At 68.6% G+C, this 57,671-nt stretch carries 42 protein-coding genes (1 of these 42 cut by a window edge); 22 read left to right on the top strand and 20 right to left on the bottom strand.

From position 1 onward, the window contains the following. Positions 1-135: 135 nt before the first annotated feature. Both ACZ7IB_RS05540 and trxA read left to right on the top strand, forming a co-directional pair. Positions 136-540 carry a MerR family transcriptional regulator gene (locus tag ACZ7IB_RS05540; RefSeq protein ID WP_398634844.1) on the top strand — a complete coding sequence of 135 codons (405 nt, stop codon included), beginning with the start codon at positions 136-138 and terminating at the stop codon, positions 538-540. 3 nt (positions 541-543) lie between these two features. Then, a complete protein-coding gene (gene trxA, locus ACZ7IB_RS05545; protein ID WP_470909369.1) occupies positions 544-888 on the top strand; it encodes a thioredoxin in 345 nt (114 codons plus the stop codon). Positions 889-972: 84 nt separating this feature from the next. Here the strand turns inward: trxA and ACZ7IB_RS05550 are convergent, their stop codons facing one another. The 7 genes from ACZ7IB_RS05550 to ACZ7IB_RS05580 are packed head-to-tail and all read right to left on the bottom strand — an operon-like array spanning position 973 to position 12,647. After that, positions 973-2,616 (bottom strand): protein kinase domain-containing protein, encoded by a 1,644-nt coding sequence (locus ACZ7IB_RS05550; protein ID WP_470909371.1) that lies wholly within the window; start codon positions 2,614-2,616, stop codon positions 973-975. A gap of 46 nt (positions 2,617-2,662) precedes the next feature. Beyond that, positions 2,663-5,854 (bottom strand): type I restriction endonuclease subunit R, encoded by a 3,192-nt coding sequence (locus ACZ7IB_RS05555; protein ID WP_470909373.1) that lies wholly within the window; start codon positions 5,852-5,854, stop codon positions 2,663-2,665. 5 nt (positions 5,855-5,859) lie between these two features. Continuing rightward, complete coding sequence (locus ACZ7IB_RS05560) at positions 5,860-6,459, bottom strand: DUF4276 family protein (RefSeq protein WP_470909375.1); 600 nt, start codon at positions 6,457-6,459, stop codon at positions 5,860-5,862. Between the two features lie 11 nt (positions 6,460-6,470). Then, positions 6,471-7,685: an AAA family ATPase gene (locus ACZ7IB_RS05565; RefSeq protein WP_470909377.1), complete on the bottom strand. Its 1,215-nt coding sequence runs from the start codon at positions 7,683-7,685 to the stop codon at positions 6,471-6,473. Next, positions 7,682-8,929 (bottom strand): restriction endonuclease subunit S, encoded by a 1,248-nt coding sequence (locus ACZ7IB_RS05570; protein ID WP_470909379.1) that lies wholly within the window; start codon positions 8,927-8,929, stop codon positions 7,682-7,684. The genes ACZ7IB_RS05565 and ACZ7IB_RS05570 overlap by 4 nt, the downstream gene beginning before the upstream one ends. Then, a complete protein-coding gene (locus ACZ7IB_RS05575) occupies positions 8,926-10,989 on the bottom strand; it encodes a type I restriction-modification system subunit M (protein WP_470909381.1) in 2,064 nt (687 codons plus the stop codon). Before ACZ7IB_RS05575 ends, ACZ7IB_RS05570 begins: the two co-directional genes overlap by 4 nt. Beyond that, positions 10,986-12,647, bottom strand: a complete 1,662-nt coding sequence (locus ACZ7IB_RS05580; protein WP_470909383.1) for an N-6 DNA methylase — start codon at positions 12,645-12,647, stop codon at positions 10,986-10,988. The genes ACZ7IB_RS05575 and ACZ7IB_RS05580 overlap by 4 nt, the downstream gene beginning before the upstream one ends. Before the next feature lie 213 nt (positions 12,648-12,860). On the opposite strand from ACZ7IB_RS05580, the gene ACZ7IB_RS05585 reads away from it, so the two are divergent. Continuing rightward, positions 12,861-14,522, top strand: coding sequence for a DUF6119 family protein (locus ACZ7IB_RS05585; protein ID WP_470909384.1), 1,662 nt, complete (start codon positions 12,861-12,863; stop codon positions 14,520-14,522). Positions 14,523-14,786: 264 nt separating this feature from the next. Beyond that, positions 14,787-15,368: a hypothetical protein gene (locus ACZ7IB_RS05590; protein WP_470909386.1), complete on the top strand. Its 582-nt coding sequence runs from the start codon at positions 14,787-14,789 to the stop codon at positions 15,366-15,368. Positions 15,369-15,455: 87 nt separating this feature from the next. On the opposite strand, the gene ACZ7IB_RS05595 is transcribed toward ACZ7IB_RS05590, so the two are convergent. Next, entirely contained in the window at positions 15,456-16,517 is a 1,062-nt protein-coding gene (locus tag ACZ7IB_RS05595; protein WP_470909388.1) for a MarR family transcriptional regulator, read from the bottom strand. Between the two features lie 646 nt (positions 16,518-17,163). Here ACZ7IB_RS05595 and ACZ7IB_RS05600 point away from each other — a divergent pair. The 3 genes from ACZ7IB_RS05600 (at position 17,164) to ACZ7IB_RS05610 (ending at position 18,957) form a co-directional block, all read left to right on the top strand. Further along, positions 17,164-18,396, top strand: a complete 1,233-nt coding sequence (locus ACZ7IB_RS05600) for a helix-turn-helix domain-containing protein (RefSeq protein WP_470909390.1) — start codon at positions 17,164-17,166, stop codon at positions 18,394-18,396. Positions 18,397-18,490: 94 nt separating this feature from the next. Then, positions 18,491-18,721 (top strand): hypothetical protein, encoded by a 231-nt coding sequence (locus tag ACZ7IB_RS05605; RefSeq protein WP_470909392.1) that lies wholly within the window; start codon positions 18,491-18,493, stop codon positions 18,719-18,721. Continuing rightward, positions 18,718-18,957, top strand: coding sequence for a DUF7848 domain-containing protein (locus ACZ7IB_RS05610; protein ID WP_470909394.1), 240 nt, complete (start codon positions 18,718-18,720; stop codon positions 18,955-18,957). The genes ACZ7IB_RS05605 and ACZ7IB_RS05610 overlap by 4 nt, the downstream gene beginning before the upstream one ends. 132 nt (positions 18,958-19,089) lie before the next feature. On the opposite strand, the gene ACZ7IB_RS05615 is transcribed toward ACZ7IB_RS05610, so the two are convergent. Then, the gene (locus ACZ7IB_RS05615) at positions 19,090-19,401 is read right to left on the bottom strand and encodes an NIPSNAP family protein (RefSeq protein WP_385648423.1); all 312 of its coding nucleotides are present in this window, start codon (positions 19,399-19,401) and stop codon (positions 19,090-19,092) included. A 138-nt stretch (positions 19,402-19,539) separates the two neighbouring features. Here ACZ7IB_RS05615 and ACZ7IB_RS05620 point away from each other — a divergent pair, with 138 nt between their 5' ends. Further along, complete coding sequence (locus ACZ7IB_RS05620; protein WP_470909537.1) at positions 19,540-20,439, top strand: NAD(P)-dependent oxidoreductase; 900 nt, start codon at positions 19,540-19,542, stop codon at positions 20,437-20,439. Between the two features lie 56 nt (positions 20,440-20,495). Here the strand turns inward: ACZ7IB_RS05620 and glgB are convergent, their stop codons facing one another. The 4 genes from glgB to ACZ7IB_RS05640 all read right to left on the bottom strand — a co-directional run bounded on the left by glgB (position 20,496) and on the right by ACZ7IB_RS05640 (position 28,479). Then, positions 20,496-22,940 carry a 1,4-alpha-glucan branching enzyme gene (gene glgB, locus ACZ7IB_RS05625; RefSeq protein ID WP_470909396.1) on the bottom strand — a complete coding sequence of 815 codons (2,445 nt, stop codon included), beginning with the start codon at positions 22,938-22,940 and terminating at the stop codon, positions 20,496-20,498. A gap of 145 nt (positions 22,941-23,085) precedes the next feature. After that, entirely contained in the window at positions 23,086-24,486 is a 1,401-nt protein-coding gene (locus ACZ7IB_RS05630; RefSeq protein ID WP_470909398.1) for a maltokinase N-terminal cap-like domain-containing protein, read from the bottom strand. Between the two features lie 238 nt (positions 24,487-24,724). Beyond that, the gene (gene treS, locus ACZ7IB_RS05635; protein ID WP_266357822.1) at positions 24,725-26,431 is read right to left on the bottom strand and encodes a maltose alpha-D-glucosyltransferase; all 1,707 of its coding nucleotides are present in this window, start codon (positions 26,429-26,431) and stop codon (positions 24,725-24,727) included. Further along, entirely contained in the window at positions 26,428-28,479 is a 2,052-nt protein-coding gene (locus tag ACZ7IB_RS05640) for an alpha-1,4-glucan--maltose-1-phosphate maltosyltransferase (RefSeq protein WP_470909400.1), read from the bottom strand. The genes treS and ACZ7IB_RS05640 overlap by 4 nt, the downstream gene beginning before the upstream one ends. Before the next feature lie 725 nt (positions 28,480-29,204). On the opposite strand from ACZ7IB_RS05640, the gene glgP reads away from it, so the two are divergent. Beyond that, entirely contained in the window at positions 29,205-31,808 is a 2,604-nt protein-coding gene (glgP, locus tag ACZ7IB_RS05645; RefSeq protein WP_470909402.1) for an alpha-glucan family phosphorylase, read from the top strand. Positions 31,809-31,952: 144 nt separating this feature from the next. Here glgP and ACZ7IB_RS05650 read toward each other — a convergent pair whose 3' ends face one another. Beyond that, on the bottom strand, positions 31,953-33,986 hold the full coding sequence (locus ACZ7IB_RS05650; protein WP_470909404.1) for a M4 family metallopeptidase: 2,034 nt from the start codon (positions 33,984-33,986) through the stop codon (positions 31,953-31,955). 697 nt (positions 33,987-34,683) lie between these two features. On the opposite strand from ACZ7IB_RS05650, the gene ACZ7IB_RS05655 reads away from it, so the two are divergent. Genes ACZ7IB_RS05655 through ACZ7IB_RS05665 form a run of 3 tightly spaced genes read left to right on the top strand, consistent with a single transcriptional unit; the run spans position 34,684 to position 38,466 of the window. Beyond that, complete coding sequence (locus tag ACZ7IB_RS05655; protein ID WP_470909406.1) at positions 34,684-35,820, top strand: patatin-like phospholipase family protein; 1,137 nt, start codon at positions 34,684-34,686, stop codon at positions 35,818-35,820. Then, a complete protein-coding gene (locus ACZ7IB_RS05660; RefSeq protein ID WP_470909407.1) occupies positions 35,771-38,131 on the top strand; it encodes a protein kinase family protein in 2,361 nt (786 codons plus the stop codon). Before ACZ7IB_RS05655 ends, ACZ7IB_RS05660 begins: the two co-directional genes overlap by 50 nt. 11 nt (positions 38,132-38,142) lie before the next feature. After that, positions 38,143-38,466, top strand: coding sequence for a hypothetical protein (locus ACZ7IB_RS05665; protein ID WP_470909409.1), 324 nt, complete (start codon positions 38,143-38,145; stop codon positions 38,464-38,466). A 31-nt stretch (positions 38,467-38,497) separates the two neighbouring features. Here the strand turns inward: ACZ7IB_RS05665 and ACZ7IB_RS05670 are convergent, their stop codons facing one another. The 3 genes from ACZ7IB_RS05670 to ACZ7IB_RS05680 form a co-directional block, all read right to left on the bottom strand. Beyond that, positions 38,498-39,520, bottom strand: a complete 1,023-nt coding sequence (locus ACZ7IB_RS05670) for an alcohol dehydrogenase (protein WP_470909411.1) — start codon at positions 39,518-39,520, stop codon at positions 38,498-38,500. A gap of 140 nt (positions 39,521-39,660) precedes the next feature. Next, complete coding sequence (locus tag ACZ7IB_RS05675) at positions 39,661-41,535, bottom strand: ABC transporter ATP-binding protein (protein ID WP_470909413.1); 1,875 nt, start codon at positions 41,533-41,535, stop codon at positions 39,661-39,663. Beyond that, a complete protein-coding gene (locus ACZ7IB_RS05680) occupies positions 41,532-43,403 on the bottom strand; it encodes an ABC transporter ATP-binding protein (RefSeq protein WP_470909415.1) in 1,872 nt (623 codons plus the stop codon). Before ACZ7IB_RS05680 ends, ACZ7IB_RS05675 begins: the two co-directional genes overlap by 4 nt. A 185-nt stretch (positions 43,404-43,588) precedes the next feature. On the opposite strand from ACZ7IB_RS05680, the gene ACZ7IB_RS05685 reads away from it, so the two are divergent. From ACZ7IB_RS05685 to ACZ7IB_RS05700, 4 genes are read left to right on the top strand one after another with little or no spacing between them, the layout of a single operon-like run. Then, on the top strand, positions 43,589-44,491 hold the full coding sequence (locus ACZ7IB_RS05685; RefSeq protein WP_470909416.1) for an ABC transporter ATP-binding protein: 903 nt from the start codon (positions 43,589-43,591) through the stop codon (positions 44,489-44,491). A gap of 1 nt (position 44,492) precedes the next feature. Next, positions 44,493-45,269 (top strand): ABC transporter permease, encoded by a 777-nt coding sequence (locus tag ACZ7IB_RS05690; protein WP_470909418.1) that lies wholly within the window; start codon positions 44,493-44,495, stop codon positions 45,267-45,269. A 23-nt stretch (positions 45,270-45,292) separates the two neighbouring features. Beyond that, positions 45,293-46,582 carry a sensor histidine kinase gene (locus tag ACZ7IB_RS05695; protein ID WP_470909420.1) on the top strand — a complete coding sequence of 430 codons (1,290 nt, stop codon included), beginning with the start codon at positions 45,293-45,295 and terminating at the stop codon, positions 46,580-46,582. 19 nt (positions 46,583-46,601) lie between these two features. After that, positions 46,602-47,252, top strand: a complete 651-nt coding sequence (locus ACZ7IB_RS05700) for a response regulator (RefSeq protein ID WP_470909422.1) — start codon at positions 46,602-46,604, stop codon at positions 47,250-47,252. A 22-nt stretch (positions 47,253-47,274) separates the two neighbouring features. Here ACZ7IB_RS05700 and glgX read toward each other — a convergent pair whose 3' ends face one another. Continuing rightward, positions 47,275-49,509 (bottom strand): glycogen debranching protein GlgX, encoded by a 2,235-nt coding sequence (glgX, locus tag ACZ7IB_RS05705; RefSeq protein WP_470909424.1) that lies wholly within the window; start codon positions 49,507-49,509, stop codon positions 47,275-47,277. Positions 49,510-50,205: 696 nt separating this feature from the next. On the opposite strand from glgX, the gene ACZ7IB_RS05710 reads away from it, so the two are divergent. From ACZ7IB_RS05710 to ACZ7IB_RS05730, 5 genes are all read left to right on the top strand, one after another. Continuing rightward, positions 50,206-51,450, top strand: a complete 1,245-nt coding sequence (locus ACZ7IB_RS05710) for a L,D-transpeptidase (protein WP_470909425.1) — start codon at positions 50,206-50,208, stop codon at positions 51,448-51,450. A gap of 87 nt (positions 51,451-51,537) precedes the next feature. Next, entirely contained in the window at positions 51,538-52,305 is a 768-nt protein-coding gene (locus tag ACZ7IB_RS05715; protein ID WP_470909427.1) for an enoyl-CoA hydratase/isomerase family protein, read from the top strand. A 250-nt stretch (positions 52,306-52,555) separates the two neighbouring features. Continuing rightward, positions 52,556-53,071: an ATP-binding protein gene (locus ACZ7IB_RS05720; RefSeq protein ID WP_383070834.1), complete on the top strand. Its 516-nt coding sequence runs from the start codon at positions 52,556-52,558 to the stop codon at positions 53,069-53,071. An 882-nt stretch (positions 53,072-53,953) separates the two neighbouring features. Continuing rightward, positions 53,954-54,775, top strand: a complete 822-nt coding sequence (locus tag ACZ7IB_RS05725; protein ID WP_470909429.1) for a polysaccharide deacetylase family protein — start codon at positions 53,954-53,956, stop codon at positions 54,773-54,775. Next, a complete protein-coding gene (locus tag ACZ7IB_RS05730) occupies positions 54,775-55,932 on the top strand; it encodes a YVTN family beta-propeller repeat protein (RefSeq protein WP_470909431.1) in 1,158 nt (385 codons plus the stop codon). The genes ACZ7IB_RS05725 and ACZ7IB_RS05730 overlap by 1 nt, the downstream gene beginning before the upstream one ends. A gap of 45 nt (positions 55,933-55,977) precedes the next feature. On the opposite strand, the gene ACZ7IB_RS05735 is transcribed toward ACZ7IB_RS05730, so the two are convergent. Then, the gene (locus tag ACZ7IB_RS05735) at positions 55,978-56,616 is read right to left on the bottom strand and encodes a GNAT family N-acetyltransferase (protein WP_470909433.1); all 639 of its coding nucleotides are present in this window, start codon (positions 56,614-56,616) and stop codon (positions 55,978-55,980) included. A 165-nt stretch (positions 56,617-56,781) separates the two neighbouring features. Here ACZ7IB_RS05735 and ACZ7IB_RS05740 point away from each other — a divergent pair, with 165 nt between their 5' ends. Next, positions 56,782-56,997 carry an EF-hand domain-containing protein gene (locus tag ACZ7IB_RS05740; RefSeq protein WP_093897410.1) on the top strand — a complete coding sequence of 72 codons (216 nt, stop codon included), beginning with the start codon at positions 56,782-56,784 and terminating at the stop codon, positions 56,995-56,997. A gap of 79 nt (positions 56,998-57,076) precedes the next feature. On the opposite strand, the gene ACZ7IB_RS05745 is transcribed toward ACZ7IB_RS05740, so the two are convergent. Next, positions 57,077-57,671: the 3' portion of a carboxylesterase/lipase family protein gene (locus ACZ7IB_RS05745; protein WP_470909437.1), read on the bottom strand. 893 nt of this gene lie beyond the right edge of the window; 595 of the gene's 1,488 nt are visible here — the last part of the coding sequence; the start codon falls outside the window, past its right edge; the stop codon is at positions 57,077-57,079.

A 57,671-nucleotide genomic window follows, 5' to 3' on the forward strand; every position in this document is an offset into this window, starting at 1 on the left:
CCCGGACCGCACCACACCCTCGGCGCACACCCCCCCCCCCCCCCCCCCCCCCCCCCCCCCCCCCCCCCCCCCCCCCCCCCCCCCCCCCCCTTCGTGCTTGCCTTGACGTCCGCGTAAAGGTTTACGGTCGAAGACATGCGAATCGGGGAGCTGGCCGAACGGGCCGGGACGACCACGCGGACTCTGCGGTACTACGAGTCACGCGGACTGCTGTCTGCGCGGCGGGCCGGAAACGGGTACCGGGCGTACGACGAGGACGATCTGCGCCTGGTCCAGCAGATCAGGACCCTCCAGGATTTCGGCTTCGAACTGGAGGAGACCCGGCCGTTCGTCGAGTGCCTGCGCGCCGGCCACCCGGCCGGTGACGCCTGCCCCGCCTCGCTCGCCGTCTACCGGCGCAAGCTCGGCGAGCTCGACTCGCTCATCGAGCAGCTCCAGGCGGTACGCGCCCAGGTGGGCGCACAGCTCGCGAGGGCCGAGCTGGAGGCCGCGGCAGAGCTTCCCGGCGGTCCGGAACCACGTTGTGAACTGGGAGGATGACAGATGATTCATGCAGCAGAGGGCGTGGCCGAGGTCACCGACACCACCTTCGACGGGGAGGTGCTCGGGGCAGACCTCCCCGTACTGGTCGAGTTCACCGCCGACTGGTGCGGCCCGTGCCGCCAGCTCGCCCCCGTGCTCAGCGCCGTCGCCGCCGAGGAGGCCGAGCGCATCAAGATCGTCCAGCTCGACGTCGACACCAGCCCGGGGATCGCGAGCCGGTACGCGGTGCTCTCGACGCCGACCCTGATGGTGTTCCGCTCCGGTGAGCCGGTGAAGTCGATGGTGGGCGCCCGCCCCAAGCGCAGGCTGCTCCAGGAGCTGGAGGACGTGTTCGAGACGGTGTGAGAACGGGCCGGGGCGTACGTCCGGACAGGGAAGAGCAGCGCGCAACCGTAGAGGCCGCCCTCGGGCGGCCTCTACGGCCTGCACCTACTCGAAACGCTCCAGGCGTTTGATGAAACCGTCGATCTCGGTGAGTCCGGGCGCGTCCGGTCCGCGATACCGGCCGGTCGCGTCCCGGAGCCTGATCGCGGCGGTGCGCGCCCGCGAGAAGCGCTCCGATCCGGCCTCCAGGCGCATGATGTGCGCGAGCGCTTCCAGATAGCGGTCGATGGCCATCTCATCGTCCTTGTCCGGGGTCTGCTGGACGTAGGCGCCGAAAGCAGCGACGGCGGCGGTGGTCTCCCCGAGTTCCATACGGCACTGGGCCGCGTAAAAGCGGCACTGCTGTGCTTCTGCGTCGTCATCGCCGAATCGTCGGCCGATTTCTTCCGCGGTCTGTTCGAAGAGTCTGAGAGCTTCCCGGTGTGCTCCCGCGAGGAACTTCACATGCGCGAGGGAGAGATTCAGGTACTCCGCCAGTCTGCCGTCCGTGGCCCGGTCTGAGGCGGCAACCAGAACATCCGCGGCCTGCGTGAACTGCTTTTTCAGGGCCAGCTCCTCTGCACGCCCTGCCGCCTCATCGGCCTCCGCGTCGGTCAGCGGCGAGAGAGAGGGACCTGCCTCCGCAGGAACATCGAGCACCGTCGGCACGTAGGCCCGGCCTCCGCCGGAATTGCGGCGTACCGATCCGCCGAACGGCCGGGTGAAAGGCGTGCATGGGTCGAGTTCCAGACCGTCGGCCGTCAGCAGACGCGGGGTTCCGAACGGGGCACCCTGGCTTGCCAGGGGCAGCAATGCTTCGTAGACGGCCGCAGCCGGCACGCGTTGCTCGGAGTCCTTGTGCAGCATACGGAGCAGAAGCTGTTCGATGTCTGCGGGCACATCGGACCGAATCCCCCTGATCGGCGGGGGCGGCGTGTGCACATGGTGCCAAGTGAGGGACCGATCGACGGTTGCGGTGAAAGGGGTCCGGCCGGTGAGCAGTTGGTGCAGCACACAGGCGAGCGCATAAATGTCCGCCGCCGGACCGACCGCATTGGCCAAGCTCTGTTCCGGGGACATGAAGGCAGGGGTGCCCACCGTCATCCCCTCCTGCGTCAGATGAGGATTGGCCCCCGAACCGAGGAGTGCCGCGACACCGAAGTCGAGGACCTTCACCACCCCTCCCGGCGTGAGCATGAGGTTCGCCGGTTTGATGTCACGGTGTACGACATCGTGGTGGTGGACCTCGTCCAGCGCGGAGGCGATCTGTGCCCCGATGGCCGCAGCCCAGGCCAATGGCAGTTGTTCGTAGTCGTAATCCGTCTCGTCGATGAGGGTCTGTACCTCACGCCCCTTCAGTAACTGCATCACCACATACAGCCGCCCGGTGCCCTCGTCGACCCCTGTGTCGTAGACCGCCGGGAGACCGGGGTGCTCGTGGAGCCCGGCGGTCGTGCGTACCTCACGGAGGAAACGCTGACGTCGGGTCTCCAGCGCCTCATGGTGGGCCGCGTTCTGGACTGCGGCGGCGTACGGGGAGGGCTGCTCGGCAAGCATCATCTTGACCGCGACGCGACGGTCAAGACTCTCGTCATAGGCGTGCCACACCTCGCCCATGCCGCCGGAACCGATGGGAGCGTGCAGGCGGTACCGTCCCGCGAGCGCCCTCCCTTGCTCTGTAGCGCCCTGCCCCGGTGCCGAGTCCCCCATGTGGCACGCCTCCCCCTCGTGGTGATGTGCTGGCCGTCCGTGCAGGTTACGGCGTGAAGGGTTCCGCTCGCCGGGTTCCGCTCTTCTTCAGCTCCGCCGCCCGCTCGGCGGTGGCCAGCCGGTCCGCCTCACGTCGTGCCGGCCGACGGATCAGGTTGTAGGACTGAGCAGTTGCGACCCGCCTGAACAGACGGTTCACGTGGTCCTCGTCGAAGTAGCGCACCATCAGAGCATCGTTCGACTGTGCCTGCTTGATGACGAAGTCATCCATCTCCTTGGCCAGTTCCCGCCCGTACGTCTCCTCGTCCTGGTGGAGGCCGATCTCCTGCATGTCCGGGTTCTCGGCGATCGAGACCACCAACTGGCCGAGCAGGATCTGGTCCGTGGTGGACAGCTCCGCTCCCAGCTCGTCGTTGATGGACTGGATGACCTCGGCGAGAGACTTCTCCTCGATCTCGACGGCCGCACCGGCCGCCTCCGGAAGCCCCGGCAACACCTGCGCGCCGACGGCATCCAGCTTCAGCTCGGGTGTGCCGGTCTGCTTGATCCGCATGTGGCTCGGCACGGTCTCGCCTATGTCGGCGGCTGCGGTGCCGTCCGGGCGGGGCAGCCGCCGCAGCAGGAACCGGCCGTACTGGAAGAGCCTTTCGAGCTCACGGTTCTCGAAGCCGATGACATGCGAGAGCCAACCGTAGGCCTTCACATACGACTCCAGCGCCCTGCGGAACTCCTCGGCCTTGTCCGGCTCGTTCGCTGCGAGCCCGTTGAAGCGGTCCACGGCCGGGGCCGTGTACTGGTAGAGCCGGGCGTGGGCCTTCTTCACGCGGTCCTCGGAGGCCCGGCCCTCGTCGAATGCGCCGAAGTACGCCTTGACGAGCGCCTCCATGTCGGCTTCCACCAGCAGTTGGTACGCCATGACCTCGTCCTGCCGGTCGAACAGCAGGTTGGGCTCGATCTCTTCGGTCAGCGACGCCTCGTAGTACTTCTGGAACGCATCGAGGATCACCTCGGGCTTGTTGGCGAAGTCCAGAACGAACAGATCCTCCTGGGACTTCTCCGGATGCGTACGGTTGAGGCGCGAAAGTGTCTGAACTGCGGCCACATTGGCGAGCGGTTTGTCCACGTACATCGTTGTCAGGAGCGGCTGGTCGAAGCCCGTCTGGTACTTCTCCGCGACGACGAGGATGCGGTACTCGGCCTTGGGTACGGACGGCGGATTCGGATCGTCGACGCGTACGTATCCGAAGCGGCCCGGCAGTTCCTTCTCGGGAAAGCCGTTGAGCTTCGACTCGGTGTACTCGACGCCGTCGAGCGTGAGCGCGCCGGAGAACGCGACCAGGGCGGCACAGTCCGTGGCGCCGCGCTCGTCCACGTACTTGCGGATCTCCTGGTAGAGGCGGACCGCGTGCTCGCGGCTGGGGGTGACGACCATGGCCTTGGCCCGTCCGCCCAGCCTGTCGGCGCTGTGCGAGCGGAAATGGTCCACCATGATCTTTGCCCGCTGCGCCATCGAGGCCTCGGACAGTAGTGCGGCCCGCACCAGCTTGGAGCGTGCCTTGCGTGGATCCACCTGCTGCTCGACCTGCTCGGCCGCGTCGTTCTGCAGCTTGAAGTAGGTGCCCCAGGTGGTGTACGTGCCCAGCACATCGAGGATGAAGCCCTCGTCGATGGCCTGGCGCATGGAGTACACGTGGAACGGGCCCGGCTGACCGGTGGCCGGGTCCGGCGTGCCGAAGAGCTGCAACGTCTTGGACTTGGGCGTCGCGGTGAACGCGAAGAAGGACATGTTCGGCTGCCTGCCACGGGCGAGCGCCTCGGCGGTCAGGGGATCGCCGTCCGCGTCCACGGCCTTGGCACCGAGCGCCTTCTTGAGCGCGGCCGAACCGTCGCCGCCCTGGGAGGAATGCGCCTCATCGATGATCACCGCATAGCGGAGCTTGCCGAGTCCGCCGACCTTTTTCAGGATGAACGGGAACTTCTGCAGCGTGGTGATCACGATGCGCGCGGTGGCGCCGGTCAGTGCCTCGGCGAGCTGGGTGGAGTCCTCGTCGATCCGGACGACGACACCGGGGGTGTGCGTGAACTGATAGATGGTGTCCTGGAGTTGCTTGTCCAGCACCCGGCGGTCGGTGATCACGACGACCTTGTCGAAGACCGGCTGGTTCGGTTCCATCCCCTTGTCACGTGCGGCTTCCCCGAGTTGGGCCGGGTCCTCCGGGGTGTGCAGGGAGGACAGGCGGTGCGCGAGCCAGGCGATGGTGTTGGACTTGCCCGAGCCGGCCGAATGCTGGACGAGGTAGTTCTCCCCGGCGCCGTTCAGTCCCGCGTGCGCGGTGAGTTCCCGCACGGCGTGCCACTGATGGAACCGCGGGAAGATCAGCGGCTGCGTGTGAGCGCTGCCGGGACGGTGCGACGGTGACTTGCCGGCCTTCGCCTGCTCGTCCTCGACATGCAGGTAACGCTCAAGCAGTTCCAGCCAGTTGTCGCGGTCCCAGATCTGCTCCCAGAGGTACGAGACGGGGTATGCCCCGTCCGCCACCTTCGACGGGTTGCCCGCACCGCCGGTTGCACCGGGCCCCCCGGTGCCGGTGTTGAACGGCAGGAACCGGGTCTTCGTACCGGCCAGGCGGGTGGTCAGAAACGCCAACTGAGGGTCCACCGCGAAGTGGACGAGGCTGCGCTTGGTAAAGAACAGCTCCTTCGGATCGCGGTCCTTGCGGTACTGCCGGATGGCATGTTCGACGTTCTGCTCGGTGAAGTGGCTCTTCAGCTCGACGGAAGCGGTGGGAATGCCGTTGACGAACAGCGCCAGGTCCACAGACTTGGCCGGGCTCTTCGAGGAGTAGTGGAACTGCCGGACGACGGTGAGACGGTTGGCGTTGTACTGGTCCAGAGCCCCGGCGGCCAGCGTATGAGCGGGCCGGAAGTAGGCCAGCTGGATCTTCACGTTGCGGTCGTTCACACCGCGCCGGAGCACGTCGAGCACGCCGCGCTTGTCGATCTGTTCCGCCACGCGCTTGGCGAACCGCTGGATGGACGCGGTCTCGCTCTCGCCGTACTCGGCCCGCAGGCGCAACCAGGCATCGTTCTGCGAGGCGCCGAGGAAGGTGGCGAGTTCAGCGGTGTCGATGCCGATGTCGTGGTTGTACGTGTTGGACAGGCCCTTGTGCCAGCCGTGGGTCAGCAGCCCGTCCTCCACGGCGTTCTCGAAGGCTTCCTCGGTGTCGTTGCGCGCCATGGAGGTCAGGCCTCTCGCTTCCCGGTCATGAGGTAGTGGACGTCACGGCAGAACTTGTCGAATGAGGGTGAGTTGGCACGCGCCATCGCCATGTCGAAGGCCTCCGCGAGCGCGGCCTGGTCGACGACCGGCTTGTACGGCCGCCCGTCCACGCGATGGTGGGTGAGCCACCCCTTGCAGTCCCGAGGGGTTTCGCAGTCCGGGGGCACCTCGAGTCCGTGCGGCAGGCCGCGACACCCGCCCAGCGTGGGCGCGGCCGCGATGAACCACGCTTCGAACTCGCGCTGTGCCAGAACCACGGCTGTGCGCCGGTCGGGGCGGGCAGCGGTCGCCCGCTCCAGCAGTGACGGCCCCAGGGCCGCCGGGCAGTCGTCGTCGGCGTCCAGCACGATGAGGACACCGCCCGAGCCGTCCGCCGGGACACGGTCGGCCAGAGCATCGACCGACGCTTCGAGCCCACCCTGCTGGATCAGGCGGCCGCGCCCAACCCGGTAGGGCTTGAGAATGTTCGCATCCCAGACCCCCGCTTCGTGCGTCAGTCTGCGCAGGAGGGTCGGCAGCGCCGACAGCTCTCCTTCGCCCTCCACCACGGAGGCGATGGTCATCCGCCCCATGTTCAGCTCTCCGTTCGTGGCGGCTGCGGAACCATCTGATCGGAGCGCAGCAAGTCGCCGACCGTGGCCAGGCCGTTGCGGACGATCCGCCGACTGACGTCATCCACGGGACCCACGGCCGTGACACCGTCCTGCACGACGACTACGCGAATGGCGTCGAGGTCTGCTTCCTTGCGATCGAAGAGTTCGGAGCTCTGGCTCGTCGCGAGGATCTGGGTATGCAGACTCGCCTCGGTGAGCGCGTCGAACAGGGCCCCCGCAGCGCTGGGATGAAGTGCGAGTTCCGGTTCCTCCACGGCCACGAGGGGGAGCCGTCCGTCGCGAGCCCCCGGCTGGAAGAGCGCCGCCAGCAGGCCGATCGCCCGGATGGTCCCCTCGGACATGGACTCCGCCCGGAATTCCATGGGCCGGGCATCGGGGCCGACCGACAACGTCATCTTGGCTGCGATGTAGTCGCCGTCCTCGGTGGACGGGCCGACCTGTGTCAGTTGCGGCACGATCGCTCCCGCGTACGCGGCGACACGCTCACGCATCACAGGATCGAGAAGCCCCAGCACGCTGCCGAGGTGGCCACCGTCCTCGGCGAGTACGCCCGACCGGACAACCGGTCTTGCATCGCGGAGCGCGCAGAGCTCGGGCTCGTAGAAGAACATGCCCGAGAGGGCGTCACGCAGACGCCCGTAGGTCTCGCTGCCGGCACTCACGAGCGGCAGATACAGCTCGCCTGGCCGCACCCTTCCCGTACGCCCTGTCGTGGGCTCTTCGAAGTCCGCGTTCTCTGCCTGGAACCAGGTCTCAGGAGGACCGCCGGCCGGGCCGATCTCGCAGTACTCGCGCTGGATCCAGGCTTCGACATACCCCTGTTCCGAGCTGGGGGCGTATCCGAAGGTGATCTCATAGCGTCCCGCCAGGACGGTGTCGTCGGAGCGTTCCGGAACACGGAACTCCAGGGCGATGGTGCAGGCCTCGGCGGCCTCCGGAACCCGCCGCAGGACGTCCTGCAGACCTCCTCGCTCGCCGACCGCCTCGGGGAGGCCCCGGCTCACGGCGTCGCGGACGAACCGGAGGGCGTCGAGGAAGTTCGATTTGCCCGCGGCGTTCAGGCCGAGCAGGACGGTGAAGGGACCGAGCTCGACGTCGCAGTGGGCGATGGACTTGTAGTTCTCGATGCGTACGCGGGTGATGAAGGGGACGGTGGGGTTCGCGGTTTCGGTCATGAGGGATCGATACCTCGCCCGCTGGCGGTGCTCACGTCGATCTGGCCTGTTACTGCGGCGGTGATCAGGGCCTGGCGGCGCTCGGCGAGAAGGATGAGCTGAGCTTGCATCACCTTGACAGCGCGAGTGGTCCAAACGTGCGCACTGTGCATTTGATCAATGACTTGATCTTGCCGTTCCTGGGAAAAGCTTGGAATGCGCAGCGACAAAAGGTTCCCCTCGTTGAGGCTGGGCATTGTGGCAGCTAGGGAACGTGAGAGCAACTGCGAACGGATGAATTGAGAGCGCATCGCGTACGCCAGGAACATGGGGCGGATGCGATCTAGTGACGGGTGCAAAGCGATGCAGTCGCTGCCGCATACCCATCCGTCCTGATATCCTCGCACGATTGCTGAACGTCCCAGGTCTCCCTTCCTTCCCACAACAAGATCTCCTTGTCTGAGGCGGTGCCGAGACAGTCTGTCTGCTGTCGTTTGTGAGACAGAATGATGGCGGTCTGGAGTGATCTCTCCATTCCTGATGTGCAACGGGTTAATCATGGGGATTCCGTCATCCGCGTACTCAGCTGCGTTGAATACAGTGCCGAATGGCCCTGTTGTGACGCGTACGCCCATCCTGCGCAGTTCAACCATCTCTGCGTCATCGCGTGTGAGCGCATGGTGAATTCCCGATTCCCATCGCTCTTGGATGAGGGCGAGCTGCTGCACCTTGGCATTGCGTACCTTGTCAATGCGGGCGGTCTCAGCGTCGACGAAGGTGGCGATGCGGCGCTGCTCATCCACTGAAGGTCTGGGGAATGGAAGGCCGAGCACAATTTCCGTATTGAGATTACCCATGGTGCTACCTACAGCTCGTTGTTCGAAGTAGCTTCGAACCTCGGCGCTCTGCAGCGCGTAGCGGGTGAAGGAAGGGTCAAGTGTTTCTTTTTTGAGGCGCACTCGGAGTGACCCAGTGCCGCACAACCACCCCGCCTCCTTTTCTGCGGCCACGGCAGCGCGACCGAGTTCACCACGGCGTGCGAATACCAGATCGCCTGGGCGTAGTTTATGAACCGCGAGTCGACTGGCGGTTTCTGCATCGACTGTTGATTTTCGATCCGCAACGAGTCTTCCATCCGCGATGTTGGATGGGTTGATAATCGGGATTCCATCTTCGATGTATTCATCCGAATGAAGTTGAGACCCGAAGGGCCCGGTCTGGGCGTCCAGGGCGAGGGCCTTCAAAGGCACGGAAGCGTAGGTCATCCCGTCACCTCTCCGAGCAGCGCCTGAATCTCCGCCTCAAGCGACTTCAACTCAGCATCGATCTCCGCCAACGGCCGCGGCGGCTCGTACACGTAAAAGTGCCGCGTGAATGGAATCTCGTAGCCCACCTTGTACCGCTCGGTCAGCTTCGTCTTCGGGTTCTTCAGCTCCGCGACCCACGCGTCCTCGACGTGCGGCGTGACCTCCTCCGCCACGTACTCGTCGATGTCCCGGTCCATCGGCACGTTCTCCGCGTCGCGGAGGTCCGAATCATGCTCGGGCTGCTTGCCCTTCGCGTACTGGACTTCGCCCTCCGGATCCCGTACACCCACCGCGTCCCGCAGCGCCTTCTGGAACACCGCGCCCGACGGCCAGATCAGGCCGGCTGCCGTGACTGCCGCGTGCAGGTCATCCCATGCGTCGGTCTTCTTCGACCACACCTGTCCGATCAGCGGCTTGAGCGCAGCCACGAACTCAGCCTGCCGCCGCGCGACTTCATCCGGCTCCATCGACTTGTCGCCCAGCACCTTCTGCAGCGATGCAGACGCAGCAAGCTCATCCAACGTGTCCTCGGTGATCTCGAAGCGGAGCTTCAGAGGCCGGTCCACGGTGATGCGCTTGTATCCGTACTCCTCGTTGCGGAGGATCTTCACCTTGGCGTGGTCCCGGTGATCCGGGTTTGCCGCGATCTGCTCGGCGTCGCGGTACATCGCACTGATGCCGCCGATCTGCTCATCGGAGATCTCCTTGCGCTTCTCGCCAAGGGACTTCCGCCGCTTCACCCACTCACCACGTGCGTCGATCATCACGACCTTGCCCTCGCGATGCTTGGGCTTGCGGTTGCTCAGGATCCAGAAGTACGTCGAGATGCCGGTGTTGTAGAAGAGCTGGTCCGGCAGGCCGACGATGGCCTCCAGGTAGTCGTGCTCCAGGATCCAGCGGCGGATCTCGGACTCGCCGGATCCGGCGCCCCCGGTGAAGAGGGGGGAGCCGTTGAAGACGATGGCGATGCGTGACCCGCCCACCTCATCCCCGTTCTCGTCCTTCTTCATCGGGGCCATCTTGTGGAGCATGTGCTGGAGGAAGAGGAAAGAACCGTCGTTGATGCGCGGCAGGCCCGCCCCGAACCGGCCGTCGAAGCCGCGGTCGTGTTCCTCCTTGACGGCCCCCTCCGCCTTTTTCCACTCCACACCGAAAGGAGGATTGGCCAGCATGTAGCTGAACTTGCGGTCTTCGTGCCAGTCGCGAACGAACGTGTTGCCAAGCCGGATGTTGTCCGCGGCGTGCCCCTTGAGGAGCATGTCGGAGCGACAGATCGCGTACGACTCGGCGTTGATCTCCTGCCCGTAAAGATTGACCCGGGCGCCCGGCTTGATGTCCTTGATGTGTTCCTCGGCTGCGGCGAGCATGCCGCCCGTGCCGCACGCCGGGTCCAGGATGTCGATGACCTGACCGGGGCGACGGATCAGTGCATCGTCGGGGCCCAGCAGCAGCTCGACCATCAGCTTGACCACCTCACGCGGGGTGAAGTGTTCACCGGCCGTCTCGTTCGAGGCATCCGCGAACTTGCGGATCAACTCCTCGAACACGTAACCCATGTCGTGATTGCTGACCCTCTTCGGGCTCAGGTCGATACCTGCGAACTTCTGAACCACCTGGTAAAGCAGCCCGGCTTCCTGGAGCCGGTCCTGTTGAATGTGGAAGTCGTACCGGTCGATGATCTCGGTGACCGCGGGGGAGAAGCCGCCGATGAAGTCCTTGAGGTTCTCGTAGACCCGCTTGTCGTCGCTGCCGATGGTCTTGAAGCTCTGCTTCGACGTGTTGTAGAACGGCAGCCCGGAGGTGGCGAGAAGGACCGCGTCCTTGCGGTCTCCGGTGTACGAGGCGTTCCGGTCCCGTACCGCCTGGCGGGTGTTCTTCTCCTCCATCACGCAGTCGAAGCGGCGCAGCACGGTGAGCGGCAGAATGACCTTGGCGTACTCCGAGCGTTTGTAGTCGCCGCGCAGCAGATCGGCCACCGACCAGATGAAGTCGGCACGTTCCTGATTGGTGTTGCTCACTCGGCACCTTCTCGTGTTACGTCCGGCGCCAGGGCGCCGTTGGTCAGTCCGTCGTAGGCCAGGTGGGCGGCCTGGTCGCCCATCCTGGCAACATCCTTGAGCCTTCGCTCGAACTTGCCCAAGTCCCGGAACGCGGCCCCGTACCGGCGTTGCTGCTCTATGTCCATCTGCGGAAGCTGGGCGCCCCGCAGATCGGCCCGGTGGGTGCCCGTTGTCGAGGTGTTGCGGCGGGTGTTGCCCGCGCTGCGCAGGAAGCCGCGCAGATAGTCCGTATCGAGGTGATCGCTCGTTGAGACGGCCTCGTTCTCCTCTGTATGTACCAACCCGGCCTGGACCAGATCGCCGACGCCCACTGCGGGGAAATCATCCAGCGACCCGGTCCCCGGGCCGGGGGGCAGGCTGGGCAGCAACTCGGCCAGTTCGCACAGCTGTTGCTCAAGCTCGGCACGCAGCGCCAGGTACTCGGCCGGATAGTCGGGCTGGGCAGCGGTCACGTACGCGGACGGACTCAGGTCCACGTCCTCGCGCAGGAGGTCGATCAACGGTACGTGCGCGACTTGGCCGGCGGACGGCTCCAGAGGGCCGTCCGGATCGTTCTCCGTGAGGTCGACCATGCGTACGGACCGGACCGCTTCGTCCGTCGCGGAGGGGCGGCGGAGCTCCCACAGCAGGAGCGGCTGGTTGTGGCTGGTCGCCAGCCCTGCAGGCAGAGCCACAATCGAGGAGAGGGCGCCACGGCGTACGAGTTCCGTACGGATCCGGCGCCCGCTCTTGCGGTACGCGGCTGACGGCGCGAGGGCGATGAGGGTACGGCCCCCCGGCGCGGTGTGGGAGTAGCAGTGCTGAAGCCAGGCAAGGTCCCCCTCGGCGCGAGGCGGTGCCCCCAGCTCCCAGCGGGAGTCGATCAACAGCTCCTCCCGGCCCCAGTCGGTCTGGCCCAGAGGAGGCTCGCAGACGACGAGCTGTGCACGTAGGCCGGGGTGCTGGTCCTCCCGGAGGGAGTCGCCGGCTTCGAGCCGGGTCTCATGGCCACCGGCAAGGCGCGCCCTCAGCCGGGCCAGGTGCAGCAGACCAGTACTGATCTCCTGCCCCGCCCGGGAAGAACCCTCCGCTCCGGAGACCGCGAACAGAAGTGATCCGGCACCGCACGCCGGGTCGTACACGAGCCCCTTGACCGGGCCTGCGAAATGCGTGAAGGCACGTACGAGCCGCGGTGACGAGACGGCCTGTGCGCCACTGCGTCCGACCGAGGCGATGAAGCGGTTGATCAGATCCTCGAAGAGCCGGGGCGCGGTTCGCTCGGCAGCCAGCTGGTCGACGACTTCGCGGAGGCTGTCCTGGAGTGCGTTGCCCCCCTCCTTGACCAGATACCCGCCGACATCGACAAGAGCGGTAGTCATGTCGTCGCCGTAGGCGGCGCGGAGCGCCTGCCAGAGGGCGACCTCGGGCGAGACCCCCCGTCCCTTGCGCTGTCCTGCCAGCCAGGTCTCGACCTCCTCGAGGGAGAAGAGCGGGCCCGCCACTGTGCCGCCGACAGGCGCCGGAAAGTTGTCGTGGCGCCGACGCCAATTGGCGACCGCGGCCCGGGTGACACCGGCGAGTCGTGCGATCTGCGCCGCCGTGACGAAAGCTGCTGAAACGGATTCCTCATCCTCCATGACGGTGAGGGTACACGTGTCGATGCGGCCGGCCAAGGCGTGAACGTGTTGACAGTGCTAACAACTTCCTGTCACTCTCCTCTTGGCTTCGCTGTGAGCTTGCACCTCTCTGGTGGCAGGTACCTCACGAGAGCGAGGGGTGCCCCGGCGCGCCCGGATGCCGACGCGTCCGCCCTGCCCACGCGGCGCCCTCACCGATGTCAAGGAGCAACCGTGACCCCCAATAAGCAGGCTGCGACTCGCAAGACCTCCCTGTACCGGCTCAACGCCCCCGCAGGCCCCGACCTCGACCTGCATACGCTGGTGGAAGAGCGGTACAGGGGCCGGGAAGGCTTCACCGCCATGCCCGTCGACCATGCGGGCGTGGTCGGGTTGCTCGTGACCGGCTCCATCGCACGCGACCGCGCCGAATGGTGCGACGTCCTTTCGGAGCTCACGGGCGCCGATGTGCAGGTGGCGGGCCGTACCTCTTCCGGCCTGCTGCTTGTACGCACTGAGCGGGCCGTCTACGCCGTCACGTATGGCATGGGCCACCACATGATCGACTCGGCCCGCCTGGACCTCGGGTTCGGGCTCCAGTTCGCACTCCGCTGCCTGGACCAGGACGGCATCAGCCTGGTGCGGCGCCACCTCATGGACGCGCGCGGCCGTACCGACGAGAACTCGACCACTCGGGGCGGAAGCCTGCGCGACCTCGGTACTGAATGGATCGGCTCCATCGTCAGCAAGATCACCGGAAAGGCGATCGACCTGCCTCTTACTCATACGTCCGCAGGCCGGCGGAGCCTCGGCGTCAGCTGTGCCGACAGCTCCATCAGCCTTCCGCTGGGCCGCTCCCCGCAGCAGTTCCTGAACGATCTGCGGGTCATCGAGGACGCCTGTACCCAGCCCGCACCACTGCCGGGGTTGGAGTCCCTGGCCAGGGTCCGTTCATTGCGCCGCAGGGGTAAGACCGATCTCGTACGGGAGCTCAACGAACGGCTCGACCAGTACCTCGGCGATCCGGATGCCCCGGGACTCGCCCTCAACTTCCCGGGCGAGTGCGCCTCGCATGCGACGGAGACGCGCGCCATTCGCATCATGCGTGGATCGCGCGTGATCGACGTCGGCGACCTCGACATTGATGACATCCGGCAGTTCGTCCGCGACCGCCCTGATGGATACCGGCTGTCCACGCTCAAGGACGTCCGCGTCCAGCTGTTCGCCGACGAGGAGTGCACGGAATCCCTCAGCCCGCCGATTCCAGGACACCGCTGGATCACCGCCGAAGTGCGGAGCGGGGCGGCGCATCACTTCTACTGGCAGGGAAGTTGGTACGAGATCGGCGCTGAATTCGTCCAGGCGCTGCGGGACGACGTCACCGAACTGCTGAACCGTCCGTCCGGGGTTGTGCTTCCGAGGTGGCCGGTGGGTAAGAAGACCGACGAAGACTGGTTCAACAAGGAAGCAGCCAAGCAGCCCGGCTACGACCTCTTCGACAAGAAGAACGTCCATACGGAGACCTTCCGTGGCGGCGGTCTCGAAATCTGTGATGTCCTCGGACCCGAGGGCCAGCTCATCATGGTCAAGAAGGCCGACAAGGGAAGCTCCGGTCTCAGCCACCTGTTCGCCCAGGCGCGGACGGCCACCGAAGCACTGCGCTACGACGCCGAGGTGCGGGAGAAGTTCCTCGCCCGGGTCGCCGAACTGCGCCCGAACCGGCCGCCCGAGGACATCCTGGCCACGCCGACCATCGTCCTCGCCATCCGCCTGAAGCGCGGCGTCCCGCTCACGGCGGACTCGTTGTTCGCCTTCTCCCAGGTCTCCCTCCTGCAGACCGCGTTGGCGCTGCAGGGCATGGGGGCCAAGGTCGAGGTCGTTCCCGTCTACGCCTGATGTGCCCGGCTCCGTCGTGGTTCCGTCGGCTCCGCTCGGGGGCCCGGTCGGAGTGCAGGGTGTGACGTGAGCGATGTCCAGGTGCGCCCGTTGCAGGGGTGGGCGGTCGTACTTGCTGCCGTGGGCGACAGTGATGAGGCGCAGCCTCCAGTGAGTTGTCGGCGCCCGCGAGGCGGCCCTGTTCGTGTTCAAACGCCTGCACGCCGAGGTGTGGACTCTCGTACGATCAACGGATCCAGGCGATCGCGACAGGGGGGCGTAATCATGACCGAGGGCTATGAGCAGGGATCATTCGGTGAAGAGGACGACGAGCTTGAGAGTATCGACTCGCTCCTCGCTACCTGGCAGAGGCAGAAGAGCAAGCTTCGAGAAATCGGAGACCAAGTCAGGGGGCTGCAAGCCGAGTTGACGCCTTGGAATGGGCGTATCGATCGCGCGCACGACTGTGATCGGATCGTGCAACGGTTTGTGCGGCTCGCAGATGCTGCCAGGAAGGAAGACTTCGAGTCTCTGATCCTGCGCACCACGGAACTGCATCACCGTGGCACGGGTGTACTCGATCCAGATCGTTCCTTCGGCCCGATTCCCTCGCCATTCGTGCGGCTCATGCCGCCGGAACAGGCCGCGACGGAAGCCAAGCGACTCGAACGTCAGTTGCGCCATGTCATCGCCTACCAAGCGCATATCCAGTACTGCTTCGAGCACTTCACGCACGCGTGGACTGCGCTCATCGACGGCGCCCTCATCTGCGACTGGGAGATCATCGAGGATGAGTTCCCCAAACTCGCCCTCTTGAGCGATGAAGCGCAGCGGGCGCTGCGTATCTGGACGTCAGTGGACAAGTAGTCACGCCATAAGCAATGTGCCGTGCCGCTGTTCAGCCGGCCAACGGCGCAGGCGGGTGGCGGGCGACAACTGAGCCTTCTTCACGTGTCAGGGGTGCTTGAGCATGCCCCGGAGTTCGGCGACGAGGCTGCGGACGTTGCTTTCGGCGTTGGCTCCGGTGGCCTGCTCGCTTGCGGCGTCCGGGTCGGGGTTGCGGCAGGAGCGGCAGAGGCCGTCGGGGAGTGCTCCGGGGTGGCCGGGTGTGCCGCATTCGGTGCATTCGGCCATGAGGCGCCGGGTGGGAGTGTCTGGTGTGGCGGGTGTTGGGGTGGTGGGCAGGTGGGGTGGGATCTTGTCGTTGAGGCGGCGGCGGACGAAGCCGATGGGGGAGTCGACCCGGGCGGGGATGCCGGAAGTGAGGGCGTGGGTGAGGTAGTTGGCGTCCACGCCCCGGGCGAACCACTGGGCGGCCAGTGGTTCCAGGACGGCGCAGTCGGTGGCCGAGAGGGCCAGGCGCGGTTCGAGCCGGCCCAGTCGGGCCAGGGCGAGGTACGCGGGTGAGGGTTGCCCCGGGGCCGGTTCGGGGGTCCGCTGCTGCGGTACGACGGGTACGGGAGCGGGCGAGGCGGGCTGCGCTGCGGGCTCGGCCGGTGTCACGGGGGCCGGGGTCGGCGATTGTGCCCCGGCTTGGGGAGCGGGTGCTTCCGCGGGGACCCGGGGCGGCAGCTGGGGAGTGGTGGTTGCGGCTGCTTCCTGGGATGCTCGGTCGTTCTCGGCGTCTAGGAAGGCGCCCCACCATTCGTTGTCGCGGGCGGTGCGGGACCAGAAGGTGCGGGTGACCCAGCGGACCTGGCCGCGCTCCTCGACCTGGCACTGAACGTGCCGCAGGTGACCGGCCACTCCCAGTGCCCTGAGGGCGCTACCGACGGCCATCTGCCCGTACAGGGGGATGCTCCTGGCCAGCGACTTGATGTCCATGGCCGCACCGTCGGGCAGGTGGTCGACGTACCCGGCGATGTAGCGCTCACGCTCGGGCAGAAGCATGAAGTCATCGGCGCGCGGCGGGCGTTGGTCCGGTGCGGCTCGCTTGCCGAAGCCAGGGTTGGCCTTCGCGTACGGGCGCGAGGATGCGGGCGTACGCAGGGCAGGGCTAAAGTTCTGGGTAGCCACAGGATCGGTCTCCGTCGATCTTGGGGTGAGACCCCGGCCCGGTGCTTCGAACACCGCGTCGGGGTCGTTTCGTTGGGGGCACCGTAAGCAGCCGCGACGGCGCCCCGCAAGCTGGTCAAGATTAGTCGTACTTGCTGGCCGTGACGGGTCAGGGAGGGCGGGGAGGTTTCCCCAATCCCCCTCATTCACCCGCCGGTTAACCAAGAGCGCTCGAATCCCGGAGCCCGGAACCCGACGCCCGGATCCCGAAGCTCAAGCGTCGGGCCGCGCCCCCTCCTCGTACACACGAGAGAGTGAATCAGCCGGTCCCGGAGCTCAACCCCCGGCCTTCGAAGCCCGGAACTCGGGTTCCGAGCTGCGGGGCAGCACTGTTCGACCGGCGGAGCCAGGCGTGGCCACGGCCCGGTCGTGGCACCGAGCAACCTTTCGGCCAGCAGGCCGTATTGTGTTGCAGCTGGGAACCCGATGAACCCGATGTCACTGAATTGCTGCGCCGTTCCTCAAAACGGCGTCCCGTCGGCATGGCCCGCCGACTGTCGTCTCCGTCATCTGCCTGAAGTACGGCTTCTCGCCCACCGACGACTCACTGACGGACGTCGTTCTCTCGTCGACGCCAACGGGCCTACGCTGAAAGGGAGGTGATCCCATGCCGCTGTCCGAGAACATTCGTAACTTCCGGCGTCGCGCCGGCCTGAGTCAGGAACAGCTCGCCGAGCAGGCGGGTCTTTCTCTGGGGGTCGTTCGAAAAGCCGAGCAAGGTGGAAGTGTGCGGGTCGAGACACTTCACATACTTGCCAGGGCACTTGGCACCACCACCTCCAGCCTCTTCGAGACCGCAGCTCCCGAGCCTGTTCGTGGGGACGAGGGCGACAGCGTCCGCCTCATGGAACTACGCCGCGCGCTCATGCCGCCGGTCGGTCTCTCCGAGGTCCTCGTAGAACCTGAAGGGGCAGTCAGCCTCGCTTCTATCCGGCGGGACATCGACGACTCGCACGCCCTTTACCAGGCCGACCGTTACGACTCCGTCGCGAAGCGCCTGCCGGGCATCCTTCGCGCCGCCGAGGCCGCCGTCGTGCTCAGCGACGCGGGGGAGCCGCGACAGAGAGCGACCATCGTAAGAGCCAGTGCCTTCCTCCTGACGGGCAAGTACCTCACCCAGGTCCGGCGCTACGACATGGCCTACCACGCTCTCTCGCAGGGCATCAGGGATGCGAGGGAGACCGGTCAGACTCTCCTTGCGGCCACCGGGGTCGTCGGTATGGGCTGGCTCCTTCTGCGGCAGGACAGGTTCGACGAAGTCGAACACCTCGCCACCGTCACGGCCGCCGAGGTGGAGCCGCGTATGTCCAACGCATTGCCGGGCCAGCTCGCCGTCTGGGGGGAGCTGTGTCAGCGCGTAGCCGCTGCGGCGATGCGGAACAACCGTCCCGAGGTTGCCAAGGAAGCCCGGCGCATGACTGCGACCGCAGCCTCGGCCTTGGGCGTCGAGCACATCGACTTCCGGGAGCACTGGACCACCTTCGGGCCCGTCACGGCCGAGATGAAGGCGATCGAGGACCTCTCCCTCATCGGTGACGCCCGCGGAGTGCTCAGCCGGGCCGATGAGGGAACTCTGAGCCGCAAGGCGCTGAAGAAGTTCGGCCGGCCGAGCGCGAACAACTGGGACCGGCACCGTCTTGACGTCGCCAAGGCCCACGCGATGCTCGGCTCCCACCAGGACGCCATGGACGAGCTGAACACCATCAGGAGGGCTTCTCCCGAGTGGCTCAGGCACCAGCAGATGGCCCGCTACATCATGAGCGACATCCTGGCCGGCCGGAAGCGTACCCTCACTGCGGACATGCGTGACATGGCAGTTCACCTGGGCATCGCCGGGTAGTAACTACGGAGCGTGGTGCCTCCTCCTCGGCGGCCGGGAGAATGCCACGCACCGTGCCTGGTTCGACACATTGTGCCCGCATAGCGTCTTTGGCATGGCGAACAACCAGCAGGCAGGGCCCCGGATCGGGGCGGTAGTCAAGGACACGAAGACCGATCGCTTCGGTGTCGTGATGGGCACCCTCGGCGGGTTCGCCCAGCTCCGCCCGATCAGCGGCGGACTGTCGTGGGAAGCTGAGCCCGACGACATCGAGGTGCTCTCCTCGCGCCAGGAGCTGACCGTTCGCCTCGCTGCCCTCAACGCCGAATCCAGGCGCGGAGTATGAGCGGGCCGCGGGCCATCGTGAGGCACGTCCAGTGGACCCTCGCGCCGAACCAGGAACCGGATGCCGAACCGCAGATGTACGCCATGGTGTGCATCGTCTGCGGAGAGGCCTCGGCTACAGCGGAGGACTGGGACGCCTCGCAGGGCTGGGCTCTCTCGCACTCGGGGCGTAGCCCCTCCCACCATACGTACCGTGAGGTGATCACCAGGCCTTGGCGAACGTGGATGGACTCGTGATGAGGTCCCTGGGCCGTCTGTCAGCCTCCTCGCCCATGCCACCGGGCAGCAAGTCCACGGCGATTGCGTCGAAGAATTTCACGGCCATGTCTTGGCGTTGGGGGGGGCAGTCGTCCAAGCCCAGCCCCTGGCCTAGGACGCGACGTCGAGCGGCCGCAGAAAGCGGCGCTCGTACCGCTTGATGCAGCGGGTGCTACGAGCCAGTTCGAAGGCATCCTGGCACTCCGGGTCGGACATGCTGTCCGTGCGGTACTGCTCGTACGCGGCGAGACTGGGAAAGGAGAAGAGGGCGTACGCGATGTCGCTGTCGCCCTCACTCGGCAGGAAGTAGCCGTGGTGCGTCCCGCCGAAACGGTTGACGAGCCCGACCCAGCGGCGGCCGTATTCCTCGAAGTCCTCAAGCTTGTCGGCGTCGATCTCGTATTTCAGATGAATGGTGATCACGCCCACATAATGCTGCATGCCGGTTCAGGATCGAAGGCGGCCTGTGTGCCCCGAGTCCCGGCTGGCCTGGATGCTTTCCTTTTGGTGGGTATCTGAGAAATAGGTGGGTTCTTGGCGGGTGCATCCGCCGCGATGACCATGGTGCGTATGACCACGCATACGAACAGCTCGTCCGCACCTGTCGACGTCACCGTCATCGGCCTCGGCGCCATGGGCCAGGCACTCGCCGGCGCCCTCCTGGATGCCGGCCATCGCACCACCATCTGGAACCGCTCTCCGGGCAAGGGTGAAAAGCTCGTCGCCCGGGGGGCGGTCCGGGCCGGATCGGCCGAAGAGGCCGTACGGGCAAGTGAGTTGGTGATCACCTGTGTTGTCGACCACGAGGCCTCGCGGCAGATCCTGGATCCGCTGACGGACGCGCTTGCCGGACGCGTCCTTGTCGACCTCACCTCGGACACCCCGGACCGCGCCCGTACCTCCGCGGTCTGGGCGGACACCCATGCGCTCGACTATCTGGCGGGCGCGATCATGGTGCCGGTCGAGGTGATCGGCGGGCCGGAGGCGCTGATCTTCTACGCCGGGTCGCAGTCCGCGTACGACAGGTACGAGGCGGTGCTCAAGGCGCTCGGCGCGGGCGCCCCGTTCCTGGGGCCGGATCACGCCCTCGCGGCCGCGTACGACATGGCGATGCTGGACTTCTTCTACGGCAGTATGGCGGGGCTGGTCCACGCCTTCGCCCTGGCCGGGGCCGAGAGCATCCCCGCCGCCGCCATCGCCCCGTATCTGCAGACCATCGTGAACATCCTGCCGCCCATCGTGGCCGGGACGGCGGCCGACATCGACGCGAAGGAGTACAACGGCGCGGGTGCCAACCTCGCCATGATGACCGCCGGTGTCGATCACCTGCTGCACGCGTCCCGCAGCAGGGGGCTGGACACATCTCAGCTGGAGGCGGTCAAGGCCATCTCCGACCGTGCGATCGCCAAGGGGCACGGCGCCGATTCATGGGCGAGCACGGTCGAGGCGCTCGGCGGCTGAGCGGGCATGGTGGGGGGCCCGCAGCCCGGAGCCGGCCGCGGGCCCCGCGGGTGGGCTCAGACGGGCTTCAGCCAGACCGTCGCCAGCGGCGGCAGCGTCAGCAGGATGCTGCCGGGCCGGCCGTGCGCGGCCACCGAATCGGGCTTCAGCGGCCCGGGATGGTGTACGTCGCTGCCGCCGTACCGCGCGGCGTCCGTGTTGAGGACCTCCGCCCACGCGACCTGATCACCGAGGACGTCCGGGACGCCGATGCGGTAGTCGTGCCGCACCACCGGGGAGAAATTGCTGACGGCGAGAAGCGGCGAGCCGTGCGCGTCGTAGCGCAGGAAGGCGAAGGCGTTGTCCTCGGCCGCACCGCCGTCCACCCAGTCGAAGCCTTCCGGGACGGTGTCGCGCTGCCAGAGCGCGGGGGTGGCGTGGTACACCGCGTTCAGGTCGCCGACCAGGGTGCGTACGCCCCGGTGGTCCGCCTCCGCCTCGTACGAAGGGTCGAGCAGCCACCAGTCCGGACCGTGCCCCTCCGACCACTCCGCGCCCTGGGCGAACTCCTGTCCCATGAAGAGGAGTTGTTTGCCGGGATGGGCCCACATGAAGCCGAGGTACGCCCGGTGGTTGGCGCGCCGCTGCCACCAGTCGCCGGGCATCTTGCTGACCAGTGCCTGCTTTCCGTGCACCACCTCGTCGTGTGAGATCGGCAGGACGTAGTTCTCGCTGTACGCGTACACCATCGAGAAGGTCATCTCGTCGTGGTGGTACTTGCGGTGCACCGGCTCCTTCGACACGTACTGCAAGGAGTCGTGCATCCAGCCCATGTTCCACTTCAGCCCGAAGCCGAGCCCGCCGAAGCCGTCGGGGCCGACGTGGTGGGTGGCGCGGGTGACGCCGTTCCAGGCGGTGGACTCCTCGGCGATGGTGACGACGCCCGGATTGCGCCGGTAGACGGTTGCGTTCATTTCCTGGAGGAAGGCGACGGCATCCAGGTTCTCCCGGCCGCCGCGCTCGTTCGGGGACCATTCACCGTCCTCGCGCGAGTAGTCGAGATAGAGCATCGAGGCGACGGCGTCGACCCGCAGCCCATCGATGTGGAACTCCTCGCACCAGTAAGTGGCGTTGGCGACAAGAAAGTTGCGTACCTCCTTGCGCCCGTAGTCGAACTCCAGCGTGCCCCAGTCCGGATGCGCCGCCCGTGACGGGTCCGAGTGCTCGTACAGCGGGCGGCCGTCGAACTCCGCGAGCGCCCAGTCGTCGCGCGGGAAGTGTGCGGGAACCCAGTCGACGATGACGCCGATACCGGCCCGGTGCAGCGCGTCGACGAGGAATCGGAAGTCGTCCGGTGTGCCCATGCGTGACGTCGGGGCGTAGAAACCGGTGACCTGATAGCCCCAGGAACCGCCGAAGGGATGCTCGGAGACCGGCATCAGCTCCACATGAGTGAACCCCAGATCCCTTACGTAAGCGGGGAGTTGGGAAGCCAGCTGACGGTACGTGAGTCCCGGCCGCCAGGACGGAAGATGCACCTCGTACACGGAGAACGGCGCCTCGTGCACCGGTAGGTCCCCACGGTGCGCCATCCACTCCTGGTCCTGCCACTCATGGTGCGAGGCCGTCACGATCGAGGCAGTGGAGGGCGGTACTTCGGTACGGCGGGCCATCGGGTCGGCGCGTGTGGTGTGCGAACCGTCCGGGCGGCAGATGTCGAACTTGTAGAGCGCGCCCTCCCCGATCGCGGGCAGGAACAGTTCCCACACCCCGCTGGAGCCGAGCGAACGCATCGGGAAGCCGGTGCCGTCCCAGTAGTTGAAGTCCCCGACGACCCGCACACCGCGGGCGTCGGGGGCCCAGACGGTGAACCGGGTCCCCGCGACCCCCTGGTGTTCCATGGGCTGAGTGCCGAGGGCGGTCCACAGCTCCTCGTGGCGTCCCTCGCCGATCAGATGCAGATCGAGATCGCCGAGCGCGGGCAGGAAACGGTACGGATCCTGCACCTCGATCTCGTTGTCCTCGTAGCCGACCAGGAGCTGGTACTCGGGGAGTGAGGGCATCGGCAGCAGCCCGGAGAAGAGGCCGTCGCCGTCGTCGTGCAGTTGCGCCCGCAGCCCCTTGGCGAGCACGGTCACGGACCGCGCGTACGGGCGCAGCACCCGGAAGGTCACACCACCGCGGACCATGTGGGCGCCGAGCAGGTCGTGCGGGGCATGGTGCTCACCGGCGAGCAGCCGGCCCCGGTCACCGTCGTCGAGGGGGCGCGCCTGGCGTACTCCCTGACTGCCGGCGCCCCGGCGAGGACGCGGCGACGGGCCGCCGTCACCGGTTCCGGCGGCTCGCTTGCCCACAGGTTTCTTCCGCTTGGCCGAAGCGTCCGGGGCGGCCGGTTCCGAGGAGGGCGGCGTGTCCACCTCGGCCGGGGCCGCGGGGGGTGCCGTCTCGGCCGGTGTGAGCAGAGGGACTTGGGGAACCTCGGTGGCGTCGGGCGTTTTGCGGGACGGCTTGCGGGCGGTCACGGGGACAGCCTCCTCGGAGGGTGTTGTCGGGGCGGAACAGGCGGAGAACAGGGCGGAAAAGGGGGAGGGACGAGGCGGGACGGGTCGGGCGGTGGTGCGGGTGCGACGACGGCGGGTCCGCCGACGGCCGACGGCACCCGGGCCGTCAGTCGGCGACGGCGGCCAGCCGCTGGATCGCCGCCATCGGAACCGGAAGCCAGTCGGGCCGGTGCCGTGCCTCGTACAGCACCTCGTACACCGCCTTGTCGGTCTCGTGGGCGCGCAAGAGCTCCGGTTCGCTGCGCGGGTCGGCGCCCGAGGCCTTGGCATACCCCTCGCAGTAGGCGGTCCGGCAGCGTGCCGCCCATTCGGCGTTCCACGGGCGGTGCGAGCGGGCCGCGTAGTCGAAGGAGCGGAGCATGCCGGCGATGTCGCGTACCGGTGGCTGCGGACGGCGGCGCTCGGGCAGTGGTCTGGCCGGTTCGCCCTCGAAGTCGATCAGTGACCAGAAACCGTCGGCCGCGCGCAGCGTCTGGCCCAGATGAAGATCGCCGTGGACCCGCTGGGCGGCCCAGTTGCGGCCCCGGTGACCCAGTGCGGCCACCGCGTCGAAGGCGGTACGCAGCCCGGGGACGTACGGCACGAGCGCCGGTACCGCCTGCGCGGCGGCTTCCAGCCGCTGCACCATCGCGGCGGCGAGATGCTCGGTCTGGGAGCGGCGCAGGGCAGGCGTCGGCAGGGCAGTGGCGAGCGCGGTGTGCACCTCGGCGGTGGCCCTGCCGAGCGCGTGGGCCTCGACGGTGAAGTCGTGGCCCGAGGCGAGGGCCCGCAGGGCGAGCTGCCAGCCGTCCTGTGCGCCGCGCAGGAACGGCTGAAGGACGCCGAGGGTGAACGGCCCCGGGGCGGTGGCTTCGAACCAGGCGACGGGGGCGGGCACCCGTCCGCAGCCCTCGCGCGCGAGCGCGAGCGGCAGCTCCAGATCGGGGTTGGTGCCCGGGAAGATCCGGCGGAAGATCTTGAGGATGTAGGCATTGCCGTAGACGAGCGAGGTGTTGGACTGCTCGGTGTCGAGCACGCGCGGCGCCAGCCCCGCGGCGATGGGGGCGCCGCCCCCATCGAAGCGCAGGGCGCCGAGGGTGCCGGGGGTACGGAACCGTTCCAGCAGGAGTTCGGCCAGGCGCGGGTCGTGCAGCCCCTCGTAGACGGTGCGGCCGGCGAGCGGTCCTTTGGCCACATGGCCGATGAGTGCGGGCGCCAGCAGTGGCGGCAGCGCGGACCTTACGCCGAGCAGCAGTTGGTAGCAGTCGTCCGGCGACTGCGCGGGCATGGAGGGCTGGTGGACCCGGACCAGCAGATGGAGCAGCCCGGTCCCGGTGCGGGTGCCGACGGAACCGGTGCCCACCGGCAGTATCTCGGTCGCCGACACCAGCGAGAACGCGGTGATCGGCCGGCCCTTGCCCGCGAACCACCGCTGCCGGGGCAGCCATTCGTGCAGCAGGGGGGCGAGAGACGGGAGCAGGGCTGTGCTGTCAGCCAGGTCGACCCGAGTGGATGCAGCCTCCGACATGGCATCGCGTCCTTTCCCCGGGCACACCACAGGATGCGAAGAGTGTCCCGGATTGCGGCAATAGCTGTCCGGCTGTGCGGGACGTGTCGGGTCAGGATGGTCCGTACGGACTCGACTCGAAGGGATCGAAACGCCAGATGGGACCCGGAAGGGACCGGAAGTGTTCGATGTGGGTGAGAGTGCCCCGTGCGGGGCGGCGGAAACCGCCCCGCGGTTGGTGGTGCGCAGTGACGCCGGGTCAGCTCGGCGGCACGTCCTTGCGCAACCGGAACCAGTAGAACCCGTGTCCCGCGAGAGTCAGCAGGTAGGGCCACTGACCGATGGCGGGGAAGCGCACCCCGCCGATCAGCTCCACCGGATGACGCCCGGTGAACGACCGCAGATCCAGCTCCGTCGGCTGTGCGAACCGCGAGAAGTTGTGCACGCACAGCACGAGATCGTCCCCGTGCTCCCGGGTGAAGGCGAGCACGGCGGGGTTCGACGACGGCAGTTCGTTGAACGAGCCGAGACCGAAGGCGTGGTTCTGCTTACGGATCTCGATCATCCGCCGCGTCCAGTGCAGCAGCGACGACGGGGAGGCCATCGCCGCCTCGACATTGGTGACTTGGTAGCCGTAGACCGGATCCATGATCGTGGGGAGGTAGAGCCGCCCGGGATCACTGGAGGAGAACCCGGCGTTCCGGTCGGGAGTCCACTGCATCGGAGTGCGTACGGCATCCCGGTCGCCCAGCCAGATGTTGTCGCCCATGCCGATCTCGTCCCCGTAGTAGAGGATCGGGGAGCCGGGCAGGGACAGCAGCAGCGCCGTGAACAGCTCGATCTGGTTGCGGTCGTTGTCCAGCAGGGGTGCCAGCCGCCGCCGGATACCGATGTTGGCCCGCATCCGTGGATCCTTGGCGTACTCCGCGTACATGTAGTCGCGTTCTTCGTCCGTGACCATTTCGAGGGTGAGCTCGTCGTGGTTGCGCAGGAAGATTCCCCACTGACAGTTCTTCGGGATCGCCGGTGTCTTCGCCAGGATTTCGGAGACCGGGTAGCGGCTCTCGCGCCGGACGGCCATGAAGATCCGTGGCATCACAGGGAAGTGGAATGCCATGTGGCACTCGTCGCCGCCGGCCTGGAACTCGCCGAAGTAGTCGACGACATCCTCCGGCCACTGATTGGCCTCGGCGAGCAGCACGGTGTCCGGGTAGTTCGCGTCGATCTCCTTGCGTACCCGCTTGAGGAAGTCGTGCGTCTCCGGGAGGTTCTCGCAGTTGGTGCCCTCCCGCTGGTAGAGATACGGAACGGCGTCCACGCGGAATCCGTCGATGCCGAGGTCCAGCCAGAAGCGCAGTGCGGAGATGATCTCCTCCTGCACCGCCGGGTTCTCGTAGTTGAGATCGGGCTGGTGGGAGAAGAACCGGTGCCAGTAGTACTGCTTGCGCACCGGGTCGAAGGTCCAGTTGGACGTCTCCGTGTCGACGAAGATGATCCGGGCGTCGGGGAACTGCTTGTCGTCGTCGGCCCAGACGTAGTAGTCGCCGTACGGCCCTTCCGGGTCGGTGCGGGACTGCTGGAACCAGTCGTGCTGATCGCTCGTGTGGTTCATGACGAAGTCGATGATCACGCGCATCCCGCGCTGGTGCGCGGCGTCGACGAACTCCACGAAGTCGGCGAGATCGCCGAACTCCGGCAGCACGGCGGTGTAGTCGGACACGTCGTAGCCGCCGTCGCGCAGCGGTGACTTGAAGAACGGCGGCAGCCAGAGGCAGTCGACGCCCAGCCACTGCAGATAGTCCAGCTTGGCGGTGATGCCCTTGAGGTCGCCGATGCCGTCGCCGTTGGAGTCCTGGAAGGACCGGACGAGGACCTCGTAGAAGACGGCGCGCTTGAACCAGTCGGGATCGCGGTCCTTGGCCGGGGTGTCCTCGAACAGGTCGTGGACGGGCTCATTGACGATCATGGTGTGGGTGACCCTCCGGTCGGCGGGGACGGTCGCAGGACGACGATGTGCGCGGGCGTGACGCCCGGCTCCAGACGCACATAGAAGGTCCTGCCCCAGTGATAGGTGTCGCCGGTGAGCTCGTCGCGCACCGGCACGCTCTCGTGCCAGTCGAGGCCGAGTTGCGGCATGTCCAACGAGACCGTGGCCTCCTGGGTGTGGTGCGGGTCGAGGTTGACGACCACCAGAACGATGTTCGAACCCGAACGCTTGCTGTACGCGATCAACGCGTCGTTGTCCGCGGAGTGGAAGTGCACATCGCGCAGCTGCTGCAACGCCGGGTGGCGGCGCCTGATGCGGTTGAGCGAAGTGATGAGCGGAGCCAGCGAACGGCCTTCGCGCTCGGCCGACTCCCAGTCCCTGGGCCGGATTTCGTACTTCTCCGAGTTGATGTACTCCTCGCTGCCAGGCCGGATCGGGGTGTTCTCGCACAGTTCGTACCCCGCGTACACGCCCCAGGTCGGGGAGAGCGTCGCGGCGAGAACGGCCCGCGCCTCGAAGGCCGGACGGCCCCCGTCCTGGAGGTAACCCGGCAGGATGTCCGGGGTGTTCACGAAGAAGTTGGGCCGCATGCAGGAGGCGGATTCGCCCGACAGCTCCGTGATGTACTCGGTGATTTCCTGCCTGGTGTTGCGCCAGGTGAAATACGTGTACGACTGCTGGAAACCGATGGCGGCGAGCGTCTTCATCATTGCGGGCCGGGTGAATGCCTCGGCCAGGAAGATCACATCCGGGTCGGTCCGGTTGATATCGGCGATCACCTTCTCCCAGAAGATCACCGGTTTGGTGTGCGGATTGTCGACGCGGAAGATCCGTACCCCGTGATCCATCCAGAAGCGCAGAATGTGCAACGTCTCCGTGACCAGGCCGCGCAGATCCTTGTCGAAGGCGATCGGATAGATGTCCTGGTATTTCTTCGGCGGATTCTCGGCGTAGGCGATGGTGCCGTCGGCGCGATGGTGGAACCACTCGGGGTGTTTCTCGACCCAGGGATGGTCGGGAGAACACTGGAGTGCGAAATCCAGCGCGATCTCCATGCGCAGGGTGCGGGCGGTCTCGACGAAATGATCGAAGTCGTCGAGGGTGCCCAGCTCGGGATGGACCGCGTCGTGACCGCCCTCGGCCGAGCCGATCGCCCAGGGCACGCCCACGTCGTGGGGAGCGGGGGACAGCGAGTTGTTGGGGCCCTTGCGGTGGGTGGTTCCGATGGGGTGGACGGGCGGGAGATAGACGACGTCGAAACCCATGGCGGCGACCGCGGGAAGCCGCTCGGCAGCCGTACGGAAGGTGCCGCTGATGATCCTCGCCGGCTGTTCCGCCGCCTTTCCCGGCTTCCCCGCCCTGCCCCTCTTCTTCGCCCTGGCCGGTTCGGCCGGTTCGACCCTGGCGCCCTCCGAGCGGGGGAACAGCTCGTACCAGGAGCCGAACAGGGCCCGTCGGCGCTCGACCAGCAGAGGAAGCGGGCGGGATGCGGTGACCAGTTCGCGCAGCGGGTGACGGTCGAGTGCGGCCTGTGCCTCGGGGACCAGCGCCGCGGCGAGCCGGGCGGCGGCAGGGCGGGACCGGTCACGCAGTGCGTCGGCCGCGTCCAGCACCGCCTCGCGCCCGTCCCGCTTGGGTACGCCCGCGGCGGCCCGCTCGTACAGCTCGGCGCCCTCCGCCAGGACGAGCGCGGTGTCGATCCCCGCCGGGATCTTGATCAGGGCGTGTTGTCGCCAGGTGGTGACCGGGTCGCTCCAGGCCTCGACCGTATACGTCCAGCGGCCCTCGGAGACCGGGGTGACATCGGCGCCCCAGCGGTCGGTGCCGGGGGCGAGCTCGCGCATCGGCGTCCAGGGGCCGGGGCGCCCGCTCGGATCCAGCAGGACCACATTGGCGGCGACGGCGTCATGACCCTCGCGGAAGACGGTCGCGGTGACCTGGAAGGTCTCTCCGGTAACGGCCTTGGCGGGCCTTCTGCCGCAGTCGACGAGGGGACGGACGTCGAGGACGGGAATGCGACCGATCATGGAATCACCTGGGGACTGAGGCTCGGGCTGAACGGGGCGCGCTGCGGCCGCGGAGGGCGAAATGCGCGCACCGCGACCGATGGGGTCCGTCCTTTCTAGCTGCTCCGTTGACGGCTGATGGGGTGTGGGCATGGCCGCTCCTGTCCGCATTCACTCGAATGGCACTCGAATAGCTGGGGTGCGGATGTGTTGCGCGGATGTAAACCGGCTGAACACCGGTCCCGCAGGTGCCTCGCATTCGTGCTGCATTCGGGCGGCATTCGCGTGGTCCCGGGATGGACTCGGGCTGTGTACCGGAGAAGCCTTCCCATGCTTCTCGGGGGGCCAATCCGGTGCTGTGTTAACTACTCGGGCGTATCTGTGACGACCTGAATGCGCCGAGCGCCGCCCCGCGTGTACGGGGCTCGCCGACGTCTCTCCGGACGCCACTGGGCAGCTTTCCCCTTGGTGTGAAGTGCCACAAGACCGAGTGAGGGGATGGAATCGGCCATTACCTATGCGGCGGATGTGTCTGGACCGGCCGTTCGGGGTCCCGGAGGCGGATGAGGCGGGAGATCGCCACGGGGCGGAAACGGGGCGGGCGACCCGGTCGGCTGCACGCGCTGTGAGCCGGTCGCGCGCCGTGGCTGCGGCGTACGGCCCACCGTTGACGTCGAGGGTGACGAAGTGGCGCACACCGTGGTGCGTCCCCTCGGATTCGTACGTCCCCTGTAAAGGTGGAATACGTGAAGGCCATTCGTCGATTCACCGTGCGTCCCGTCCTCCCCGATCCCCTTCAACCACTCAGCGACCTCGCCCGCAATCTGCGCTGGTCCTGGCACACCGAGACCCGTGAGCTCTTCCAGGCCGTCGACCCGGAGATCCGGCGGACGGCGGAATGCGACCCCGTGCGGCTGCTCGGTGCCGTATCCGCCGGGCGACTCGCCGCGCTGGCCCTGGACCAGCAGTTCCTGCACCGGCTGGCCGAGGTGTCCGCAGACCTCCGGGACTACCTGGACGGTCCCAGGTGGTATCAGGAGCAGCTGGCCCAGGGAGCGGAGCTGCCGGCCGCCGTTGCCTACTTCTCACCCGAGTTCGGTGTGACCGCCGCACTGCCCCAGTACTCCGGCGGGCTCGGTATCCTCGCCGGCGACCATCTCAAGGCCTCCAGTGATCTGGGCGTTCCCCTCATCGCGGTCGGCCTGCTCTACCGGCACGGCTACTTCCGCCAGAGCCTGTCCCGCGACGGCTGGCAGCAGGAGCACTATCCCGTACTCGATCCGAACGAGCTGCCGCTCACCCTGATCCGCGAAGCCGACGGAACCCCGTGCCGGGTGGTCCTCGCCCTTCCCGGTGGCCGTTCGCTGCACGCCCACATCTGGCAGGCCCAGGTGGGACGCGTACCGCTGCTGATGCTCGACTCCGACGTGGAGGAGAACGCGCCGGGCGAACGCGAGGTGACCGACCGGCTGTACGGCGGCGGCAGCGAGCACCGGCTGCTGCAGGAGATGCTCCTCGGCATCGGCGGCGTACGGGCCGTGCGGACGTACTGCCGCCTCACGGGGCATCCGGCGCCCGAGGTGTTCCACACCAACGAGGGGCACGCCGGTTTCCTCGGACTCGAACGGATCCGTGAACTCTCCGGCACCGGACTGGACTTCGACTCCGCGGTGGAGTCCGTGCGGGCCGGCACGGTCTTCACCACCCACACGCCCGTGCCCGCCGGGATCGACCGGTTCGACCGCGAACTCGTCGCCCGGCACTTCGGGGACGACGGCGAACTCCCGGGAGTGGGCGTCGAACGCATCCTGCAACTGGGCATGGAGACCCACCCCGGCGGTGAGCCCGAGCTCTTCAACATGGCGGTGATGGGGCTGCGGCTCGCCCAGCGGGCCAACGGGGTCTCCACCCTCCACGGGTCGGTCAGCCGCGAGATGTTCGCCGGGCTGTGGCCGGGCTTCGACGCCGCGGAGGTGCCGATCACCTCGGTTACCAACGGGGTCCACGCACCCACCTGGGTCGCGCCCGAGATCCTCCGGCTGCGCAAGGGATACGGCGGCACTCCCGGACGCTGGGACTCCGCCGCCGACGTCCCGGACCGGGAACTCTGGGACCTGCGGCGGGCCCTGCGCGGACAGCTGGTCACCGAGGTGCGCGAGCGGCTCTACGCCTCATGGCGCACCCGGGGCGCGGAAGCGGCCGAACTCGGCTGGATCGACAGCGTGCTGGACCCGGACGTGCTGACGATCGGCTTCGCCCGGCGAGTGCCCTCGTACAAGCGGCTGACGCTGATGCTGCGCGACCGCGACCGGCTGAGGGAACTGCTGCTCCACCCGACCCGCCCGATCCAGATCGTCGTCGCCGGCAAGGCCCACCCCGCCGACGACAGCGGAAAGCGGCTGGTGCGGGAGCTGGTGCGGTTCTCCGACGATCCCCGGGTGCGCCATCGCATCGTGTTCCTGCCGGACTACGGGATGGCCATGGCGCAGAAGCTCTACCCGGGCTGCGACGTCTGGCTCAACAACCCGCTGCGCCCCCTGGAGGCCTGTGGTACGAGCGGCATGAAGGCCGCGCTCAACGGCTGCCTCAATCTCTCGGTCCTCGACGGCTGGTGGGACGAGTGGTTCGAGCCGGACTTCGGATGGGCGATCCCGACGGCCGACGGTCTGGCCATGGACGAGGACCGCCGTGACGATCTGGAGGCGGGCGCCCTCTACGAGCTGATCGAGGACAGGGTCGCGCCGCGCTTCTACGACCGGGGCGGCGAAGGGCTCCCCGAGCGCTGGATCGAGATGGTCCGCCGCACGCTGGGCACCCTCGGGCCCAAGGTTCTGGCAGGTCGCATGGTGTCCGAGTATGTGGAGCGGCTGTACGCGCCCGCCGCGATCGCCCAGCGTGCGCTGGATCCCGGTACGGCCCGGCAGCTCGCCGACTGGAAGGCCAGGGTCCGCGCCGCCTGGCCGCGCGTAGCCGTCGACCACGTGGAGGCCGTGGCGCCCAACACGGCGGGCGGCTCGGCCGAGCTGGGGTCGACGCTGGTGCTGCGGGTGCGGATCGCCCTCGGGGTGCTGGAGCCGGCCGATGTGGAGGTCCAGGCGGTGGCCGGCCGGGTGGACGCCGCCGACGGGATCTCGGACGCCCAGGTCTTCCCGCTGAAGCCCGCCGGGGGCCAGGACCTGGAGGGCCGCTGGCTGTACGACGGTCCGCTGGCCCTCGATCGCACCGGGCCGTACGGCTACACGGTGCGGGTGCTTCCCGCACATCCGCTGCTGGCGACCAGCGCGGAACTCGGCCTGGTGGCACTGCCCACGGAGTCGATGGGTGACGGCGCGGGTCTGCTGATGCGCTGACGTACCGTCCTGTGGGGCCCGGCACCCGCGGGCGGTTTCTGGGGATCGTCACAACTGGCCCGAGCCTGCCGCGAACAGGAAACCGCCCGGGAGGAGCGTGCGCTCCTCCCGGGCGGCTGTGCCGGATCAGGTCCGGCTCCGGGTTCAGAAGGTCAGCTTGAAGCTGTTGATCTTTCCGGTGTCACCCGAGTAGACGTCCTGGACCTTCAGCTTCCAGGTGCCGTTGGCCACCTCGGACGAGGCGTTGACCGTGTAGGTCGTCTGGACGTTGTCCGCCGAGTCGCCGGCCGAGGAGTTCTTCAGCCGGTAGGCCGTGCCGTCCGGGGCGACGAGGTCGATGACCAGGTCACCGCGCCAGGTGTGGGTGATGTCCACGCCGACCTTGAGGGTGCTGGGCGCGTTGCCCGTGCGGCCGGTGACGTTGACCGAGCTGGTGACGGCCGAGCCGCCGTCCGGGATGGCGACGGCGGTGGTGTTCTCGAAGACCGTGCCGCCGGGGTCGGTGCCGCCACCGGGGCGCTGGCCGACGTTGATGCCGGCCCAGGCGTCGGCGACGGACTTGTACTCGGCGCTGGTCGTGCCGTACAGCTCACCGGCCGCGGCGAGGGTGCCGGTGCGGGCCGCCGCGTAGTTCGTCGTGGAGGTGAACTTGGTGGTGAGCGCCTTGAACCAGATCAGGGCGGCCTTGTCGCGGCCGATGCCGGTCACCGGCAGACCGTCGGAGGTCGGGGAGTCGTACGAGACGCCGTCGATGACCTTGGCGCCGCTGCCCTCGGAGAGCAGGTAGAAGAAGTGGTTCGCCGGGCCCGAGGAGTAGTGGACGTCGACGTTGCCGATGCCCGAGTACCACGAGTCCTTGGACGCGCCGTCCTTGCTGGGCTTGTCCTGGTAGCGCAGCGGGGTGCCGTCGCCGTTGATGTCGATCTTCTCACCGATGAGGTAGTCGCCCTTGTCGGTGGCGTTGTTGGCGTAGAACTCGACCGCGGTGGCGAAGATGTCACTGGTCGCCTCGTTGAGGCCACCGGACTCACCGCTGTAGACCAGGTCGGCGGTGGCGGAGGTGACACCGTGCGTCATCTCGTGCGCCGCCACGTCGAGGGAGGTCAGCGGGTTCGCGTTGCCGCTGCCGTCGCCGTACGTCATGCAGAAGCAGCTGTCGTCCCAGAAGGCGTTGACGTAGTTGTTGCCGTAGTGCACGCGGGAGTACGCACCGACGCCGTCGCCCCGGATACCGGTGCGGCCCTGCACGTTCTTGTAGTAGTCCCAGGTCTCGGCCGCGCCGTAGTGCGCGTCCGCGCCGGCGGTCTCGGCGTTCTGCGGGGTGCCGTCGCCCCAGACGTCGGTGGACTTGGAGAACAGCGTCCCGGTGCCGGAGGAGCCGTGGTTCAGGTTGTACGTCTTGTGGTTGCCGCGGCCCGTGTCGGTCAGCGTGTACGACGGTGCGGTGCCGAGGGTGACCTGGCCGCTGTACTCGGTGTTCCCGGTGCCGTTCTCGATGCCCTGCCACTCGTACAGCTTCGCGCCGGTGGTGGCGTCGGTGATGACGTGCAGCTGGTTCGGGGTGCCGTCCTCCTGGAGCCCGCCGACGACGGTCTCGTAGGCGAGCTGCGGCTTGCCCTGCGCCATCCAGACCACCTTGCGGGGTGCCCGGTCGGCCTCGGTCTTCTTGGAGCCGTCGGCCTTGGCGAGCCCGAGTGCCTGCTTCTCGGCGACGGCGGGCGCGACATCGGCCGTCGTGTCGACGGCCTTCAGCTGGCCGCTGGTGACCTTGGACGCCTTGGTGACGCTCTCGGTCGCCCCGGACTTGGTCTCCTGGACGACAAGGTCGCCACCGAGCACCGGAAGTCCGGCGAAGGTGCGTTCGTAACGCGTGTGCGTGGTGCCGTCGTTGTCCTGGATGACGTCCTTGACGACGAGCTTCTCCTGAGAGCCGAGACCGAGCTCCTTGGCCGTGGCCGCCTTGGTCGCGTCGGCCTCGCGGATCAGCTCGGCGCGCTTGGACGGGGTGAGCTGCTTGGCCAGGGCACCGTGGTCGGCGCCGGCGGCCGCCGGTACCGCCGCGGTGGCGCTGCCGGGAGTGGCAGTGGCCGTACCGGTCTGGACTCCGACGGCGAGGAGGGCTGCTGCGGCTATCAGAGCGCCGGTCGCGGTGGCACGACGGCTGGGCGTGGATCTCACGCGGACTCCTTCTGCGAGGGGGGTACCGGCGGCAGGGTGAGCCGACGGGAAGAACGAGAAGTGCGCGGAACGGGGTGAAGAGTGTCAGCCGGAAGCCGTTCCTGTCAGGACCGCGTCAACAACTTGGCCGGAACTCGTTCGTTGCCGGAAAGGTCATGTTCGTTAAGCGGACGTTTCGCCGATCGCCATCGCGATGTCGTAGGAGGTCCGCGCGGCCGGAATTCGGGGAGAGGGGCGGGGCGGGCCCGAATCGGCCGTATTCGAACAGCGGGTCCGGTGTCGGGTGGTCGCCGCTGGCCGAGATGGTGATGGGATGTGGCTGATTTCTTTCCCTTTACTCGAGGTTGGACGGCTCGGCCCGGTGCCTTGTACCGCCCGAGGTTCGGTGCCGGAGGTTGTTGCGGTGCGCGTACGGCCCTTGGGCGCGCGCGAGTGGTGCGTACGGGGCGCCGCGGGTGGTGCCTGTACACGACCGGAGTCACCGGACGGTGACTTCAGGCCCCATGTCCTGTGCCCCGTCGGTCGCGGGGTGCGGTCATCCGGCGCGGTCATCCGGCGCTACGGACGGAAGCAAGCAGAAAGCCCCGCTCCTCGACACACCTCGGGGGACGGGACTTTCGCGGACGGTCTCCCGTATCGCCGCCAGGCACTCTGCGCGCGGTACCGCCGTGGCGTGTGATGGCGGGAGAACCTGGGCATGGTCCAGCCGGGGGGTGGTGCCATGCGGGTGCGTGATGCCGGGAGCGGGGCCGAGTACTGGGATCCGGCCCACCCCGTTCTGGAGATCCTGCGCGCCCGGCGCGCCTCCGGGAGCCTGCCGGGGCGGCGTGACGACGGGGCCAGAGTGGCCCTCGCCGTGGAGGGCGGCGGCATGCGAGGGGTGATCTCCGCGGCGATGCTGTCCCAACTGGAGGACTACGGCTACCAGAACGCCTTCGACGTGGTGTACGGCTGCTCATCGGGCGGCATCAACGGCGCCTACTTCCTTGCCGGGCAGACCTGGTATCCGCTGTCGATCTACTACGACGACCTGGCGACCAAACAGTTCGTCGACTTCTCCCGGGTGTTGCGGCGGCGCCCGATCCTGGACCTGTCGTACTCCTTCGACCGCGTCATGGAACGGGTCAAGCCCCTCGACTACGAGGCGGTCATCAGGTCGCCGATACCGCTGGCCGTGCCGGTCACCGACGTCGACGCCCTGCGGACCGTCGTGCTGCGGGACTTCACCTCCCGCCAGGACCTCAAGGCCGCGCTGCGCGCCTCCGCCTGGCTGCCCATCGCGCTGCCCGGCACGGTCCCGACGCCCGACGGACGGCGCGCCGTCGACGGTGGGGTGCTCACTGCCCTGCCGTTCCGGCTCGCGATCGACGACGGCTGCACGCACATCCTCTCCCTCAGCACCCGCCCGATGCGGTCGACCGCCGGTGAGATCTCCCTGCTGCACCGCCTCACCTGCCTGCACCTGGAGCGGATGCGCACCGGTCTCGGCCACGGCTACCTGGCGGCGATCCGCCGGAAACACACGGACCAGGACTGGCTGCGCCGGATGCGTACGGCCCCGGAGGCCGGCGCGCCGTACGTCCTCGATCTGGCGCCGCTGCCCTGGATGCCCGAACTCAAGCGGCACGAGCTGAACCAGCGCCGGCTCCTCGACAGTGCGCGCATGGCGTACGGGATCGCCTTCTGCGCCACCGAGAGGCGGTCCGTCGAGCTGATCCGCCACGGAAGCATCCGAACCATGCCGAGACTGATGGTGGTGGACACCGCGAATGGAGAACCGAGGCGTGACACCGGACCTGCTGGTCGCGGCACTGCGCGAGCTGACGGGGCATAGCGAACGGCACCTGGCACGGTTACGGGACCTGCTGCAACTGCCCGCCGACGGCGCATCGGAGACCGCCCGGCAACGGGCCCGCCGCCTCACCTCGTGGCGGCGCCTGCTGCAGGACATTCCGCTGGACGAGCGCTCCTTCGACGACCGATTCGGGCCCGGCGGCCGACGGGACACGATTACCGGCCTGACCGCCTGGTGCCTGGGCCACCGCGCGCAGAGCGAACGACGCCGGGCGGGCCAGGCCGAACTTTTCGGCTTCGCCGGCCTGTACCTGCTGACCCTGCTGGGCCTTGCCGAATCCGAGGCCCAGCGCTCGCTCCCGCAGCCTCCGCCCGGCCCCGGCCACGGCGACGGCCGGGCCCTGACACACGACTGCGGCGCCGTCTGCGACGTGCTCGTCGCGGAGGAGGCGGTCGCGGAGGCCGTCGCCGAGATCTACCACCCGGGGTCTCGCCCCGGACGGCGTCGCGCGGACGCGGCCATGGAGCCCGCCGAGCGCGAATGGCAGGCGATGCGACGGGAGTTGCGGTTCCACCGGCACGGCAGCACCTCGGTGATCCTGCGCGGCACCACGGCGGGCGCCGTGCACGGCACCCGCCCGGAGTTCGCCCTCAAGCTGATCCTGTACCCGTTCACCAGGATCCCGACCCTCACCCGCGCCACGCGCGAGTACGCCGAGACGTACGGCACCGCCGACATCGGCTCACGGCACCTGGTGCGCGTCTGGGCCAGCTTCGACAGCTGGATCCTGATGGACTTCATCGAGGGCAGGACGCTCGCGGAAATCCTCCGCGAGGAGTGGGATCCGCACACGGCCGGTACGGGCCGGGCGCTCTCGCTCCGGCTTGACCGGCTCCAGGAGAAAGGGGTGCTGCTCTTCGAGGCGCTGGAGGATCTGCAACGCATCGCACGGGACGCCCCCGTGCACGGCCGCCTCAAGGGCGTGCACGCCGACCTCTCCCCGTCCAACATCATCGTGTCCGAAACCGACGGCGCGTTCAGACTCATCGACCTCGGACGCAACTACCTCTACACCCACACCATCACCGGCACCTCCGGCATCGAGTCCTCCTGCATCGCCCCGGAGGTCAGGGCCGGCGACAGCGAGATCGCCCGCGCCGACCTCTACTCGCTCGGCCGACTGCTGATCCTCTTCGGCGCCGGCCGCGCCGACACCGACGGCGTCGTCCCGGACATCTTCTACATGCGCGCCGTGCAACTGGCGCGCTTCATCGAGGACCTGATCGACGCCGACCCGGCGCGCCGACTGCTCGTATTCACCACCGGCACGGAACATACTTTCTCCTTCAGCGAGTTGAAGAGCGCTTTTCTTGCCGAACTGGAGATGGCACAGGCCGCCGAGAACGGCGAGTCCGATCTGCGGACCGAGACCGGCTGGCGGGCGCTGCCGGGGCTGCTGCGCCCCCTGTCCGGGGACCCGGGCCGGGAGTGGCGGCTGTGGCGGATGTACCGGCAGCAGAGCGTCCGCCCCGATGCACACCGCAGACCCTTCGCCACCTGGCTGCTCGTCTGGTCGATGGTGTCCGCCCTGATCTGGGCGGTGACGAACACCACCGTCATCACCTGGCTGCTGCGAGACTTCGAGCTCGACTGGGGCAACAAGCTGGTGGAACTGGTGCAGCACCTCGACGGCGGCAGCGACGGGCTCCCGATCGTCGACTCATGGCGGCACGCCGACTATCAACTGCCGGACTGGCGGGCCAACCTCCCGGCCCGGATGGTCGGGCTCTCCTACGCCATCGCGGCGCCGAAGTACTACCAGACCCTGTTCTCCGGCCTCACACCGCTCACCATCGGACGGCGGGCCGGCGGGCTGAGCCGACTGGCCCTGGCGGCCGAGGTGGTCATGCGGGCCATGGCCGTCGTGCCCTGCCTGCTCGTCCTGGCGATCACCCTCGTCGAACCCCGCTGGTGGCCCCTCAACTCCGCGATCGGGCAGTGCCTGACCTGTCTCGCGAACTTCCTGGTCCTCGCCTACGTCCGTGCCGTCATCGCCCGTTCGCGCCGGCTCGGCCTCAGTACGGTCCCGGGTGAGGACGGCAAGATCACCGGGCTCTCCGCGCTTACCCAGTGGGTGCCGACCTCGCTCTTCTACGCCACGGCCGTGCTCACCATCGGCACCTTCCTGTACCTGGAGATACTTCACGACGCCTACGTGTACGCGCTTGCCGTGACCTCGACCAATATCTTCCTCTTCTACGTCATCAAGTGCGGCATAGGAGGCCCGGCGGTACGGGTGGCGATGGTCCGCACCTCTCTGGCCGCCGAACGCGTGGCCCGGTGCCGGTAGGCGCCCTGGGGATGGCGCTGCTCGGTTCGGTCGGCGCCGCCGTGTACGGCCGGGGCATGAGCAGTACGGTGCCTGCCGTACCCGACGCCGCGCGGGAGACCCTGTCAGGCGCGGTCGCGGTGGCCCGGCAGCTTCCGTACCAGCTGCGGGAAACGGTGCTCTCCGCCGCTTTCCGGGCCTTCACCCACTGCATGAACATGGCCGCGGCCGGTGCCGCAGTCGCGATGGCCGGTGCCGCCGTTCTCTCCGTCGCCCTGCTCCGGGGTACGGGCTCCGTACCGGCCGACGGAGCGGGGAGCGGAGCCCGTACCGAGGAGAAGCGACGGCCGCGGTGAAGTGCCGCCACCCCGTGCGGAGCCGGGTGCGTCAGCGGGTGGTGAGTACCATCCGGAAGCGGGCGGCACCGGACATCATCTTCCGGTACGCCTCGGTAGCCCCGTCCAGCGGCACGGTCTCGGTCATCGGGCGGATTCCGTGCAGCGCGCTGAACGCCATGGTGTCCTGTACGTCCTGCGCGGTGCCTGACGGGTGGCCCCGGACGACCTTGCCGCTCATGAGCAGCTGAGCCGGGCTGATTCCCAGCGGCTCGGGGTCCGCGCCGATGACCACCAGCTCACCGCGGGGGGCGAGCCCTTCCACGGTCGCCGTGATGGCCCCGGAGTTGGCGGCGGTGGCCAGGACGGCCCTGGCGCCGCCGAGGGCCTGCAGCGCGTCCGCGACGGAGGTGTCCGCCGTGCTGTCGATGTAGTGGTGCGCGCCGAGCTCCTTGGCGAAGTCGGCCTTGGCGGCTCCGCGGGCGATGGCCACGGTCTCGAAGCCCATCGCGGCCGCGTACTGCACCCCCAGGTGGCCGAGCCCGCCGATGCCGAGCACGGCGACCAGGTCACCCGGCCGGGCGGAGCTGCGCCGCAGCCCGTTGTACGTGGTCACTCCCGCGCAGGCCATGGGCGCCGCATCGGTCGCCGCCAGTGCTTCGGGGATCCGGGCCAGGGCGTCCGACGGTGCGATCACCGTCTCGGCGTAGCCCCCGTCGTACGCCCATCCGGGAACCTTCAGGTTCCGGCACACGACGAAGTCGCCCTGCCTGCAGGGTGTGCAGTGGCCACAGCTGCCGCCGAACCAGCCCACCGCCACGCGGTCGCCCACCTGCCAGGCGTTCTGGGTCCCCTCACCGAGCTCCTCGATCCGCCCGGCGATCTCATGCCCGGGGACCAGCGGGAACCGTACGCCCGGAACCGCGTCGTCCACGAAGAGGGAGTCACTGTGGCAGACCCCGCAGGCATCCACGGCCACCCGTACGTGGCAGGGGCCCGGCTGCGGCATCTCGCGCTCGACGATCTCGAACGGACCGCCGGCGGCGGTGACCTGCGCGGCTCGATAGACGTTCATCTGGATCTCTCCGGAGTGCGGGTGGACGGCCCCCGGAATCAGCAGACCAGCTCCGGCCCGATCGCGCGCGCCGAGTGGCGCAGGCGAGGGGCGGGCCCCGCCCGGCGCACGCGCCGGAACCGAGCCCTACGCCCTCCCCGTCACGCCAGGCTCTCCCGCCACGCCCGGTGGAGTCCGGCGAAGCGGCCCGTGCCGCCGATGAGTTCGGACGGGGCACCGTCCTCCACGATGCGCCCGTGCTCCATCACCAGGACCCGGTCCGCGATCTCCACGGTCGACAGACGGTGCGCGATCACGACCGCGGTGCGGCCGTGCAGCACCGTGTCCATGGCCCGCTGCACCGCCCGTTCGCCGGGGATGTCCAGGGAGCTCGTCGCCTCGTCGAGGATCAGCACCGCCGGGTTCGCCAGAAGCGCCCGTGCGAACGCGACCAACTGGCGTTGACCGGCCGAGATCCGGCCACCCCTCTTGCGTACGTCCGTGTCGTATCCCTCGGGCAGTCCGGCGATGAAATCGTGTGCGCCGATCGCCTTGGCGGCCTGCTCGATCTCCTCACGGGTCGCGTCGGGGCTGCCGATCGCGATGTTCTCGGCGACGGTCCCGGAGAACAGGAACGCCTCCTGGGTCACCATCACCACACCCCGTCGCAGCTCGGGCACGGCCAGGTCCCGCAGATCGGTCCCGTCCAGCAGCACCCGGCCGTCGGTCGGGTCGTAGAAGCGGGCCAGCAGCTTGGCGAGCGTCGACTTGCCGGCGCCCGTCGAACCGACCACGGCCACGGTCTGGCCGGCCGGGACCGTCAGATCGAAGCGGGGCAGCACCTCGCCGCCCGTCCGGTAGGCGAACCGCACCGAGTCGAAGACGACCTCGCGGCCCGGGTGATCACCCGTGAGGGCGGGCAGCTCCCGCGGATCCGATGTCTCGGGGACGGAAGGGGTCTGGTCGAGCAGTCCCGCGATCTTCTCCAGCGAAGCCGCGGCCGACTGGTAGGAGTTGAGGAACATGCCGAGCCGGTCGATCGGGTCGTACAGCCGACGCAGATAGAGCACGGCCGCAGCCAGCACACCGAGTGCCAGGGTGCCCGAAGCCACGCGGTACGCACCCCACAGCACGATCCCGGCGACAGCCGTGTTGGCGACCAGCCGGGAGCCGACGACATAGCGCGCCATCTCCAGCATCGCGCCGCCGTTCTTCCAGGCGTGTGTGCTGTTGAGGTCCTCGAAGTGCCTGTCGTTGATGCGCTCGCGGCGGAAGGCCTGGACGGGACGGATGCCGTTCATCGACTCGGCGAACTTCACGATGACCGCGGCGATCGCCGTCGACCGCGCCGCGTAGAGCAGTCCGGCCCGCTGCCGGTAGAGCCGTACCAGCAGATACAGGGGCACGAAGGAGAGCACCGCGACCGCGCCGAGACCGAAGTCCAGCCAGAGGAGCACCAGCGAGATGGAGACGAAGGACAGGACGATGCCGATCAGTTCCTGCAGTCCCTCGCTGAGCAGTTCCCGCAGCGACTCCACATCCGTGGTGGAGCGGGAGATCAGCCGGCCCGAGGTGTAGCGCTCATGGAAGTCCACGCTCAACGCCTGTGCATGGCGAAAGATCCGCCCGCGCAGATCGAGCAGCACATCCTGGTTGATCCGGGCGGAGGCCCGGATGAACGCGTACTGCATGCCCCCCGCGGCCGCCGAGCACAGCGCGTACCCCACGGCCACCGCGATCAGCGGCCCGTAGTCCTTGTCCCGGAAGGCGGGCACACCGCTGTCGATGGCGTAGGCGACGAGCAACGGGCCCGTCTGTACCGCCGCCTGCTGGATCAGCAGCAACAGCGCGGACACCATCACCCGGCCCCGGTGCGGCCGGAGCAGCGACATCAGCAGTGTGCGGGTCGCACCACGGGGGGTGGGCAGATCGTCCCGGTCGAACTGATCCCCGGCGCCGTCGGAGGGGGACGGGCCCTCGGGCTTCTTCCGCGCATCGCGCCGGTCGGCGGGCCCGGTCGTCGTCGTACTCGTCATCGGGTGCGGCCCTTCTCGGCAGGGACGTCCGGCACAAGGCGGTCCTCGTCGGACGGGTCGGGGAAGGCGTCCTCGGCCAAGACACCCTCCTGTGTGCTTCCGGCGCCCGCCATCAGCCAGGCGTACTCCGCACTGTCGCGCAGCAGTTCCTGATGGGTGCCGACAGCGGTGATCCGGCCCTCCGACAGCAGCGCCACCCGGTCCGCCAGCATCACGGTGGACGGACGGTGCGCGACGACGATCGCCGTCGTCTCCTCAAGCACCTGCCGCAGGGCGGCCTCCACCAGCGCCTCCGTGTGCACATCCAGGGCGGAGAGCGGATCGTCGAGCACCAGGAAACGTGGCCGGCCCACCACGGCGCGGGCCAGCGCGAGCCGCTGCCGCTGTCCGCCGGAGAGACTGAGCCCCTGTTCGCCGACCTGGGTGCCGATGCCCTCGGGCAGGTCGTACACGAAGTCGGCCTGCGCGACCGCGAGCGCCCGCCGCAGCTCTTCCTCCCCGGCGCCTTCGGCGCCCATCAGCACGTTCTCCCCGACGCTCGCCGAGAAGAGCGTCGGCTCCTCGAAGGCCACGGACACCAGTTCGCGCAGCTCCTGGCGGGGCATGGCGGTGATGTCCCTGCCGTCCAGCGTGATCCGCCCCGCGGTCGCCTCGTGCAGCCGCGGCACGAGCGCGGTGAGCGTCGTCTTCCCGGAACCCGTGGCCCCGACCAGGGCCATCGTCTCGCCGGGGCGGATGCGCAGATCGATCCGGGACAGTACGGGTACGGAGCCGGCCTCGGCGTCGGGGTAGCGGAACTCCACCCCCTCGAAGACCATTTCGCCCTGACCGGCCGGGTCCTTCGGCGCGCCGCCGTCGTCGGCGGCCGTGTCGTCCTCCTCGGCCACATCCATCACTTCGAAGAACCGCTCGGTCGCTGTCGCCGACTCCTGGCTCATCGCCAACAGGAAGCCGATCGACTCGATCGGCCACCGCAGCGCGAGCGCCGTGGACAGGAAGGCGACCAGCGTGCCCGCCGAGAGCCCGCCGTCCGCGACCTGGACCGTGCCGAGGACCAGCGCCGCCCCGATGGCCAGCTCGGGGATCGTGGTGATGGCGGCCCAGATGCCCGCGAGGAGGCGGGCCTTGCCCAGCTCCGTGCTTCGAAGCCGCTGCGAGAGGGCACGGAACGCGAGGGCCTGGCTGCGGTGCCGGCCGAAGCCCTTGATGATGCGGATGCCGAGCACGCTCTCCTCGACGACCGTCGTCAGATCGCCGACCTGATCCTGCGCCTTGCGCGCCACGAGCGAGTACTTCGTCTCGAAGACCGAGCAGAGAATCACCAACGGGACCACCGGGGCGAGCAGCACCAGTCCCAGCGTCCACTGCTGCATCAGCAGAATGATGAAACCGATCAGGATCGTCGTTCCGTTGACCAGCAGGAAGGTCAGGGGAAAAGCCAGGAACATGCGCACCAGCATCAGGTCCGTGGTCCCGCGCGAGAGCAACTGCCCCGACGGCCAGCGGTCGTGGAACGCCACCGGCAGCCGCTGCAGATGCCGGTACAGGTCGGCCCGCATCGCCGCTTCGACCCCCGCCAGCGGCCGGGCCACCATCCACCGTCGCACCCCGAAGAGCGCGGCCTCGGAGAGGCCCAGCAACAGCAGATACAGCGCGCCGAGCCAGACGCCGCCCGGGTCGCGGCCGGCCACCGGGCCGTCGACGATCCACTTCAGTACGAGAGGGATCACCAGGCCGGTACAGGAAGCGACTATCGCGACCAGAGCCGCGCCGAACAGGCGCTTGCGTACCGGCTTCACATAGGGCCACAACCGCAGCAGGGAGCGCGCGGTGGACCGGTCCTTGGGCTCTACATGTGATTCGGGCATCACAGGCGAGCCTACGGTTCACCACTGACATCGCTCATGTGGTTTTTCGGCCGTCCGGCGGTGGCGGAGCCCCGTACCAGGCTCTGCGGACCGCTGGTCGTACCCCGTATCAACCGATCGGCCGATGCCGCTTCGAGCGCGATGGACGATGGTGCGCCGGTCCCCGCGACACGATTCTCGTAGGCATGGCAATCATCGAAGTGAACGGGGTGCACAAGGCCTACGCCGGGCGCCCCGCCGTGGACGGAGTGAGTTTCGCCGTCGACGAGGGGGAGATCTTCGGGATCCTCGGACCCAACGGTGCGGGCAAGACCACCACCGTCGAGTGCGTCGAGGGGCTGCGGGTTCCCGACGCCGGTACGGTCCGCGTGGCCGGTCTCGACCCCGTCGCCGACCACGACCGGGTCACCCGGCTGCTGGGCGCGCAACTCCAGGAGAGCGAACTCCAGCCCAAGCTGACCGTGGCCGAGGCGCTGGAGCTGTACAACGCCTTCTACCCGGAACCCGCCGACTGGCGCGCGCTGGCCGAACGGCTCGGTCTGCACACCAAGTACGGCACCAGGTTCGCCAAACTGTCCGGCGGCCAGAAGCAGCGGCTGTCGATCGCGCTCGCCCTGGTCGGCAACCCGCGCGTCGTGGTCCTCGACGAGCTGACCACGGGTCTGGACCCGCGGGCCCGCCGGGACACCTGGAAGCTGATCGAGGACGTACGCGACAGCGGCGTGACGGTCCTTCTGGTCACCCACTTCATGGAAGAGGCCAGCCGGCTCTGCGACCGTGTCGCCGTGATCGACAAGGGAAAGGTCGTCGCCCTCGACACCCCGTCCGGCCTGATCAGCGGGGCCGGCAGCACCACGGTCATCTCCTTCACGCCGTCACAGCCGCTCGACGACACCGAGCTGGGCCGGCTGCCCGGGGCGGTCTCCGTCGAGCAGAACGACGGCCGGTTCGTCATCAACGGCACCGACGAGACGGTCAACGCGATGATCTCGCTGCTGGCCCGCCACCGCATCACCGCGCACCAACTCCGCGTCACCGAGGCAACGCTCGACGACGCCTTCCTCGACCTCACAGAACAGGCGGCCTGAGATGACCACGGCGAACCCGGCCAAGGCGATGGACGCACCCAGCCCATGGGCAGCGGTACTCAGGGCCGAGACACGGCTCTTCCTCCGCGAGCCCGGCAGCCTGTTCTGGATCCTCGTCTTCCCGACCGTGCTGCTGACGATCCTCGGCCTGATCCCGTCCTTCCGGGACCCCGACGACGCACTCGGCGGCCGCCGCGTCATCGATCTGTACGTACCGGTGTCGGTGCTGCTCGCCATGATCATGTCCGGGCTGCAGGCCATGCCGCCCGTCCTCACCGGCTACCGCGAGCGCGGGATCCTGCGCCGCATGTCGACCACTCCGGTACGGCCGTCCGCCCTGCTCACCTCGCAGATCGCCCTGCACGGCGCCGCGGCCCTCGGCTCCGCCGCGCTGGTGATGGCCGTCGGCCGGACCGCCTTCCACGTCACGCTGCCCGGACAGCCCTTCGGCTATGTCCTGGCGCTGCTCCTGGCGACGGCGAGTGTCCTCGCCCTCGGCGCACTGCTCTGCGCGCTCTCCCGCACCACCAAGGCCTCCGCCGCCATCGGCTCGGTCGTCTACCTCGTGATGATGTTCACCGCCGGGGTCTGGATCCCGGTGCAGACCATGCCCGACACCCTCCGGCGCATCGTTCAGGTCACCCCGTTCGGCGCGGCCTCCCAGGCGCTGGACCGGGCGGCGTCCGGCGGCTGGCCCGGCTGGGCCCAGCTGGGCGTGATGGCCCTGTGGGCGGCCCTGGTGACCCTGCTGGCGACCCGTCTGTTTCGATGGGAGTGACCGTTCCGGGGGAGACTTCACCCATGGACACGGGGGACATGACAAAGGCGAGCACCACCGGACCGACGGCGGTCGTGCAGTTGGGGGAACGGTTCTTCCGGTACGGGCCGTACGGTCTGCTCGGCCTGGGCACCGCAGTCTCGGCGGTGTCCGCCGACCTCATCATGTCCCGCTCGGACGTGTACGCCACCGCGGTGCTGGTCCCGGTGGCGCTCGTCCTCCAGCTCTGGTGGGGGCGGGCCCGGCCGAGTGTTCCCCCGAAGTCGCGGGCGGCGCAGTTCTACTTCGTCGCCCGCTTGTTGCTCGCCTTCGCACTGACCTGGTGCAATCCGTTCTTCTCCATGTTCGCGGTTCTCGGCTACTTCGACGCCGGCCGACTGCTTCCGCACCGGGCTGTCAGAGCCGGGCTGCTGGCCACCGCCGTCATCATGGCGGGCTCGCAGTGCGGCAGCGGCCTGCCGCCGGTCTCCCTCATGAACTGGATCGCCTTCGGCATCCTTCTCGCCCTGCACGCCACCCTCACCATGGTGTTCGCCCAGATCGGCGACCGGGAGGCCGAGCACGCCCGCACCCAGGCCGACACCATCGCCGAACTGGAGTCCGCCAACGCCCGCCTCGAACAGGCCATGGCGGAGAACGCGGGCCTGCACGCCCAACTCCTCGTCCAGGCCCGCGAAGCGGGCGTCGCCGACGAGCGTCGTCGGCTCGCCGCCGAGATCCACGACACTCTCGCGCAGGGCCTGACCGGCATCATCGCCCAGCTCCAGGTGGTGACCTCGATCGCCGGCACCGACCCTGCCCTGGCCCGGCAGCACCTCGACCGCGCCGCCGCCCTCGCCCGACACAGCCTGGGGGAGGCGCGCCGCTCGGTACACGATCTGGTCCCCGCCGCACTGGAGCACGACGACCTTCCGGGCGCGCTGAAGAAGACGGTCGCCGACTGGGCCGAACGCCACGCGGTCCGGGCCGAGTTCACCGTCACCGGTACCGTCGAGCCGCTCCACGACGAGATAGCCGCCACCCTGCTCCGTATCGCCGAGGAAGCCCTCGCCAACGCCGGCCGCCACGCCGGGGCCTCACGGGTCGGCATCACCCTGTCCTTCATGGGCGACGAACTCACCCTGGACGTACGGGACGACGGCCGCGGCTTCGACCCGGCCGCCCTGCCGCCGTACAGCGGCGCGGGCGGTTTCGGGCTCGGCGGCATGCGGGCCCGCGCCGAACGCATCGCGGGCACCGTCGAGGTGGAGACGGAGCCGGGCCGCGGCACGGCGGTCTGCGCCCGGGTGCCGCTGGTTCAGCACAGCCGATGACCAGTACGGTTGGCCTGCCATGGCTGAGGATTCCGCACGCGTCATCACACTCGTCGTCGTCGACGACCACCCCGTCGTACGGGACGGTCTGCGCGGCATGTTCGATTCGGCCCCCGGCTTCCGGGTCCTCGGGGAGGCGTCGAACGGGGTGGAGGGCGTCGACCTCGTGGCCCGGCTCGACCCCGATGTCGTCCTGATGGATCTGCGGATGCCGGGCGGCGGCGGAGTCGCCGCCATCGCCGAACTGACCGGGCGCGGCGCCCGGTCCAAGGTGCTCGTCCTGACCACGTACGACACCGACTCCGACACTCTCCCCGCGATCGAGGCCGGCGCGACCGGCTATCTGCTCAAGGACGCGCCCCGCGAGGAGCTGTTCAACGCAGTCCGCGCCGCTGCCGACGGCCGGACCGTGCTCTCGCCCGCCGTCGCCTCCCGACTGATCTCACGGGTGCGCACCCCGGCGGCGCAGGGCAACGAGTCGCTGTCGGGCCGCGAGCGCGAGGTGCTCGAACTCGTCGCGAAGGGCACCTCGAACCGTGAGATAGCCGCCGAGCTGTTCATCAGCGAGGCCACGGTGAAGACCCACCTCACCCATATCTTCGCCAAGCTGGGCGCCAAGGACCGGGCCGCCGCCGTCGCGGTCGGCTACGACCGGGGCATCCTCGGCTGACCCCGGGGCGGCTGAGTGCCCCTCACTCCCTGACCCGCAGCAGCAGCACCGACCTGGCCGGTACGGTCAGCAGCCCGCCGCCCCGGTGGACGGTGCCGGGTGCCACGGCCTGGTCCTCCCGTGAGGTGTCCAGGACCAGTTCGTAACTCTGCGCCCACGGCGGCCCTGGGAGCCCGAAGTCGCTCGGCCGGTGGTCCGCGTGCAGGATCGCCAGGAAGCTGTCGTCCGTGACCTGTTCGCCGCGCGCGTCCCGGCCGGGGATGTCGCGTCCGGAGAGATAGAGCCCGACCGTCGCGGCCGGTGCGTACCAGTCCTCCTCCGTCATCTCCGCCCCCTGCCGGGTGAACCACGCCAGGTCCCGCAGCCCGTCCGCCGCCTGCGCCCGTCCGGAGAAGAAGGCGCGGCGGCGCAGCACCGGGTGGGTGCGGCGCAGGGTGAGCACCCGGGAGGTCAGCTCGGTCAGCGCCCGCCATCCGGGCTGGTCGAGCAGGGACCAGTCCAGCCAGCTGACGTCGTTGTCCTGGCAGTACGCGTTGTTGTTGCCGCCCTGCGTACGGCCCATCTCGTCGCCCGCGACCAGCATCGGCACACCCGTCGACAGCAGCAGTGTGGTGAGCAGATTGCGCAGCTGACGGCGGCGCAGCGCATTGACCCCGGGGTCGTCGCTCTCGCCCTCGGCGCCGCAGTTCCAGGCCCGGTTGTCCGAGGTGCCGTCCCGGTTGCCCTCGCCGTTGGCCTCGTTGTGCTTCTGCTCGTAGCTGACCAGATCGCGCAGGGTGAAGCCGTCGTGCGCGGTGACGAAGTTGACCGAGGCGTACGGGCGCCGGCCGCCCCACGCGTACAGATCGCTGGATCCGGTCAGCCGGTAGCCGAGATCCCGTACATCGGGCAGGGCGCCGCGCCAGAAGTCCCGTACGGCGTCCCGGTAGCGGTCGTTCCACTCTGTCCACAGCGGAGGGAAGGCGCCCACCTGGTAGCCGCCGTTGCCGACGTCCCACGGCTCGGCGATCAGCTTCACCCGGCGCAGCACCGGGTCCTGGGCGATCACCGCGAGGAAGGGGGAGAGCATGTCGACGTCGTGCATCGAGCGGGCCAGCGCGGCCGCCAGATCGAAGCGGAAGCCGTCGACGCCCATCTCCGTGACCCAGTAGCGCAGCGAGTCCGTGATCAGCCGCAGGACGTGCGGCTGGACCACATGCAGGGTGTTGCCGCAGCCGGTGTAGTCCGCGTATCTGCGGGCGTCGGACTGGAGGCGGTAGTAGCCCCGGTTGTCGATGCCGCGCAGCGACAGCATGGGACCCAGCTCGCTCGCCTCCGCCGTGTGGTTGTAGACCACATCGAGGATCACCTCGATCCCGGCGTCGTGCAGGGCCCGCACCATCCGTTTGAACTCGCCGACCTGCCGGCCCGCGGTCCCGCTCGCCGAGTAGTCGGCGTGCGGGGCGAAGTAGCCGATGGAGTTGTAGCCCCAGTAGTTGTGCAGGCCGCGCCGGAGCAGATGGTCCTCGTGGGCGAACTGATGCACCGGCAGCAGTTCCACCGCCGTGACCCCGAGCCGCTGCAGATGGCCGATGGCCGCCGGGTGGGCGAGACCCGCGTACGTGCCCCGCAGCTCCTCGGGGATTTCGGGGTGCAGCTTGGTGAAGCCGCGTACATGCAGCTCGTAGATGACGGAGTCCGCCCACGGGGTCTTGGGCCGGCGGTCCTGCGCCCAGTCGTCGTCGTCATGGACCACGACGCCCTTCGGCACGTACGGAGCGGAGTCCCGTTCGTCGCGCACGGTGTCGGCGACCTGTTGGTGCGGCCAGTCCCTCACATGGCCGTACACCTCGGCCGGGAGGGTGAACGAGCCGTCCACGGCCCGTGCGTACGGATCGAGGAGCAGCTTCGCCGCGTTCCAGCGGGCGCCGGTCCAGGGGTCCCAGCGGCCGTGCACCCGGTAGCCGTACCGCTGCCCCGGCCGCACGCCCGGCACGAAGCCGTGCCAGATCTCATGGGTCAGCTCGGTCAGCACAAGGCGTGTCTCGCTCCCGTCCTCGTCGAAGAGGCAGAGCTCGACGGCCTCCGCGCCGCCCGCCCAGAGCGCGAAATTGGTGCCGGCCACTCCGTCGGGGCCCACCCGGAAGCGAGCCCCGAGCGGCGTCGGGGCGCCGGGCCACACGGCGGGCGGCCGCCCTTGTACGGCCTCCCGCATGCTCTCCGGCACGGTCTCCGCGCCCGTCTCCTGCACTGCCTGCTGCTCGGCTGCGCTCGACACCTGCTCGCCTCCCGCGGCTCATGGGGACCGGCACCGAAAGGGAGCGCGCGGCGTCCCGGCCGCGGCTCCCCGAGTGTGGTCCTCCCCTCTGTTCTGCCCACGCGGGGGCCCGCACTCACGTTTCCCCCGGCCGGCCCCCGGCGTTGGGGGGACGTGAACCACGTGGCGAAGAGGGCGGTGGCGAGTTCGGCCACCGTGCTGACTTGGGCAGGACTGCTCGCCGTGCTGGCCGTACTGAGCGGCTGCACCGGTGCCGGATCCAAGGCGCCGGGATGGCCTCGGATGGGGCCTTGCCTGCTCGAACGAAGTGGAGAGTTCGGGGAAAGAGCTACCAGGGCATTTCGGCAACGCCGAGGGGGTCCCCCTGGCCCTTAAGGCCTTGGGGGAGTGCGTGCCAGGCCGTGGCCGCCCGATCAGAGGTCACCCGACAGGCTCTGAGACCCCGTCGGATCCTCCAGGGCCTGTCCGGCGGATCAGGACACGGACAGGCCGGCCGTCCCCGCAGCGCCTGTACCCCGTGTCACCTGGCGGAGTCCCGGGACAAGTTGGGACTGAACGGTGACATCCGCGGGGTCATCTCCCCGTGATCGGTGTGATTATCTTTTGCTGAGCGCGCGTGTGCAGCGCGCGGGGGCGGGGGCCTGCGGGCTCCCAGGGTCTTGGCGGGGCCAGGCCGTGTGAGGGGAGACGAGCACATTGAACGGGCAGCCGATATCGGGGACATCGGCCGGGGCGAACAGCGGACGGCGCGGGCGAGGGGCCACCGGACTGCTGGCTCTGGTACTGGGTGCGCTGCTGTTGCTGGTGACGGCGTGCGGCGGGGGAGACGACGCCGGCAGCGCGGGCAAGGGCGGGTCGAAGGGCGACGACACCACCGCCTCGCAGGCCGTGGTGACCATTGCGCCGAAGGACGGCGCGGACTCCGTCGCCACCAGCGGGGCACTGAAGATCTCCGCCGAGCAGGGGAAGCTGGCCACGGTGAAGGTGGCCGACCCCAAGGGCGCCGAGGTCGAGGGGAAGATCGCGGCGGATGGCACGAGCTGGACACCGGACCAGCATCTGGCCGCGGCGACCAAGTACAAGGTCCACGCGGTCGCCAAGGACGCGAAGGGCCGTGAGTCGGCGAAGGACACCAGCTTCACGACGCTGGTCCCGCAGAACACCTTCGTCGGGCAGTACACCCCGGAGGACGGTTCCACGGTCGGCGTCGGCATGCCCGTCTCGATCCACTTCACCCGTGGCATTACCGACCCGAAAGCGGTCGAGAACGCCATCAAGGTGACGGCCGAGCCTTCCGTACCGATCGAGGGCCACTGGTTCGGCAACGACCGCCTCGACTTCCGCCCCGAGGAGTACTGGGCCGCGGGAACCAAGGTGACCGTGAAGCTCAACCTCGACGGCGTCGAGGGGCGACCGGGCGTCTACGGCAAGCAGGCCAAGACGATCTCCTTCACGATCGGCCGCAGGCAGGTCAGCAACGTCGACGCGAGCACGCACCGGATGAAGGTCGTCCGCGACGGCAAGCAGATCAAGAACATCCCGATCTCGGCGGGTGCCCCGGCGACCACCACGTACAACGGCCAGATGGTCATCAGCGAGAAGCTCAAGGTGACCCGGATGAACGGTGACACCGTCGGCTTCGGCGGCGAGTACGACATCAAGGACGTGCCGCACGCGATGCGCCTGTCCACCTCGGGCACCTTCATCCACGGCAACTACTGGGGCGCCTCCGGTGTCTTCGGCTCGGCCAACACCAGCCATGGCTGCGTCGGTCTCCAGGACGTGCGTGGTGCCTGGAGCAAGAAGACCTCGGCGGGCTGGTTCTTCGACAACTCGCTCATCGGCGATGTAGTGGTCGTGAAGAACTCGCACGACAGGACGATCCAGCCGGACAACGGCCTCAACGGCTGGAACATGTCCTGGTCGGAGTGGACCAAGTAGCTCGCGTCGTACGGCAAGCGAGCGGGCCCGGTGCTGTGACCAACAGCACCGGGCCCGCTCGCGTTAGCCACGGTTAACCTGCCTCTCATGACCGCAACCCTCGAAGTAAGTGACGGCGTCGGCACGATCCGGCTGGACCGTCCGCCCATGAACGCCCTGGATGTCGCCACCCAGGACCGGCTGCGTGAACTCGCCGAAGAGGCGACCCGGCGCGACGATGTGCGTGCAGTGGTCCTCTACGGCGGCGAGAAGGTGTTCGCGGCGGGCGCGGACATCAAGGAGATGCAGGCGATGGACCACACGGCGATGGTCGTACGGTCCAAGGCGCTGCAGGACTCCTTCACCGCGGTGGCCCGGATCCCCAAGCCTGTCGTCGCCGCAGTCACCGGCTACGCGCTGGGCGGCGGCTGCGAACTGGCGCTCTGTGCCGACTTCCGGATCGCCGCCGACAACGCCAGGCTGGGCCAGCCCGAGATCCTGCTCGGACTGATCCCCGGAGCGGGCGGCACCCAGCGTCTCGCCCGGCTGATCGGCCCCTCCCGGGCCAAGGACCTGATCTTCACCGGCCGCCATGTGAAGGCCGAGGAGGCCCTGACGATCGGTCTGGTGGACCGCGTGGTGCCCGCGGCCGAGGTGTACGAGCAGGCACATGCCTGGGCCGCCAAGCTGGCGAAGGGGCCCGCCCTCGCGCTGCGCGCCGCCAAGGAATCCGTCGACGCCGGCCTGGAGACGGACATCGACACCGGGCTCACGATCGAGCGGAACTGGTTCGCAGGTCTGTTCGCCACCGAGGACCGGGAACGCGGTATGCGCAGCTTTGTGGAAGAGGGTCCGGGCAAGGCCAAGTTCCTCTGACCGAACGCCAGTTGGGCACAGAGCGACGCGGGTTCATCCGTGCGGGCGGATTGGCTGGGCCTTAAAGAACCTTAAGGCCCAGCTGGCCGAAGGGGCCGACAACCTCGCTCGGAGGCGCTATCTGTGCAGGTCAGGGTGGGTGTATCGGGCTGCATTCTGCCATTGGCATATGCCTACCGATCTCTCCGGAATGGTGCATTCCGGGGTGCGGATTCCTTTGGAACGGCCCCGGAGTGCTCGTCTTGCGGCCATGATGGTGTGCATGGCGGGCCTGGAGGGTGTGGAACAGCCGCGACCGCGCAGCGGCGCGACGGCGGCACGCTGGATGCCGGCAGTCGATGACGAACAGGCGTTCAAAGCGCTGGAGTTGTTCGGAAACCCGGCGGAGGGTGAAGTCCGGCTGCCGTCCCGCCCGGAGTCCGCGGCCACCGCCCGAAGGCTCACCTCGTGTGTGGTGCTGCGCCAGTGGGCGCTCTCCGCGCACACCGCCGAATACGCCGTGCTGCTCGTCTCGGAGCTCGTCGGCAATGCGGTACGGCACACCGGCGCCCGGGTTTTCGGATTACGGATGCTGCGCCGCCGCGGATGGATCCGGATCGAGGTGCGCGACCCCTCGCGTGGACTGCCGTGTCTGATGCCCGTCCAGGAGATGGACATCAGCGGCCGGGGGCTTTTCCTCGTCGACAAGCTCTCCGACCGGTGGGGCGTGGATCTGTTGCCGCGCGGCAAGACCACCTGGTTCGAGATGCGGATCTCCGACCGCTGACCGTTCCTGACCAGCGTGCATGAGTGGGTCCTGGACCCACTGCTGCGTTCTGGGTGCATCCCGAACGGTGTTGGATGCGCCGGGTTGCCGCTTTCTCGTCCCGTTCGGCGGCACGCCTCTGGGGGCGTGGCCCGTTGCGGGTGGGCGGGTTCCGTCACGTCCCCGGGTGCCTGGCCCGGCCTGGACGGTCCGATGCCCCGCACGATCGCTCCGGTCGTGTGGGGGCGGTGCCGTCCTTCCCCAAGCTCTCAACTCCGCTCGAGCAGGGGATACCCCATCCAGGACGGGGTGTCCGAGGGTGCATCGTCCGATCGCGATACCGGCGGCATCATGACGGGACATTCTGCGGTGCGGGGCGGCCGGCGGTTTCTGTCGGCGCTGGGCACCCCACGTGCTGGTGTAGGCGGGGTCGGCCGCGACAATGCTCAGGCCCTGTTCGGCGGCCATGGAGACCAGCCGGGCCTTGAGCTTCCCGGTCGGGATGCACCTCACTTCAACGCAGCAAACCGTCAGCAGCTCGCACCCCCCGGCGGGCTCGTGGCCGGATGCACAGAAGCCCCCGGTCTGCCGTGGTGCGGCGCTTCGGGGGCTGCTGTGTGGGGGCCGTGAAATGGGGGGTGTGTTCACGGCCGCTTGTGACGACCGAGCTCGGGTCAATGCGGTCGTGTCACCGACTATGGCAGACGGGCGACCTCGCCGCCAAAGGTGCAAACAGGGCATTTGATGCCATAGTGCGACATTCTTCAGGTGAATCACAGGTGTGATGGGTCACTTGCCTGGAAAACCATGAATATTTATGAGATTCAGCGGGTGATTCATTCGCGTCACCCAGTTGCTCATATATTTTCATTCTTTGCGCATTTTGCCCCTACTGTTCTTCACATGAACGCCTCCGACACACCGGTGCACCGCCGCAGCGCTCTGCGCGCGGGAGCAGGGGCCGCCATCGCCGGTGCCCTCACCGCCGGATGCGCGGACCGCGGCGACGCCGCCGGTACGTCGGCCAGGACCGTCCCGACCGCAGTGAGCCCGAAGAACCCCGTCACCGCGACCACCCGGCCCGCGGCCCCGCACCCCGCGCCCGCCCCGCACCGCTTCCCCGGGCAGCCGGTCCAGATCGACCACGGCCCCCGCGACCGCGCCCGCGTCGCCCTCACCTTCCACGGCCAGGGCGACCCCGCCATCGCCCGGACCGTACTCGCCGAGGCCGAACGGGCCCACGCCCGGATCACCGTCCTCGCCGTCGGCAGCTGGCTCGACGAACACCCCGAGATGGCCCGCCGCATCCTCGACGGCGGCCACGACCTCGGCAACCACACCCAGCGCCACATCGACATCTCCTCGATGGGCGAGGCCGAGGCGTACGCGGAGATCACCGGCTGCGCCCAGCGGCTGCGCCGGCTCACCGGCTCCATCGGCACCTGGTTCAGGCCCTCCCGCACCCGGTACGCCACCCCGCTCGTCCGGCGGCTCGCCGCCAGGGCGGGCTACCCGCACGTCCTCTCGTACGACGTGGACTCGCTCGACTTCACCTCTCCCGGCGCCGCGGCCGTCACCCGCAAGGTGGCCGGGGAGATCCGCAACGGATCGGTGGTGAGCCTGCATTTCGGCTACACGGACACGGTCGCCGCCCTGCCTCTCCTCCTCACCGAAATCGACCGCCGCCGACTGCGCGCGGTGACGACCACGGAGCTGCTGACGTGATGCCTACCTCCACCAAGCTCACCGCGGCCCTGCTCGGGGGCGTCCTGCTGGCGGTACTCACCGGCTGCGGTACTTCCGCCGAGAAGGGGAAAGCCGAGGCTGCCGTACCGTCCGGCAGAGCGAAGCCCGCGCTGCCCGGCATGCCACCGGTGCTCGACGCCAAGGACGTCTACGCGGCCGACCGGCCGGGGAAGCTCTCCCCGGTCGTCAAGGACTTCCCGTCCCGGGTGTACGTCCCCAACACCAACTCCGACACGGTGTCGGTGATCGATCCCGCGACGTACAAGGTCATCGAGACCATCAAGGTCGGCCGCCAGCCGCAGCACGTCGTCCCGTCCTGGGACCTGAAGACCCTCTGGGTCAACAACGACATCGGTGACAGCCTCACGGCCATCGATCCGGCCACCGGGAAGGTGAGCCGCACGGTGCCCGTCTCCGACCCGTACAACCTCTACTTCACACCGGACGGCAAGTACGCCGTGGTGATGGCCTCGATGGACCGCCAATTGGTCTTCCGTGACGCCCACACCATGAAGACGGCCAGGACCATCCCGGTCAGCTGCGAGGGCGTCAACCACGCCGACTTCTCCATGGACGGCCGGTACTTCATCGTCTCCTGCGAGTTCTCCGGCGAACTCCTCAAGGTCGACACGGCGCAGATGAAGGTCGTCGGCCGGCAGAAGCTGCCGTTCAAGGGAGCGATGCCGCAGGACGTGAAGCTGTCACCCGACGGCGGTACGTTCTACATCGCGGACATGATGGCCAACGGGGTGTGGGTGCTGGACGGGAAGAAGTTCACCACCCCGAAGCTGCTGCCCACCGGCAAGGGTGCCCACGGCCTCTACGTCAGCCGCGACTCCAAGGAGATGTACATCTCCAACCGGGGCGAGGGCTCCATCTCCGTCTTCGACTTCACACAGCGCAAACTGGCGAAGAAATGGCGCCTGCCGAACGGCGGCAGCCCCGACATGGGCGGAGTCTCGGCGGACGGCAAGGTCCTCTGGCTGAGCGGGCGTTACAACTCCGAGGTGTACGCGATCGACACCACCAGCGGCAAACAGCTCGCCCGGATCCCGGTGGGCAGGGGCCCGCACGGACTCGCCGTCTACCCGCAGCCGGGCCGCTACTCACTCGGCCACACCGGCGTCTTCCGCTGACGGCCCGGCGTCGGCCACGAGCCGTGACCCGGCCCCGCTGGACACTCACCCCGCGACCAACAGGGCCTCCGAGCCCACCGGACGGTAGCCCGCCGCCTGGAACGTCCGCACACTGCGGGCGTTCCCCGGCGACTGCTGAGCCCACACCACCGCGTCCGGCACCAGATGCCGGGCCGCCCGCGCCAGCCGTTCCCCCAGCCGCCGGCCGCGCGCCTCCTCGGCCACCTCGACCGCGGTCTCCCAGCGCCCCGCGACTCCCCGGCCGAGGACCACCACACCGCCGTCGGCGGACCAGACCCGCACCTCGTCGCGGTACTTCATCGCCCGCGCCACCCGAGGATGCTCCGGGTCCTCGATCTCCCGCAGCGCGATCTCCGGCTCGCCCGGCAGCGCGTCCGCGACCGTCAGCAGATCGATGGTGTTCATGTGCCGGCCGCTCCGGGCCAGCAGCGCGCTCAGGAAGTACGGATTCATCGTCGCGGCGAGCGCGTCACCGGGGGTGGCGGCCAGCACGGCCCGCACCCACAGCGGATCCTGGTCGGTGAACACCACCGAGTGCGCGGTGAACGCCAGCACTCCCGCATCCCGGGCGCAGGGCTGCCCCACCACCGTCGTGGACCCGTCCGGCGGGGGAAACCGTCCGTGCGCCGCAGCCGCCAGGATCTTTGCCAGTGCATCGTCCATCGGCGTCCCGCTCCCCGGTCCCGAACGCGGTCCGCCGGGCGGCGGACACCCCATCCATGATCGACCACCGGCCGCTGCGACCGCCACCCGTCGCGCCCGTTAATCTGACCCCCGTCAGTCAGACACTGGCCAGGCATTGGTCAGGCATTACGAAGGGGCGGAACTGTGGCAGACATCGAGTCGGCACGCAAGGCATTCCAGCGGTTCGATCTCAACGGGGACGGGCTGATATCGGCTGCCGAGTACAAGAGCGTGATGGCTCAGCTCGGCGACCCCTACGTCACCGAGCCGGTGGCCCAGGCCGTCATCAACTCGCACGACGCCAATGGCGACGGGCTGCTCACGTTCGACGAGTTCTGGGCGGCGCAGAACAAGGGCTGATGCCGGGAGGACCCCCGGCCCCCGGCCCGCGGGCCGGGGGCCGCCGCCCGCGCCGCTGCCGGCGGCCCACCGACCGGTGTCAGGTGTTCCTCCGGTACGGTGCCCAGCCGCGCAGCTCCTCGTCGCGCGGGGCGCTCACCACGGCGGGCGCTCCGGGGCCGAAGCCCATCACCGGGCGGGACGTGTCCCAGGCGGGCCAGCCGGGATCACCGGAGGCGGCGAACCGCACCCACGCCGCGTGCATCGCGTCGGCCAGCTCCTGCGGGGCGTCCTCGCCGGCCAGAGCCACCGCGTCGGGCCGGTCCAGTGTGTCGAAGACGAACGCGATCTCCAGCCCGTGACAGGCGCCGAGCCGCAGCACGGGGGACGGCCAGCCGAACTCGTAGAGATGGGTACTCCCCGAGGCGTCGGCGCGTGCATCGGCCACCCGGTTCAGCGGGACGCGCAGCAGCAGATCGGTGGCCAGCGCCCCGAGCAGCTCACCCGGAGTGGCACCGGGCCGGTTCGTGCGGTACGTACGCGCCGTGGCGCCAGGAACCTTGAACTTCAGCAGGGCCAGCCGCAGCTTGATCCTGGACAGCCGCTCCGTCAGACCGCTCGGCACGAACCAGAGCCGGTACTCCTCGCTGTTCGCGCCCATCAGCAGATCGACGTCGTTCGCGGCGCCGTCCAGC

The organism is Streptomyces sp. NPDC037301 (assembly GCF_055602785.1).

What these genes read in the sequence shown, in the direction of transcription:
- ACZ7IB_RS05540 (WP_398634844.1), top strand. Translation starts at nt 136, where the DNA reads ATGCGAATCGGGGAGCTGGCCGAACGGGCCGGGACGACCACGCGGACT.
- trxA (WP_470909369.1), top strand. Translation starts at nt 544, where the DNA reads ATGATTCATGCAGCAGAGGGCGTGGCCGAGGTCACCGACACCACCTTC.
- ACZ7IB_RS05550 (WP_470909371.1), bottom strand. Translation starts at nt 2,616, where the DNA reads ATGGGGGACTCGGCACCGGGGCAGGGCGCTACAGAGCAAGGGAGGGCG.
- ACZ7IB_RS05555 (WP_470909373.1), bottom strand. Translation starts at nt 5,854, where the DNA reads ATGGCGCGCAACGACACCGAGGAAGCCTTCGAGAACGCCGTGGAGGAC.
- ACZ7IB_RS05560 (WP_470909375.1), bottom strand. Translation starts at nt 6,459, where the DNA reads ATGACCATCGCCTCCGTGGTGGAGGGCGAAGGAGAGCTGTCGGCGCTG.
- ACZ7IB_RS05565 (WP_470909377.1), bottom strand. Translation starts at nt 7,685, where the DNA reads ATGACCGAAACCGCGAACCCCACCGTCCCCTTCATCACCCGCGTACGC.
- ACZ7IB_RS05570 (WP_470909379.1), bottom strand. Translation starts at nt 8,929, where the DNA reads ATGACCTACGCTTCCGTGCCTTTGAAGGCCCTCGCCCTGGACGCCCAG.
- ACZ7IB_RS05580 (WP_470909383.1), bottom strand. Translation starts at nt 12,647, where the DNA reads ATGGAGGATGAGGAATCCGTTTCAGCAGCTTTCGTCACGGCGGCGCAG.
- ACZ7IB_RS05590 (WP_470909386.1), top strand. Translation starts at nt 14,787, where the DNA reads ATGACCGAGGGCTATGAGCAGGGATCATTCGGTGAAGAGGACGACGAG.
- ACZ7IB_RS05600 (WP_470909390.1), top strand. Translation starts at nt 17,164, where the DNA reads ATGCCGCTGTCCGAGAACATTCGTAACTTCCGGCGTCGCGCCGGCCTG.
- ACZ7IB_RS05605 (WP_470909392.1), top strand. Translation starts at nt 18,491, where the DNA reads ATGGCGAACAACCAGCAGGCAGGGCCCCGGATCGGGGCGGTAGTCAAG.
- ACZ7IB_RS05610 (WP_470909394.1), top strand. Translation starts at nt 18,718, where the DNA reads ATGAGCGGGCCGCGGGCCATCGTGAGGCACGTCCAGTGGACCCTCGCG.
- ACZ7IB_RS05620 (WP_470909537.1), top strand. Translation starts at nt 19,540, where the DNA reads ATGGTGCGTATGACCACGCATACGAACAGCTCGTCCGCACCTGTCGAC.
- ACZ7IB_RS05630 (WP_470909398.1), bottom strand. Translation starts at nt 24,486, where the DNA reads ATGTCGGAGGCTGCATCCACTCGGGTCGACCTGGCTGACAGCACAGCC.
- treS (WP_266357822.1), bottom strand. Translation starts at nt 26,431, where the DNA reads ATGATCGTCAATGAGCCCGTCCACGACCTGTTCGAGGACACCCCGGCC.
- ACZ7IB_RS05640 (WP_470909400.1), bottom strand. Translation starts at nt 28,479, where the DNA reads ATGATCGGTCGCATTCCCGTCCTCGACGTCCGTCCCCTCGTCGACTGC.
- ACZ7IB_RS05655 (WP_470909406.1), top strand. Translation starts at nt 34,684, where the DNA reads ATGGTCCAGCCGGGGGGTGGTGCCATGCGGGTGCGTGATGCCGGGAGC.
- ACZ7IB_RS05665 (WP_470909409.1), top strand. Translation starts at nt 38,143, where the DNA reads ATGGCGCTGCTCGGTTCGGTCGGCGCCGCCGTGTACGGCCGGGGCATG.
- ACZ7IB_RS05670 (WP_470909411.1), bottom strand. Translation starts at nt 39,520, where the DNA reads ATGAACGTCTATCGAGCCGCGCAGGTCACCGCCGCCGGCGGTCCGTTC.
- ACZ7IB_RS05675 (WP_470909413.1), bottom strand. Translation starts at nt 41,535, where the DNA reads ATGACGAGTACGACGACGACCGGGCCCGCCGACCGGCGCGATGCGCGG.
- ACZ7IB_RS05680 (WP_470909415.1), bottom strand. Translation starts at nt 43,403, where the DNA reads ATGCCCGAATCACATGTAGAGCCCAAGGACCGGTCCACCGCGCGCTCC.
- ACZ7IB_RS05685 (WP_470909416.1), top strand. Translation starts at nt 43,589, where the DNA reads ATGGCAATCATCGAAGTGAACGGGGTGCACAAGGCCTACGCCGGGCGC.
- ACZ7IB_RS05690 (WP_470909418.1), top strand. Translation starts at nt 44,493, where the DNA reads ATGACCACGGCGAACCCGGCCAAGGCGATGGACGCACCCAGCCCATGG.
- ACZ7IB_RS05695 (WP_470909420.1), top strand. Translation starts at nt 45,293, where the DNA reads ATGGACACGGGGGACATGACAAAGGCGAGCACCACCGGACCGACGGCG.
- ACZ7IB_RS05700 (WP_470909422.1), top strand. Translation starts at nt 46,602, where the DNA reads ATGGCTGAGGATTCCGCACGCGTCATCACACTCGTCGTCGTCGACGAC.
- ACZ7IB_RS05715 (WP_470909427.1), top strand. Translation starts at nt 51,538, where the DNA reads ATGACCGCAACCCTCGAAGTAAGTGACGGCGTCGGCACGATCCGGCTG.
- ACZ7IB_RS05720 (WP_383070834.1), top strand. Translation starts at nt 52,556, where the DNA reads ATGATGGTGTGCATGGCGGGCCTGGAGGGTGTGGAACAGCCGCGACCG.
- ACZ7IB_RS05725 (WP_470909429.1), top strand. Translation starts at nt 53,954, where the DNA reads ATGAACGCCTCCGACACACCGGTGCACCGCCGCAGCGCTCTGCGCGCG.
- ACZ7IB_RS05730 (WP_470909431.1), top strand. Translation starts at nt 54,775, where the DNA reads ATGCCTACCTCCACCAAGCTCACCGCGGCCCTGCTCGGGGGCGTCCTG.
- ACZ7IB_RS05735 (WP_470909433.1), bottom strand. Translation starts at nt 56,616, where the DNA reads ATGGACGATGCACTGGCAAAGATCCTGGCGGCTGCGGCGCACGGACGG.